Origin of the sequence: Aliiroseovarius marinus (assembly GCF_004360145.1) — a bacterium.
GTDB classification, from domain to species: Bacteria; Pseudomonadota; Alphaproteobacteria; order Rhodobacterales; family Rhodobacteraceae; genus Aliiroseovarius; species Aliiroseovarius marinus.
The window spans coordinates 226,294-283,321 of the sequence record NZ_ML178713.1; the positions used below are offsets into that span (position 1 = coordinate 226,294).

The window sequence follows — 57,028 nt, forward strand, 5'->3', positions numbered from 1 at the left end:
AGGCTCGTCCAGCCCAAGCAGTCGTAGGGCTTCCATCAGGTCCAAATGCCCCTTGCCTGTGGTGACGATGCCGAAGCTCGCCTTCTCAATGTCATAGATGCGCTGGTCGATCGGGTTGGCCTCGACGAAGGCTTCGACCGCGCGCAGCTTGTGTTCGATCCGGGTTTCGATCTCTGGGCTGGGCAGGTCCGACCCACGCACATGTAGCCCGCCAGGTGGGAGGTCAATTTCGGGGAAGCTGAACGCACGATCAGGGCAAAGCTCCACGGATTGACCGCTTTCAACGGTTTCCGAGATGGCCTTGAACCCCACCCAAGTTCCCGAATAGCGGCTGAGTGCAAGTCCGTATTCACCAAACCGCAGATACTCTGCCACGTTTGCGGGGTTCAGCGAAGGCATGAACCAGGTCATGAAAGCGACATCCGACTGATGTGGCATTGATGACGACACGCAGCCATGATCATCGCCAGCGACGACCAGCACACCCCCCTTTGCCGAAGACCCGTAGGCGTTGCCATGCCGCAGGGCATCGCCGGACCGATCAACCCCGGGACCCTTGCCATACCACATCGAGAACACGCCCTCGACGTCGCAATCCGGATCCAGAACCGATTGCTGCGCGCCAAGAACTGCAGTCGCCCCGAGATCCTCGTTCACAGCTGGCATGAAGGTGATCTGATTGCGTTCTGTTTCGGCCCGCGCACGCCAAAGCTCAAGATCAAGTCCGCCCAAGGGCGACCCCCTGTAGCCCGAGATGAAACCCGCCGTGTTCAATCCCGCCTCGCGATCCCGGCGCGCCTGATCAAGCATGATCCTGACAAGCGCCTGCGTCCCCGTAAGGAACACGCGGCCGTCTTTGCGCGCGTAGCGATCTGAGAGGTTGTAGGCATCGAATTGGTGTGATTGTGCGGTCATCATGGTTTCCTTGACGTGTCTGACCAATTTAACCCGTTAACTATGGAAAAATTGATCTGATGCGCTCGCTTAAGTGCAATAAAATGGTTAGACTTACCAAAGATTTGCCAAAAGTAGGATAATTTTGCCAAATGAAACTGGATGCGCGCGACAGGTTGATCCTGAAGTTTCTTCAAGCCGATTGCCGAATGTCCAATGCTGATCTGGCCGAGCGGGTCGGCCTATCCCCCTCCGCTTGCTGGCGGAAAACCCGCTCGTTAGAGGAAAGTGGGGTGATCGAAAGCTATAGGGCGCGCGTTTCACCGCAGGCCGTCGGGCTTGGATTTCAGGCACTGGTGCACGTGCAATTGACGCGGCACAATCCTGAACATCTCAACGAGTTCATCACTGCAATGGAAGTGCGCCCGGAAGTTCTCGACTGCTATGCGACGACCGGGCAGGCGGATTATCACCTTCGGGTTTTGTGCAAAGACATCGCTGCCTACAATGATTTTCTGGAAGGGTTTTTGTTCAGACTATCCGCTGTGGAAAGCGCCCAGACCAACGTGGTCCTGAAAGAGATTAAACGAAATCCCAGTGTTCCTGTTTGATCCGCATGGATTGTGCCGCCTTCGCAACTGAACTGAAGGCCCGCCTGACGCAGACCAGGCGGGGAGGCAACCCCACTTGGTTCGTGGCCGCCCTGCACAAAGGTGTTTGCGTCTTTGTGCGTGCTATCCCAGCGACGCTTCTGCCAGAACCTTGTCCAGAACGGTCAGGATCATGTCGACGTCCTCGGCCTCGATGGTCAGGGGTGGGCGGATTTTCAGGATGTTGTCTTTCGGGCCTTCGCTGCCGATCAGGATCCGGTGATCGCGCATCCGGTTCTTGATGAACTGGCAGATCTCGGTGGCTTCCGAGCCATCCTTGTGGATCAGTTCCAGCCCCAGAAACAGCCCCATCCCGCGCACATCGCCGACGCAGTCATACCGCGCCTCAAGTGTGCGCAGCCCGTCGATCAGGCGCGCGCCCATCTGCTTGGCATTCTCTTGCAAGCCCTCGTCATCGACAATGTCCAAGACCTCTTTCCCGATGCGACAGGACAGGGTCGAGCCGCCGAAGGTTGAGAAGAACTCGATCCCATTGTCAAAGCTTTGCGCGATTTCCTTGGTGGTGACCAGCACGCCCAGCGGGTGCCCGTTACCGATGGGTTTGCCCATGACAACGATGTCGGGCAGGGCGCCTTGGTGCTCAAAACCGAAGTAATAGTCGCCCAGACGACCCAACCCGGTTTGCACCTCGTCCGCGATACAGACGCCGCCCGCGGCGCGGATTTTCTTATAGACCGCAGGCAGATAGCCCTTGGGCGGAATGATCTGCCCGCCGACCGAGGGGAAGGTCTCGGCGATGAAACCTGCCACACCTTGCCCGCGTGCCTGAAGTGCAGCGATGGCGGGATCAACCAGATCCGCGTATTTCTGGGCGCGGTCGGGATCGTCGCGTTTGAACGACCCGCGATAGTCATCGGCGACCTCGACCAGCTCGACCCAATCGGCTTTGCCAATCCCGCCCGGCTTGTTGAACTTATAGGCCGAGATCGCGACCGCCGCGTTGGTGTTCCCGTGATAGCCATGGTCCGGCGTCACGATACCCTTAGCGCCGGTATGGGCGCGGGCAAGGCGCAGGGCCAGTTCGTTTGCCTCGGTGCCGGAGTTCACGAAGAAGCAGACTTCGAAATGGTCGGGCAGCTTGGACAGCACCTTGTCGGCAAAGGCGGTCTGGGCCGGGTGCAGATAGCGCGTGTTCGAGTTCATGCGCTTCAGCTGATCCGCCGCGACGGCCTGAATGCGCGGGTGTGCGTGGCCCACATGGGGGACGTTGTTATAGGCGTCCAGATAGGGGCGCCCCCATTCGTCAAACAGGTGATGTTTCCAGCCGCGTACCAGCATCACCGGGTCCGAATAGGTCAGGCTTAGGTTGCCGCCGAAATGGGCGCGGCGACCGTTCAGCACCTGTGCTTTGTCGGTCGGCTGATAGCAGACGTGATCGTCGGGCAGGTTTAGCAAAGCTGCCGGGTTGGGGCAGATCGCGCGCCACATATACATCTCGTCCGGGTCACCGACGCCGGGCCAGTCGGCCTCGATCCCCTCGGTGGTGAGGGCGAGTTGGAAATGGACATGCGGGGCCCAGCCGCCGTTCTGGCTGGCATCGCCCAACTGGCAGAAGGCCTCGCCCTTTCTGACCAGGTCGCCGGGCTTCAGGCGGTCCATGAATTCGGGGTTCAGATGGCCGTAGAGCGTATAGAACGCGTCGCCCTCGGGCGTTTCGTGCGACAGGATGATAACCCCGCCATAGTCCAAATGACCGGTGCGGTTTTCAGCCACGAAGACCGTACCATCATAGGGGGCATGCAGCGGCGTCCCAGCGGGAGCGAAGGCGTCCACGGCCAGATGTACGGTGCGACGATCGCTGGCTTTCCACGGTCCTTTGCGAAAGGCGGGCTCGGCATAGATCAGGCGCGGCTCATGATAATAGCCCAGCCAGATGCGGCCGTTATCTTCGAACTCTTCCCCCACGCGCGCGGCTTCTGACAGAGGCATGTGGAACGGATTCTGTGGCCAGGTGCTGTGCTCGACCGAGAGCGATCCTAAAGGCGCGTCCGACAGGTCCTCGCCCATCACCTGCGCGAAGTTCCCGCGTTCCTGATCCAGCCATGCCATGACCCGGTCGGCCCCATCCACGACAGGTAGCTCGCAGGCCGCGCGCAGGCGGGCGGACAGCAGGCCGGGATGAAGATCGTAGCTCTCAAGGAATCGCCACGCGGGGGCTTGGCTAATCGTGACATAGGGGTCGTCGGGGTTGTCGGCGGCCATCAGGGTGGAGTTCACCACGCTGACCGCCAGACGGGCCCGCAAGAGCGGCCAGATCAGGTCGATCTCAGCGGCAGTCAGGGGATAGGTTTCGTGATAGCCTGAAACGAACGCGGCCAGTGCAGCCTCAGGGTTCGGATGGTCCAAGACCAGATAGGCCGCGGCCACCGCGACATCACAGATCCGCGGCGCGGCGCACATGTCTCCGAAATCAATGAGGCCCGAGAGGGACCGGTTCAGAAGTCCGCCATCTACGAGAATGTTGTAGTCGTTGGCGTCATTGTGAATGGCCTGTTTCGGCAGGCGATCAAGTGCGGGTTTGATGGCCTCGAATCCGGCGTGAATGGTTTCAAGCAACGCCCGACGGTCCGTCTGTGCAATGCAGGACAGCTCGTTCCCAATCCACCCGGCCTGCATCAGATCCCACTTGAAATCACGCTCCAACGCGTCGTGTTGGAAATCCTGAAGGGCCTTGGCGGTCCGGCCTAAAGCGGCGCCAATCTGGTGGAGCAGCGCGTCGGTTTTGGGGGCGGTTTTGGCATAGCACTGGCCCGGCAGGCGCTCGATCAGCCAGACCAGTCGCTGGGCGCCGGATTCGTCCGCGCAATGCAGGAAGCGCGCGCCGTCAGAGCTGGGAATAATGCGCGGAATCAGGGCGTTGGGCGCTTTGTCCTGAATGTGGTCCATTGCCTTGATTTGCAGATCGACCAGCCAATCCTCGCACCCCGGACGCATCGCCTTCAGGACATATCCGTTGCCCGCAGCGGTCTCGGCCAGAAAGTTCAGATCGTATTCGCCATCCAAGCGGCGAAGCTGGGCGTCGATGCCCCAATGCGTCGACAGAACCTGTGTCCAATGGTCCATGTGCTGTCCTTTTTTTAAAGGGGCGGATTCGGCCCAAACCTGTTGCGGCGATTGTTGCGCATTTTTGGATCCAATTTGCAACCAGTAGGCCGAATTCGGTCCGAAAATCAGCCAAATATTTTGGGGGTTGCATCGCGAAAACTTCTGTGGCCTACATAACTGACCGACGGTCATTAAGGCGTGTCGGGTTGACGTAACGTGAGTTGCCACCAGTCAAAGGACCAACGCGATGAAGCTTACTGTGAACGGTGTTGCCCATGATGTGGATGTCGAAGAGGACATGCCGCTTTTGTGGGTTCTGAGGGACGAGTTGAAACTGGACGGCCCGAAATACGGCTGCGGAGTCGCAGCCTGCGGAGCGTGCACGGTGCATGTGGACGGCGTGGCCGTACGCTCGTGCCAGACGATGGTGGGCGACGTGGATGGACCGGTGACCACGATTGAGGGTCTGGGCAATCCCGATGAAATGCACGCGGTGCAGGCAGCTTGGCTGAAGCATCAGGTGGCGCAATGCGGATATTGCCAAGGCGGGCAGATGATGCAGGCCGCCGATTTGCTGGCGAACAATCCAAGCCCGACTGACACAGACATTGACGACGCCATGTCCGGCAACCTGTGCCGCTGTGGAACCTATCCCCGTATTCGCGACGCGGTGAAATCCGCTGCTGAAACTCTGAAGGTGAGCTAAGACATGGGACGTATCGGAACGATTGCACGACGCACTTTTCTTGTCGGCTCGGCGGCCCTTCTGGGTGGCGTGGCCTTTGGGTACTACAAATACAAACAGCCCGTGGACAATCCGCTGGACGACGATCTGGCGCAGGGCGAGGCAGCGCTGACGCCCTATGTCTTGATCAACGCGGATGGGGTCACGCTGATCACCCCGCGCGCCGACAAAGGGCAGGGGGCGTATTCGGTTCAAGCAGCGTTGATCGCGGAAGAACTCGATGTGGAGCTGGACCAGATCAAGGTCGATCCCGGCCCGCCCTCCGCGGCCTATTGGAACACCGCGATTGCGGATGAGGGTGTGCCGTTCCCGTCGACCGACCGGGGTATGGCTGCGGAAACTATGCGCGGCTTCATGGGCGCGGTGATCAAGCTGATGGGAATGCAGATCACAGGCGGCTCGACCACCGTGCCGGACGGGTTCGAGAAGCTGCGCGTGGCGGGAGCCGTTGCGCGCGAGACGCTGAAAGCGGCTGCCGCCGAGGCATCTGGCCTTTCGGTTACTCAGCTGAAGACAGAACGCGGCGCGGTTGTGCTGCCCGATGGCAAGCGTATCCCTTACGAAGCCCTCGCCCAGAAAGCCGCCGAGATCGAGCCGGTAACGGATGTGACACTGCGCCCCTCGACCCAGTGGCGACTGGTCGGTAAGCCCATGCAGCGCGTTGACATGGTGGCGAAGTCCACCGGCACGCAGGCCTATGGCATCGATCTGCGGATGGAGGGCATGGTCCATGCCGCCGTCCGCGTGAACCCGCGCAAAGGGGGCGGGATGATCTCGTTCGATGCGTCCGCTGTGGACGGCATGCGCGGCGTGCAGAAGGTGATCCCGGTGACGGGTGGCGTGGGTGTGGTTGCCGACAACACTTGGCGCGCGTTTCAGGCTGTCGATGCGATCGACGTCGAATGGGGCGCGGCCCCATATCCCGCCGAACAAGACGAACATTGGCAGGCGCTGGCTGACACAATCGACGCGGGCGACGTCGATGCCACACCCCGCGATGACGGCGACGTGGACGGGATTTCCGCAACGGTCGAGGCCGAGTTCCGCGCACCCTATCTGGCGCATGCGCCGCTTGAGCCAATGAACGCCACGGTGCTGGTCACCGACAGTCGTGTTGACGTCTGGACCGGCAACCAGATCCCGCGCATGACGCAGGCCAGTGTCGCCAAAATGACCGGGATGGAGCTGGACGACGTCCATGTCCACATTCTGATGATGGGCGGCAGCTTCGGGCACCGTCTGGAAGACGAGGTGGTGAAACGCGCCGCCGAAATGGCGATGGCGATGAAGGGCACGCCGGTCAAGCTGACCTATAAGCGCGAGGAAGACACGGCGCAGGACTTCACCCGCCCCATCGCGCTGATGCGCGGGCGTGGGGCTGTGACCGATGGCAAAGTGACTGCGATGGACATTCAGGTCGCCGCGCCCTCGATCATGGACAGCCAGATGGCCGAGCGTCAGGGCTTTCCGGTGCCGGGGCCAGACACCACGATCACGCAGGGCCTGTGGGACCAACCCTATGCGATCCCGAACTACCGTGTGACGGGTTTCCGTGCGCCGAAGCTGGGGCCGGTCAGCTCGTGGCGGTCCGTCGGGGCGTCACAAAACGGGTTCTTTCATGAGAACTTCCTAAACGCTCTGATCCATGAGGCCGGCGCCGACCCGGTCGAGGAACGCTTGCGCTTGATGACCGACGACCCGTCCCGCAAGACTTTGGAGGCCGTGGCCGAGATGTCCGGCTGGGGCGGAGAGCTGGCTGCGAACAAAGCCCGCGGTGTGGCCTTCTGCCTGTCCTTCGGCACCCCCTGCGCGCAGGTGATCGAGATCACCAATGGCGAGGACGGCATTAAGCTGGACAAGGTCTGGGTCGCCGCCGAAGTGGGCAAAGTGGTCGACCCGGTCAACTTCGAAAACCTCGTCGCAGGCGGTGTGATTTGGGGGCTGGGTCACGCGATCAACAGCCAGATCACCTATGCCGACGGCATGGCCGAACAAGAGAACTTCTGGGATTTCGAAGGGCTGCGGAACTATCAAACGCCCGAGATCATCGTGCGCGGGATGGAGAACCGAGGCTACGTCACCGGCGTCGGCGAACCCCCCGTGCCGCCCGCAGCGCCTGCCTTGGCCGAGGCGATTTTTCGGGCGACGGGAGAGCGGCCGACCGAGATGCCGTTTGGGAATGCTTTTACATTCGTCTAACAAACCCACCACTCACGGATGTTAGACACACGCACGCGCCTTGTGGCGCGTGCGTTTCTTATTTCCGGCCTTTGCGCCCAGCCCGTTGCCCCGGCTTCCCAGCCGTTGAGCGCCCCTTGGCCTTCTGCGCGGCCTCTCCTGCCGCCTCAATCGCGGATTGCCGGGCGAGTGGGTCGTCTGCCACGGCCAGTTCCACAGCTTCCAGCCGGTGGATTTCATCCCGCAGGCGGGCGGCTTCTTCGAATTCGAGGTTCTCGGCAGCCTTGCGCATCTCGGCTTTCAGGCCCTCCAGATGGGCGGTCAGGTTGTCGCCGACCATGGGTTTGTCGATGGTGGCGGTGACGCGGGACATGTCGGTGTCGCCGTCGTAAAGCCCGGCCAGCACATCCTCGACATTCTTCTTCACGGTCTCGGGCGTGATGCCGTGTTCAAGGTTATAGGCCTGCTGTTTCTCGCGCCGCCGTTCGGTTTCCTTCAGCGCGCGTTCCATCGACCCTGTAATACGGTCGGCATACATGATGACGCGGCCTTCGGCGTTCCGCGCGGCACGGCCGATGGTTTGGATCAGCGAGGTTTCTGACCGCAGGAAGCCTTCCTTATCCGCGTCCAGAATGGCGACCAACCCGCATTCCGGAATGTCGAGCCCCTCGCGCAGAAGGTTGATGCCCACCAGAACGTCGAAGGCCCCCAGACGCAGGTCGCGCAGGATCTCGATCCGTTCGATCGTGTCGATGTCCGAGTGCATATAGCGCACGCGGATGCCCTGTTCGTGCAGGTATTCGGTCAGATCCTCGGCCATGCGTTTGGTCAGCGTGGTGACCAGCGTGCGCATGTCGTTTGCGGCGACCTTGCGCACCTCGTCCAGAAGGTCGTCCACCTGCATTTCAACGGGACGGATTTCGACCTCGGGGTCCAGAAGGCCGGTGGGGCGGATGACCTGTTCGGCGAAAACGCCGCCGGTCTGTTCCAGTTCCCAGTTAGATGGCGTGGCGGACACGAAGACGGATTGCGGGCGCATGGCGTCCCATTCCTCGAACTTGAGCGGGCGGTTGTCCATGCAGGATGGCAGGCGGAACCCGTGTTCGGCCAGCGTGAATTTGCGGCGATAGTCGCCGCGGTACATTCCGCCGATTTGGGGCACGGACACGTGGCTTTCATCGGCAAACACAATCGCGTTGTCTGGGATGTACTCAAACAGGGTGGGGGGCGGTTCGCCCGGTGCGCGGCCGGTCAGATAGCGCGAATAGTTCTCGATCCCGTTGCAGAAGCCCGCGGCTTCGAGCATTTCCAGATCGAACTTGGTGCGTTGCTCAAGGCGCTGGGCTTCCAGAAGTTTGCCTTCGTCTTCGAACTGCTTCAGGCGGACGGCGAGTTCCTGTTTGATGTTCTGAATCGCCTGTTTCAGTGTCGGCGTGGGCGTCACGTAGTGCGAGTTCGCATAGACGCGGACCTTCTCCAGCGTGTCGGTCTTGGCGCCGGTTAGCGTGTCGAACTCGGTGATGCTTTCCAGTTCCTCGCCAAAGAAGGACAGACGCCACCCCCGGTCTTCAAGGTGGCTGGGCCAAATCTCCAGACTGTCACCGCGCACCCGGAACGATCCGCGCTGGAACGCGTTGTCATTGCGTTTGTATTGCTGGGCGACCAGATCGCGCATGACGGACCGTTGGTCGTATTCCTCGCCCACCGTAATGTCTTGCGTCATCGCGGTGTAGGTCTCGGGCGAACCGATACCATAAATACAGGACACCGAGGCCACGATGATCACATCGTCACGTTCCAACAGCGCCCGCGTGGCCGAGTGGCGCATCCGGTCGATTTGTTCGTTGATCTGGCTTTCCTTCTCGATGAAGGTATCCGACCGGGGGACGTAGGCTTCGGGCTGGTAGTAGTCATAGTAGCTGACGAAATACTCGACCGCGTTTTCTGGGAAGAACCCCTTCATCTCGCCATAGAGCTGCGCGGCGAGGGTTTTGTTGGGGGCAAGGATGATTGCCGGGCGTTGGGTTTCCTCGATGATCTTGGCCATCGTGAAGGTCTTGCCGGTGCCGGTCGCGCCCAGAAGCACTTGATCACGTTCGCCGGCTTCGAGGCCGCCGGCCAGCTCGGCGATGGCGGTGGGCTGGTCACCTGCCGCCTGAAAGGGCGTATGCATCACGAACTGTTTGCCGCCTTCCAGCTTGGGGCGGGCGACAGGGGCCATAGTTGGATTTGTCAGCGGACTGTGCGGGGTCTGGTCATGGGGCATGCGAATCTCTCCGTTCCCCAAGAATGGTCACTTTTTGTTCTTCTTCAAGGGGTGGTTAACGCGCTGCGCGTAAGAATCTCCCCATATTTGGTGAGTTGCGGTGTTAACGATTATTTACGAGGTTAGGTACACACAGGAAACGTGTCTGAAAACACGTTCATATTTGACAATCAGTGAGTGTATCTCTTGATTGTATTTTTGCACATGCAGCAAAACTCAAAATTCCATTAAGTAATTGTAAAGTAATGATGATTCAGGCCAAAAAATGTTAAAATAATGCAATTGGAGGTGTATTTTTTGCTTGCTGCACCTCTGACACTGCGGTAGCGTAATGAGGCAAGCAGCAGAACGGACTGCCGGTGTCGGCGAAACACCCACCCCACCCCTCGCTCCCTCGTCGACTACCGGCAGTCTCCCTGCTTCTCCTCCACTGCCACACTCACGGACAATCACGGAACGAGATACACGCAGAGTGAACGTTCAGCTGCTGCACATCCCTGATTCCGCCTTGAATTGCCGGGCCGCATGACAGATAACCATCCTAGTTTTGGAAGGAGATACCGAATGCGTGCTCGTATCTATCAGCCCGCCCGCAATGCAATGTCGTCGGGCATGGGAAAAACCAAGGTCTGGGTTCTGGAATATGCAGCCGACGCGGCGCGTGAACTTGACCCGCTGATGGGTTGGACCGGATCGTCGGACACGCAAAGTCAGGTGCGCCTGAAGTTCCAAAGCAAAGAGGCCGCGCTGGACTATGCCAAGGAGCACGGCATCGAAGCCACGGTGACCGACCCGCATAAGCGCAAGCCGAATATTCGGTCGGGCGGATATGGCGAGAATTTCGCCACCAACCGCCGCGGTCCCTGGACGCACTAAGCCGCGCCAGATATTCCCGAAAACCCCGCCACGTTGCGGGGTTTTGCTTTTCTGGGGATTAGAGGTTCAGGAAGCTGCGCGCGGCGGCTTCGAACTCGCGCGGTTTTTCCGCATGCAGCCAGTGGCCCGCACCGGGGATCTTGGCCTGCTTGGCAGACGGGAACAGCGCTTTGATCGTAGGGCGGTGTTCGGGCAGCACATAGTCCGAGTTCGCACCGGCGAGAAACAGGGTAGGCCCGTCAAAGGACCCCGACACCTCGGGGAAGCCGACGATTTTGGCCATCTCGGCTTGCAGCACATCCAAGTTCAGCCGCCATGCCTGCTCTTTTACATTGAGAGATTGCAACAGGAATGCCCGGACGGATGCGTCGCCCAGCACCTCGGCCAGTTGGCGGTCAGCATCCCCGCGCGTGTTTACGAGGTCCAGATCGATGGTGCGCATGGCCTCGATCATCGACTGCTGGCTGTGGCGATAGGAAATTGGGGCGATGTCGGCGACCAGAAGCTTGTTCACCAGTGCCGCATCCTGCAGCGCCAAGATCATCGAGGCCTTCCCGCCCATGGAATGCCCAATCACATCGGCCTCGCCGCCGATTTCTCGGATCACCTGCGCAAGGTCACCCGCCATATCGTGATAGCTTTGCGTATCAAACCACGGGCTTTCGCCGTGATTGCGCATGTCGACAGAGACCACGCGCCGGTCATCTGACAGGCGTTTGGCAATGACGTTCCAATTGCGCCCCGAGCCAAAAAGCCCGTGCACGATCAGGATAGGCGGGCGGGAGGTATCGTCCCCGAATGACTGCATCGTAAGCATACGTTCTGATAGCGTGACGGGCGCTTGGATTGAACCCGGAATTGTCGACGGGCCGGTTTGGGCTTTCGATACCCCCGTTTTTGCAGCTATGGTTGTGACAGTGGCGACCGCAATTATCGGGGATTGAGTTGGACATTGCAGCGCGGACAGATCGGCTTTCACAGTTGCTGGAAGAGCGGCTGGACGTGCGCGGCAAGGGGTTTGACGCGAAGCTGCGCCGGGCAGGGCGCCTTTTGCCGCGCCATCTGCGCATGAAGGGGCAGATGCTGGTCGATGCGACCGCGCGTGCTGATCATCCCCGGCTTTTGCGCCAGTTGGACGAAGCCGCGCTGGATTTGGCGGCCGCGGATCTGGAACGCTATCTGCTGAGCATCGACCCGTGGGAACGCCGCAAGGGGATCGCAGTGAACCTGAGCGCGGGGTTGCTGTTCAACCTTCTGCTCTTGGCGTCTCTGGTTGTCGGCTTTTTGATGTGGCGCGGATTCTTGTAACCTCACACAAAAAAACGCCCCCGTTTCCGAGGGCGCTTAATCAGCTCAACTCTGTTCCCAGTGGGATTACAGGTTCGGGTACAGCGGGAAGCGGGCGCAGAGGGCGGCCACTTTTTCGCGAACCGAAGCTTCGACGTCCGCGTTGCCGTCCGGGCCATTCGCGGCCAGACCGTCCACGACCTCGATGATCAGGTCAGCGATCTCGCGGAACTCGGCTTCGCCGAAGCCGCGGGTGGTGCCAGCGGGCGTACCCAGACGGATGCCCGAGGTCACGGTGGGCTTTTCCGGGTCGAACGGGATGCCGTTTTTGTTGGTGGTGATGTGAGCGCGGCCCAGAGCGGCGTCCACGATGTTGCCGGTTACGCCTTTGGGGCGCAGATCGACCAGCAGAACGTGGGTGTCAGTGCCACCGGTCACGATGTCCAGACCACCTTTGACCAGCTGATCGGCCAGAGCAACCGCGTTCGCACGTACCTGCTTCTGGTAGGCTTTGAACTCGGGGCGCAGGGCTTCACCGAAGGCAGCCGCTTTACCAGCGATCACGTGCATCAGCGGACCACCTTGGATGCCCGGGAAGATGGCCGAGTTCACCTTCTTCGCGATATCCGCGTCGTTGGTGACGATCATGCCACCGCGCGGACCGCGCAGGGTCTTGTGGGTGGTGGTGGTGGCCACGTGAGCGTGCGGGAAGGGCGAGGGATGCTCGCCAGCCGCGATCAGGCCTGCGATGTGGGCCATGTCGACCATCAGATAGGCGCCAACCGAATCGGCGATCTCGCGGAATTTGGCAAAATCGATCTGACGCGGGATGGCCGAACCACCAGCGATGATCAGGGCAGGCTTGTGCTCGGTCGCCAGTTCCTGGATCTGGTCATAGTCGATCAGGTTGTCTTGCTTGCGTACACCATAGTGAATGGCGTTGAACCACTTGCCCGACTGGTTCGGACGTGCGCCGTGGGTCAGGTGACCACCGGCCGACAGGTCCATGCCCAGAATGGTGTCGCCGGGCTTGATCAGCGCCTGGAACACACCTTGGTTGGCTTGCGAGCCCGAGTTGGGCTGAACGTTGGCGAACTCACAGCCGAACAGTTCCTTGGCGCGGTCGATGGCCAGATTCTCGGCCACGTCGACATACTGGCAGCCGCCATAGTAGCGACGGCCCGGGTAGCCTTCAGCGTATTTGTTGGTCAGAACCGAGCCCTGAGCTTCCATCACGGCGGCGGAAACGATGTTTTCCGATGCGATCAGCTCGATCTCGTCGCGCTGACGGCCCAGCTCATTGGTGATCGAGCCCCACAGCTCGGGGTCGCGGGTCGCGAGGGATTCGGTAAAGAAACCTTGGTCACGGGTGGCAGTCATGCGCGTTTTCCTTCAATTAAGGTCCGATTTCGGATTTCCTATCGGAAACATTCCCGGTCGCAAAGACCAGAAAGCGACGCGGCGACGGAAAGACGCGGCATTATCTGGTGATTTGTGGAAACATGTGATTGTTTCGGAAACAAAGCTGCCAATCGGGACAATCAGCATGAGTCGAAAAATCGCCTTCGTTGCCAGTGATACGACCATCGCGCAGGCTGCGCATGATGAACTGGTGGCACGCTATGGGAATGTCGCCGAAGAAGAAGCCGATATCATCGTCGCATTGGGTGGTGACGGGTTCATGTTGCATACGCTTCACAACACTCAGCACCTTCCGGCGCCGGTCTATGGCATGAACTGTGGAACGGTCGGCTTTCTGATGAACGAATACGCGCCCGAGGGGCTGATCGACCGTCTGATCGTCGCGGAAGAGGAAGTGATCAACCCGCTGTCGATGCGCGCGGAGAGCGCGGATGGAACCGTGCACGAGGCGCTGGCGATCAACGAGGTCAGCCTGCTGCGGGCGGGCCCTCAGGCTGCGAAACTTCAGATCAGCGTCGATGGGCGCGTCCGTTTGGACGAGCTGGTCTGCGACGGCGCGCTTTTGTGTACGCCTGCAGGCTCGACGGCGTATAACTATTCGGCGCACGGACCGATTTTGCCGATTGGCTCGGATGTTTTGGCGTTGACCGCGATGGCCGCGTTCCGTCCGCGCCGTTGGCGCGGGGCGCTTTTGCCGAAAAATGCGGTGGTGCGCTTTGATGTGCTTCAGCCAGACAAGCGGCCAGTGATGGCGGATGCAGACAGCCGGTCGGTGCCCAACGTCGTCTCGGTCGAGATCCGGTCTTGCAGCGACATTGCGCATCGCATCCTGTTCGACCCCGGCCATGGGCTGGAAGAACGCCTGATCCGCGAACAATTCGTTTAACCAATAAAAACGCCCCCGAAATCGGGGGCGTTTCTTTGTATAGGGTCTTGCTTAGTAGCCGAGCGAGGCCAGCGCATCCTTGATTTCGTCCAGAATGGCCGGATCGTCGATGGTCGCAGGCATTTTGTATTCCTTGCCATCGGCAATCGACACCATCGTGGCGCGCAGGATCTTGCCCGAGCGGGTCTTGGGCAGACGATCCACAACCACGCACAGCTTGAAGGCGGCAACCGGGCCGATCTTCTCGCGCACCAGTTTGACGCATTCGGCAGTGATTTCCTCATCCGGGCGGTCGGTGCCAGCGTTCAAGCAGACCATACCCAGCGGCAGTTGGCCTTTCAGCTGGTCGGTCACACCGATCACAGCACATTCGGCCACGTCGGGGTGCGAGGCCAGAACCTCTTCCATCGCGCCGGTCGACAGGCGGTGGCCTGCCACGTTGATCACGTCATCGGTGCGCGCCATGATGTAGACATAGCCGTCTTCATCAATATAGCCCGCGTCGCCGGTCTCGTAATACCCGGGGAAGGTGTTCAGATAGCTTTTCTTAAAGCGCTCTTCCGCGTTCCAAAGGGTCGGCAGCGTGCCCGGGGGCAGGGGAAGTTTGATCGCAATCGCGCCCAGTTCGCCTGCGGGCATCGGGTGTCCGCCTTCGTCCAAGATCTGCACGTCAAAGCCGGGCATCGGAACCGAGGGCGAACCCAGTTTGATCGGCAGCTCTTCGATACCAATTGGGTTGGCGGCGATGGCGAAGCCGGTTTCGGTCTGCCACCAGTGGTCCACAACGGGCACTTTCAGCTGATCCTGCGCCCAGACGATGGTGTCGGGGTCAGCGCGCTCACCGGCCAGATAGACCTGCTTCAGGCAGCTCAGGTCGTATTTCTTCACGAACTCGCCCTTCGGGTCTTCGCGTTTCACGGCGCGGAAGGCGGTGGGGGCGGTGAAGAAGGACTTTACATTGTGCTCGCTGATCACGCGCCAGAAAGTGCCGGCATCAGGCGTGCCCACGGGCTTGCCTTCGAACACGATGGTCGTGTTGCCGTGCACCAGAGGACCATAGGTGATGTAGGAGTGGCCCACGACCCAACCCACGTCAGACGCGGCCCAGAACACATCGCCGGGATCGACGTTATAGAGGTTCTTCATGGTCCAGTTCAGGGCCACAAGGTGACCGCCGGTGTGGCGGATAACGCCCTTCGGCTGACCCGTGGTGCCCGAAGTGTAGAGGATATAAGCCGGATGGTTGCCTTCGACCGGCACACAAGCGGCGGGGGCAGCAGCGGCCTCGGCCTCGGCCCAGTCGAAATCACGACCGTCGATCAGATCAGCGGTGTGTTCTTCGCGCTGAAGGATCAGGGTGAAGTCGGGCTTGTGCTCGGACAGTTCAATCGCGCCGTCCAGAAGCGGTTTATAGGCGACCACACGGCCGGGCTCCAACCCGCAGGATGCGGCGATGATCGCTTTGGGCTTGGCGTCGTCGATGCGCACGGCCAGTTCGTTCGAGGCAAAACCACCAAACACAACCGAGTGCACCGCGCCGATACGGGTGACAGCCAGCATGGCGATCAGGGCCTCGGTGACCATCGGCATATAGATGATGACGCGGTCGCCTTTGGTCACGCCTTTTTCGACCAAAGCACCGGCCACTTTCTCGACGCGCGATTTTAGCTCGGCATAGGTGGTTTTCGACTGACGGCCGGTGATCGGGCTGTCATAGATGATGGCCACCTGATCGGCGCGTCCGTTTTCAACGTGGCGATCCACTGCGTTGTAGCAGGTGTTGACCATCCCGTCCGAGAACCATTCGTACAGCGGCGCGTTGCCGTCAAAGAGCGCCTTTGTTGGGGCTTGATCCCAGCTGATCGCTTGGGCCGCGTCCATCCAGAACTGTTCCGGGTTCGCCTGCCACGCAGCGTAAACGTCTTTGTATGCCATAGTGCACATCCTCCAATTTCCCTTGAAGAATGTGTTACGCCCCTACGACCTATCCGGGCAAGAACCGTATTCGACGTAGCGTCACATTATCGCGGAAAATTTGCAGGGTGGCCAAAAATCGCCTGCAAATTTTTGCAAACCCCATTGTTTTGAGGGGTCTGAGTTTGAAAAAGGCGGGGTTTGCAAAACTGCAAACTCCGCCTTGCAAAGTTTCTCTGGGAATCGCTTAGCCGTAATGCGCAACCGGCGTTCCGGCGATTGCCGACATGTTCAAAAGCCCGCGCGCGGTGATCGAGGGCGTCACGATGTGGGCGCGGTTCCCCATGCCCATCAGGATTGGGCCGACCTCAAGCCCGCCACCTTTGACCTTCAGCGTGTTGCGTACGGCACTGGCTGCATCGGCGTTGGCAAAGACTAGGACGTTGGCCGGACCGTCGAAGCGCGCTGTGGGGAACAGGCGGCTCCGCACTTCAGGATCAAGGGCAGCATCCACATGCATTTCGCCCTCATAGGCAAAATCGCGCGGGGTCGCGTCCAGAATGTCCAGTGCGCCACGCGCGCGCGCGCCGCTGTCTCCGCCGTGGTTACCGAATTGCGAATACGAGCACACCGCGATTTTTGGTTCGACCCCGAAGCGGCGCACGTGGCGCGCGGCGGCGCAAACGGTTTCTGCGATCTGTTCGGCGCTGGGCGTGTTGTGCACGTGGGTGTCCGCGATGAACAGCGGGCCGTCCTGCAGGATCATCAAGCTAAGCGCGCCGACCGGGTGTAGCTCCTGATTGCCCAAGATCTGCTGGATATAGTTTAGGTGCCACAGATACTGCCCAAATGTGCCGGCGATCAGGCTGTCGGCATGGCCCAAATGCACCATGATGCCGCCGATGGCGGTGGTGTTGGTGCGCAGGATGGCCTTGGCCAGATCTGGCGTTACGCCTTTGCGGGCCATGATTTCGTGATAGGCGCCCCAGTATTCGCGATACCGGTCGTCGCGTTCGGGGTTTACGACCTCGAAATCGCGCCCCGGAATGATCGACAGACCAGCACGTTCCGCACGGCGTGCAATGACATCCGGACGGCCGATCAGGATCGGAGCGTCGGTGGTTTCTTCGATCATCGCGTTTGCGGCGCGTAGCACGCGTTCATCCTCGCCCTCGGCAAAGACAATGCGGCGCTCGGCGGTGCCGGCGGCTTCGAATACAGGGCGCATGATTAGCGCGGACTTAAAGACCGAGCCGTCTAGTTTTGCCTTGTAAGCATCCAGATCCGCGACCGGGCGCGTGGCCACGCCGCTGTCCATCGCGGCCTTGGCAACCGCACTGGCGACCACGCCCATCAGGCGCGGATCGAACGGTTTGGGGATCAGGTAGTCCTCGCCAAAAGTCAGCTGCTCGCCTTTATAAGCGGCAGCGGCCTCGGCAGACGTCGTGGCGCGCGCAAGGGCTGCGATGCCTTCGATGCAGCCCAGCTGCATGGCGTCGTTGATCTCGGTCGCGCCGACGTCCAGCGCGCCGCGGAAGATGAACGGGAAGCAGAGTACGTTGTTGACCTGATTGGGGAAATCCGAGCGGCCCGTGGCGATGATGGCGTTCGGCGCGACTTTGCGCACCTCGTCCGGCATGATTTCGGGGGTTGGGTTGGCAAGGGCGAACACGATCGGGCGTTCGGCCATCTTGGCCACCATCTCGGGCTTCAGAACGCCGGGGCCAGAGAGGCCTAGGAATAGATCTGCACCTTCGATCACGTCGTCCAGACTTGCGGGGCTGTCACCTTGCGCATAGTCCGCTTTTTGCGGCGTCATCTCTTTCTCACGGCCTTCATAGACCAGACCTTCGATGTCGCAGAGCCATACATTCTCGCGCTTTACACCCAGCTTCAGAAGCATGTTCAGGCAGGCGATGCCGGCCGCCCCGCCACCGGTCGAGACGACCTTGATGTCCTCGAAAGACTTGCCCGCAACTTTCAGCGCATTGGTCGCCGCAGCGCCAACCACGATGGCGGTTCCGTGCTGATCATCGTGAAATACGGGAATGTTCATCCGTTCGCGACAGATTTGTTCAACGATGAAACAATCGGGTGCTTTGATGTCTTCAAGGTTGATCGCGCCAAAGCTCGGTTCCATCGCGCAGACGATCTCGGCCAGCTTTTCGGGATCAGATTCGTTTAGCTCGATGTCGAAGCAATCGATGTTCGCGAACTTCTTGAATAGAACCGCCTTGCCCTCCATCACAGGTTTCGAGGCGAGCGCGCCGATATTTCCCAGCCCCAACACAGCAGATCCGTTCGAGACAACCGCGACCAAATTGCCGCGTGCCGTGTAACGGCTTGCGACAGAAGGATCTTTCGAGATCTCGACGCAGGCTTCTGCCACGCCAGGAGAGTAGGCCAGACTTAGGTCGCGCCCGTTCGCCATCGGCTTGGTTGCGCGGATTTCAAGCTTTCCGGGCTGTGGGAATTCGTGATAATCCAGCGCGCGTTTGCGCAGATAGCTGTCTTCGGACATCGAGGCCTCCTCAGGCTTTGCGTCGATAGTTTAACCTTAAACTACCTTCCCTCCGACACTCCGATACACCAGTGACGCAAGGGCAATCAAGTCTGCAGTGTGTACAATAGCATGGCATACTCTCGCAGCCAGCCCCCTTAGGCACCGATTGCGCTTGCATCCGCGTATGCAGAGGTTCAGGGTTGCTGGATAGAATTTTTTGCAGGAGCGGATCATGTCGCTGTTGGAAGCTGCCAAAGCCGTGCGCGAGAATGCGCATGCCCCGTATTCAAACTTCAAGGTCGGCGCCGCGCTGCGGACAAGTGCAGGCGTGGTGCATGTCGGTTGCAATGTCGAAAACATCGCCTATCCCGAAGGCACCTGCGCCGAGGCTGGCGCCATTGCGGCCATGTGCGCAGCGGGTGAGCGCGAGATTGCCGAGGCGTTGGTAATCGCAGACGCCCCCTTGCCTGTGACGCCATGCGGTGGGTGCCGTCAGAAACTGGCCGAGTTCTCGGGCCCTGACGTGAAAATCACCATGATGACGTTGGGGGGCGAAAGTCTGACCATGACCATGGCTGAACTTCTGCCCGGTGCGTTCGGGGCCGCGCATATGGAGAACACATGACCCGCGCCTTTCTGATCGTGCTAGACAGCGTCGGCTGTGGCGGTGCTCCGGATGCACATAAGTTCTTTAACGACAAAACCGTGCCGGACACCGGGGCGAACACTCTGGCCCATATCGCGCAGGCCTGTGCGGAAGGACGCGCAGAAGAGGGCCGCTCGGGTCCGCTGTCTGTGCCGCATCTGGATGCTCTCGGTTTGGGGGCGGCGGTTCGTTTGGCCTCGGGCGACGAGACGCCGGGCTTAGATGCCACGCCCGCCGGGCTGTGGGGCGCAGCGCAGGAAGTGTCGCCGGGCAAGGACACCCCCACCGGGCATTGGGAAATCGCGGGCGTTCCGCTGCCGTGGGACTGGGGGTACTTCCCCGACACCACGCCGGCCTTCCCGGCAGACCTGACCGCAGCAATTTGCGAAGCGTCGGATGTAGACGGTATCTTGGGTGACAAACATGCCTCGGGCACAGCCGTACTGGATGAACTGGGGGCCGAGCACATCCGTACGGGGCGCCCGATCGTTTATACTTCAGCCGATAGCGTCGTGCAGATCGCCGCGCATGAAGAACATTTCGGACTGGAGCGTCTCTATACGCTGTGTCAGGCGGTTGCGCCGATGGTGCACGACATGCGCGTTGGCCGCGTCATCGCGCGCCCGTTTGTCGGCTCGGAAGCTGAAGGGTTCACCCGTACTACCAACCGCCGCGACTATGCGATGACCCCGCCAAAGCCGACCCTGTGTGACTGGGTGACGGATGCGGGCAGTAAAGTTCATGCCATCGGAAAGATCGGCGATATCTTTGCACATCGCGGGATCACCTCTGTCCAGAAAGGGGCGGATGCGGATCTGATGGAGTATTTGGTGTCCTCGTTCGATGATGCGCAGGACGGTGATCTGGTTTTCGCGAATTTTGTCGAGTTCGACGCGATCTATGGCCATCGCCGCGATATCTCGGGCTATGCCCGGGCGTTGGAATGGTTCGACAGCCAGATGCCGCGCATCCTTGGAAAAATGCGCGAGGGCGACTTGGTTCTGTTCACCGCCGATCACGGCAACGACCCCAGCTGGGTCGGCACCGATCACACGCGCGAACGTGTGCCAATCGTAGCGGCTGGATTGGGCGCGCGCGAGATCGGGTTGGTTGGGTTTTCTGACATTGGCGCCTCGGTCGCGGCCCATCTGGGGCTGGACACGCGCGGGGCAGGAGGGTCCTTTCTGTGAGTTTCAATGGACTGAAAAAGGTCGAGCTGCACCTGCATATCGAAGGCGCTGCGCCGCCCGCGTTTATCCGATCCTTGGCCAAGGAAAAGTCCGTCGATTTGTCGGGGATCTTCACCGAGGATGGCGGCTATGCCTATCGCGATTTCTGGCATTTCCTTGAAGTGTACGAGGCCGCGACTTCGGTCCTGACAGGCCCTGAAGAATTCCGCCGTCTGACCAAGGCCGTGCTGGAAGCCTGCGCCGAAAAGGGCGTAGTCTATGCCGAAACCTTTCTGTCGCCGGATTTCTGCGGCGGGCGTGATGTGGTGGCGTGGAAAGACTATCTGGCGGCCATTCAAGACGCCGCCGACGAGGCCGAGCGCGACATGGGCATCACCTTACGCGGGATCGTCACCTGTATCCGCCATTTCGGCCCGGAACTGGCCCGTGAAACCGCGCTTTGTGCGCAGGAAACGGCGGGGAACTTCATCACGGGCTTCGGCATGGGCGGGGACGAAAAGTCCGGCAGCCAAGGCGACTTTGCCTATGCCTATGACATGGCGCGCGAGGCTGGGCTGCGCCTGACCACCCATGCGGGCGAGTGGAATGGCCCAGAGGAGGTCCGCGCCGCACTGGATGATCTGAAGGTTGAACGTATCGGCCACGGCGTGCGCGCGATCGAGGATTTGGCGCTGGTGGATCGGCTGGCTGAAGACGGGGTGACGCTGGAAGTCTGCCCCGGTTCGAACGTGTTTCTGGGCGTCTACCCGAACCTTTCCGCCCACCCCATTGCAAAGCTGCGCGAACGCGGGGTGAAAGTGACCGTGTCGACAGACGATCCCCCGTTCTTCCGGACGGACATGAACAAGGAATATGAAGACCTGTCGCGCCAGTTCGGCTGGACGGAAGAGGACTTCCGCGACCTGAACGTGGTTGCCATTGACGCGGCTTTCTGCGACGAGGCCACCCGCACCCGCATCCGCAAAGAATTGGAGACGCAAGATGTATGATCACCTGACCGTTGTTGATCACCCCCTGATCCAGCACAAGCTGACCTTGATGCGGGATGAAGCCACGCCCACCAGCCTGTTCCGCCAGCTTCTGCGCGAGATCAGCCAGCTTCTGGCCTACGAGATCACGCGCGAACTGCCGATGACCACCAAAACCATCACCACGCCGATGCAGGACATGGAGGCACCGACGCTAGCGGGACGCAAGCTGGCACTTGTGTCGATCCTGCGTGCTGGCAACGGGTTGCTGGATGGGGTGCTGGAACTTATCCCCTCGGCACGTGTGGGCTTTGTTGGCCTGTACCGTGATGAGGAAACGCTGGAGCCGGTCGAATATTACTTCAAGGTGCCCGAGCATATGGACGAACGTCTGGTGATCGCAGTGGACCCGATGCTGGCCACGGGCAACAGCTCGGTCGCGGCGATTGATATGCTGAAAAAGTCGGGGGCCAAGAACATCCGCTTCCTGTGCCTGCTGGCGGCCCCCGAGGGTGTTGCGCGCATGAAAGAGGCGCACCCGGATGTACCGATCATCACGGCGTCGCTGGACGAAAAGCTGAACGAAAAGGGCTATATCGTGCCGGGTCTGGGCGACGCGGGCGACCGCATGTTCGGCACCAAATAAAGCAATACGGCATACGCATGAAACGCGCCCGTCTGGTCATCAGGCGGGCGTTTTCTATTCGCCGCAGACGCCCTGCAGCCTGACCCAGTCGTCATCGGACAACATGGGCTTGGCGAGGGCTTCGGGCACGGGGTCAGCCTCGATCAAATCCAGCGTTGTTTCGCCCGTCAGGTCCAGTGCATAGGCATAAGGCGTCGCGCTGACGCCCTGCGCCTTGAACCGCTCCAGAAGCGCGGCCGTCTGCACCTCGGATTGCGGAGCGACCAGAAGTTCTTCGGCATATTCATCGATTGCGGCCTCAGGCAGATAGCCGGTGGTGAGCAATTGCACTGTTCCACGCAGTCCAACATGGTTGAGCAACGGGATTATCGGATCTGTGCTATCGCGACGCAGTTCCTCGGCCAAAAGAAAGCCTGCCAGCACGTCCGGATGTTCGAAATCTTCAATTAGGGCGCGGTTCAGAAGCGTGATATTTCCGGGCAAATGCTTGCTGCTCTGAACGCCAGAGGACAAAACCACCACCCGCAGGTTTGGATTGCCGGTTGTGTTCCTGGCCAGTCGGGTCAATACCGCGCGTCCCTCGCGTCCGCGACATTCCTGTCCGGTGATCCGCCCGATCCGTGTCAGGATCTGCTGCCCAATCGCGGCGCGTGTTGGCTCGGGCACAACGGAGACAGTATAGCTGCGCAGAGCACCGGGTAGCCAGAACACCGCAAGCAGCAGCAAGGACACCAGCACACCCGCAGTCACCCAGTGACGCAACCGACCGGGATGCGGGCGACGACGCTCGATTAGCTTGCGCACTTTTTCCAGCGCGCGGATCATCTCGTCATCTTCGGTTTCCAGCTCTTCCGTGGCGTCGTCGCCGGGACGGAAGATGGCCGGACGTTCACCGGGATTGACGCGCTGGATCGCGGGCAGGGACCAATGGTTCAACACGTTCTCGCGCATGTCCGAGATCGTCAGCGTCGCATCGCCAAGGGACAACAGGACATCCACCCTTTGCGCCCCTTCCTCAGGACGCCAAAGGGCCGTGGCCTCAAGCCGGTCATATTTGGTCAGGGCCGTCATAATGGGACGGGGCTTTCTGCTCGTTTTTGATTGCGCACAGAATAGCGCCAACCGCCCGGCCCGGCAATCGGAACCGCCTTAGTCCTCGGAACGCGCCCAGTCACGCAGCTGGAACTTCTGGATTTTTCCCGTAGAGGTTTTGGGAAGCTCACAGAACTCAATCCGTTTCGGCGTCTTGAACCCGGCCAGTCGTTCGCGGGCGAAGGCGATTAGGTCCGCCTCGCTGACATCGCTGCCGTCCTTCAGCTCGACATATGCGCAGGGGATTTCGCCCCATTTGTCATCGGGCTTGGCGACCACGGCGCAGAGGCTGACGGCGGGGTGGTGCATCAACACGCCCTCAACCTCGACCGAGCTGACGTTTTCGCCGCCCGAGATGATGATGTCTTTCGAGCGGTCGGTGATCTTGATGTACCCGTCCGGCGTTTGATAGGCGACGTCTCCCGAATGGAAATAGCCGCCTTCAAACGCTTCGGCCGTGGCCTCGGGGTTCTTTAGATAACCTTTCATGACCGAGTTGCCACGGATCATGATCTCGCCCGTGGTTTCGCCATCCCACGGCACTTGCGCCATGGTCTCGTCCAACACGGTGATGTCTTCCATCTGCGGGAAGGCGACGCCGGTGCGGGCCTTGATCGCGGCGCGCTCGTCTTGCGGAAGATCGTCCCATTCGGGTCCGTTCCACAGGCATTCGGTGACGTGACCATAGGTTTCGGTCAGGCCGTAAACCTGCGTGACGTTGAAGCCCAAGGGTTCGATGGCAGCCAAGGTGGCGGCAGCGGGGGGGGCGCCTGCGGTGAAGACTTCGACCACATGATCGAAGCTGCGGCGGTGTTCCTCTGGCGCGTTCACGATCATGTTCAAGACGATGGGCGCGCCGCCGAAATGGGTCACGCCCTCGTCCGCGATGGCGTCATAGACAGCTTTGGCGGTGATCGTGCGACAGCACACGATGGTGCCGCCCAGCACAGGCATCATCCACGTGTGGTTCCAGTTGTTGCAGTGAAACAGCGGGACGATGGTCAGATAGCGCGGGTAGAGCTGCATGTTCCAGCTGATCGGCGTGCCCATCGTCATCAGGTATGCGCCGCGGTGGTGATAGACCACGCCCTTGGGACGCCCGGTCGTGCCCGAGGTATAGTTCAGTGCAAGGCTTTCCCATTCGTCCTGCGGCATGATCCAGTCGAACGCCGGGTCTCCGCTGGCCAGTAGGTCTTCGTATTCAGGATAGCGCCCCGATGCCGGGAAGCCCGCGTCGGGGGCAGCGACCTCGATGATCTCGGGCTGCGCGACGCCGTCTTCGGACATCAGCTTGCAAGCGGCTTCGGCCAGCGGCACCAACTCACTGTCGACCAGAACGGCCTTTGCTGCGCCGTGACCAAAAATGTAAGCCACCGTGTCCACGTCCAGCCGCGTGTTGATCGTGTTCAGGATGGCGCCACAGGCCGGTATGCCAAAGCTGGCTTCCACATGGGCAAGCGTGTTGTGCAGAAGTGTTCCGACCACGTCACCGGGTTGGATCCCGCGCGCCGCCAAGGCCGAGGCCAAGCGGCTGACGCGCCCATGATAGTCGCTGTAGGTGAAGCGGCGAGCCCCGTCGATCACGGCCTCGCGGTTGGGAAATACCTTCGCTGCACGCTGAAGATGTGAAAGCGGGGTCAACGGCACAAAGTTTGCCGCACATTTGTCCAACCCGCGTTCGTCTGCCATCCAACCCATTCTCACTCCTCCCAAAGCGATGCGTTTTCTTAACTTGTGTCGTTTTCCGAGTGGACCCCAGTGTTGCCCCGTGGTCAATGGTTCTGAGAGGCTTTTCAAGTAAGGAAAACGACATGTCGGCAGACAGACCCTTGGCGGCGGCGGGATTCATCTTTGCTGCGATGTTTTTTCTGGGGTTCTTTGACAATCTAGTCCGCCAGATCGCGCCCGAGCTTGGCTTGTGGCAGTTCCATCTGATGCGGACATTGATGGCCTTTGGTCTGTTCGCGCTGATGTCCCTGTCGGACCGGGTGCGGTTGCGCCCCAATCGGGCGTGGGCGGTGATGGTACGCGGCGGTCTCGCGGCCCTTGCGATGCTGTTTTATTTTGGCGGGCTGGGCTTTTTGCCTGTGGGGCAAGTGGCCTCGGGACTGTTTACCGCCCCGATCTGGGTGATGCTGATCTCGGCCATGTTCTTTGGAAAACCCATCGGGTTCACGCGGATGGGTGCTGCCCTAGTGGGTTTCGTTGGCGTGGTGATCGTGCTGGACCCGTTCAGCGAAGGCATCCGCCCCGCAGTCGTCGTGCCAATGGCGGCAGGGTTCTTCTATGCGCTGGGGGCAATTGCGACACGGCAATGGTGCGAGGGGGAATCCGCCCTGTCCATGCTTGCGGCCTTCTTCCTGTGCTTGGGCGTGTTCGGCGCGATTGGAACCGTCATCATGACGGTCTGGCCGCACGAGGTGCCATTGGGTGCGGATGGCTTCATTCTGCGCGGTGCTGTCTGGCCCAGTGGCTGGGCGCTGTTCATCACCTTCTTGCAGGCCTTCGGGTCTATTCTCGGGGTCGGGCTGTTGTTCCGCGGCTATCAGCTGGGTGACCCGGCGCAGGTGGCGATCTATGAATACTCGCTTCTGGGATTCGCGGCGGCGTGGAGCTTTGTTCTTTATGGCGACCGATTGGGTCCGAGCGCGTTTTTAGGCATGGTGCTGATCGTGGTGTCCGGCATCGTGATCACCCTGCGGTCGCGAAAAACCTAGCTTAACAGTTTTCAAAAAAGAAACGGCCCGGAAATTCCGGGCCGCTTGGTGTTTAGGGGTCTTGATTAGGCCGCGTCTTGGGCGCTGTCGAAGCGGCCATAGAACGTCTCGCCCTTGTCCGCCAGATCGCGCAGCAGGGCAGGCGTGGTGAAGCGTGCGCCGTGTGCTTCGGTCAGGCCATCGCAGATCTCGACCGCTTTGCCTGCGCCGATCATGTCCAGCCAGCTGAACGGACCGCCCGACCACGGGGCAAAGCCCCACGCCAGGATCGCTCCAACGTCACCTTCGCGGATATCTTCCAGCACGCCTTCTTCCAGCGCACGGACAGCTTCCAGAACCTGGCTCATCATCAGGCGATGCTTCACTTCGGTCAGGTCAGGCTGATCGTCTGCCAGCGGGAACTTGTCGCCAAGACCTTCCCACAGACCAGTACGTTTGCCCTTTTCGTCATAGTCATAAAAGCCCGCGTTTGCCTTGCGGCCCATGCGGCCTTCGTCGGCCATCCAGAAGATGATCTCGTCAACGGCGTCATCCGGATAGGCGTCGCCCATCGCGGCCTTGGTGGCTTTGGCGATTTTCACGCCCAGCTCGATTGATGTCTCGTCGACCAACTGCAGCGGTCCAACCGGGAAGCCCAGCAAACGTGCGGCGCCTTCGACCAGCGCGGGGCTGACGCCCTCGCCAACCATGCGCATCCCTTCGTTGATGTAGGGAATGATGCAGCGGTTGCAGTAGAAGAAGCGCGCGTCGTTGACCACGATCGGCGTCTTGCGGATCTGGCGCACATAGTCCAGCGCCTTGGCCACGGCCCGCGGACCGGTTTCTTTGCCTTTGATGATCTCAACCAGCATCATCCGCTCAACAGGCGAGAAGAAGTGGATACCGATGAACTGATCCGGGCGTTCAGACGCCTTCGCCAGTTCGGTGATCGGCAGGGTCGAGGTGTTGGTGGCGTATATGCAATCGGGACCAACGACGGCCTCGACCTTCTTGGTCATCTCGGCTTTCACGCCCACGTCTTCGAACACTGCTTCGATGATCAGATCGGCACCTTTGAGTGCCTCCAGATCGGTGGTCGCGGTGATGGCCGACAGAACGGCCTCTTTCTTCTCAGGCGTGGCTTTCTTGCGGGCGATGCCCTTGTCCAGATAGCCCTCGGAATAGGCCTTGCCGCGATCTGCGGCTTCCTGCGTCTGGTCGATCAGAACGACTTCCATGCCAGCCATGGCGGACACCAGCGCGATGCCGGCGCCCATCATGCCAGCACCCAGAACGCCGACTTTCTTGACCGACTGATCATCGACGTCTTTCGGACGCACAGCACCTTTTTCCAGCGCCTGTTTGTTGATGAACAGAGAGCGGATCATGGCCGAGGACGACGGGTTCATCAGCACGTTGACGAACCAGCGGCATTCCACGCGCAGGGCGTCGTCGAAGGGCACCATTGCACCTTCATAGACCGCCGCCAGCAGGGCTTTTGCCGCAGGATAGACGCCATTGGTCTTGCCATGGATCATTGCAGCCGCGCCGACGAAGGTTTGGAAGCCAGCCGGGTGATAGGGGGCGCCGCCGGGCATTTTGTAGCCCTTCGCGTCCCACGGTTTCACGATGTCGGCGTCGGTGGCGTTCAGAACCCACTCTTTCGCACGGGCTTGCAGCTCGTCTGCCGGAACAACTTCGTCAATCAGGCCAGCGGCCTTGGCTTTGGCCGGGGCCACGGTCTTGCCTTCCAAAAGGAAAGGCGCCGCTGCCATTGCGCCCATTTTGCGCACCAGACGGGTGGTGCCGCCTGCGCCGGGGAAGATGCCCACAAGGATTTCCGGCAGGCCGATCTTGGCCTTCGGATTGTCGGCCGCGATGATGCGGTGACAAGCCAGTGGGATCTCCAGACCGATGCCAAGCGCGATTCCGGGCAGGGCGGCGACAATCGGTTTGCCGCCCTTGTTGGTCTTGGGGTCCATGCCCGCGCGCTCGATCTTACGCAGCGCACCGTGCATCGACATGATCCCCTCAAACAGACCCTTGGCCGGGTTGTCGCCCGCGTCGGATTTCATCTGAGCGATCACGTTCAGGTCCATCCCACCCGCGAAGTCTTTCTTCGCCGAGGTGATGATCGCGCCCTTCACGTTGTCATCGGACAGCACGGTGTCGACATGCGCGTTGAGTTCTTCAAGCGCGGCATAGGACAGCACGTTCATCGATTTGCCGGGAACATCCCAAGCGATGGTGGCGACGCCGTCGGCGTCCACGGAATAGTGAAAATCAGCCATGATTACGTCTCCTTACACGCGTTCCAGAATGGTGGCGGCGCCCATGCCCGAGCCGATGCAGAGCGTGGCCAGACCGGTTTCCTTGTCCGAACGCTCCATTTCATCAAGCAATGCGCCAAGGATCATCGCGCCTGTGCCGCCCAGCGGGTGGCCCATGGCAATCGCGCCGCCATTGACGTTCACTTTGTTGGTGTCGGCGTCAAAGGCTTGGATGAAGCGCAGAACGACGGATGCGAAGGCTTCGTTGACTTCGAACAGGTCGATGTCGCTGATCGACATGCCAGCCGAGGCCAGAACGCGTTCAGTCGCGGGGACCGGACCGGTCAGCATGATGGTCGGATCGGTGCCGACTTTCGAGGTCGCCTTGATGCGCGCGCGCGGCTTCAGACCGTGACGTTCGCCGAACTCTTTATTGCCGATCAGGATCGCAGCGGACCCGTCTGCGATACCGGACGAGTTACCGGCGTGGTGCACGTGGTTGATGCGCTCAAGATGCGGATATTTCAGCAGGGCCACGGCGTCGAAGCCCGGCATTGCCTCGCCCATCGCTTTGAACGAGGGGTTCAGACCGCCCAGCGTCTGCATGGTGGTTTCGCGGATCATCTCGTCTTCGGCCATCACAGTCAGACCGTTCTGATCGGTGACGGGGATGAGCGACTTGAAACGACCTTCCGCACGGGCGGCGGCGGCGCGTTTCTGGCTTTCGACCGCATAGGCGTCGCAGTCATCGCGCGAGAATCCGTATTCGGTCGCAATGATGTCGGCCGAGATACCCTGCGGCACAAAATAGGCTTTCATCGCCAGATGCGGGTCGGCAGCAATCGCGCCCCCGTCCATACCCATGGGCACGCGGCTCATGCTTTCAACGCCACCGGCGATATAAGCGTCACCTGCGCCGCCACGCACTTGGTTGGCAGCCATGTTCACGGCTTCCAGGCCCGAGGCGCAGAAACGGTTGATCGAGACACCGGGGATACGCTCGTCCAGATCAGAATACAGCACGGCGGAGCGCGCCAGACAGGCACCTTGCTCGCCTACCTGGGTCACGTTGCCCCAGATCACATCCTCGACAGCATGGCCGTCCAGATTGTTGCGCTCTTTCAAAGCATTAAGCGCAACAGAAGACAGGCGCACCGAAGTCACTTCGTGCAGGGTTCCGTCTTTCTTGCCCTTGCCGCGCGGGGTGCGCACGGCGTCATAAATATAGGCGTCGGTCATCATTGATCCTTTCGAAATCATGCGCGGTCGGCAGGCGATCCGGGCATCAGGTCATAGGGGTGTTTCCAGCCGGGCGTTTCCGAAATCCGGGTCAGCCAAGCGTCAATTGCGGGCCATTCGGCGCGGTCGAAGCCGAAGGGTTCGGGGTAAAATAAGTATCCACAGCACGAGATATCGGCGATCGTGATCCCGTCGCCAACCAGCCAATCGCGGGTCGACAGTTCGGCTTCCAGCGTTTTGTAGGCAGTTTTCAGGCGGCCTTGGTTGAAGGCAATCACCTCGGCTGGGCGTTTGTCTTCGGGCAGGAAGTTCATCAGGAAGCGGGTCATGCCAGCCATCGAGGACATTTTGTGATTGTCCCAGAACTGCCAGCGCAGGATCTCGCGGCGTTCGGCGGCGCTGGTGCCGCCGAGTTTGCCGGATTTCGAGGTGACATAGTCCTGAATGGCCCCGGATTGCGACAGAGTCACGTCACCATCCACCATTACCGGAACTTCACCCATCGGGTTGATCTCGCGGTATTCAGGGCTGCGGGTTTCGCCGTTGAAAAAGTCGACAAAGACCGGTTCCCACTCCAGCCCGGACAGTTCCAGTGCCAAAGCGGCTTTATAGGCGTTTCCGCTTTCTCCGAAGCAGTAAAGTTTGATGGTCATGGCGTCCTCCCCGGCGCGTTATTGTGTGAACCGTGCGCCCTGCGCGAGATGCTGCAAGGGCGCACAGTAATGTGTCAGCGGGCCAGGGTCAGAACTGCTCTGCCTCCAGCGCCATCACCGTGTCCGCTCCGCTTTCGATCCGTGCAAGATGCATCGACGTGGCGGGCAGGCGGCGTGCCATATAGTAGCGCGCGGTGGTCAGCTTGGTCTCATAGAACGTCGCGTCGCCTTCGCCACGTGACAGTGCGTCAAGTGCGGCGCGGGCCTGACGGGCCCACATGAAGGCAAGGCAGACATGCCCAAACAGGTGCATGAAGTCATAGGATCCAGCCAAAGCGTTATTGGGGTTCTTTGCTGCCGACTGCATGAAGTACATGGCCGAGGCTTGCAGGTGCTTGGATGCGGTTTTCAGCGGTTCGATGAAGTCTTTCATCTCGTCGCTGTCTTGCTCTTTGCAATAGGATTTCACCATGTCAAAGAACGCCATGATCGGCTTGCCACCATCGGCAGCCAGCTTGCGGCCCACAAGGTCCAGCGCCTGAACGCCGTTGGCGCCTTCATAGATCTGGGTGATGCGGGCGTCGCGGGTAAACTGGCTCATGCCATGTTCTTCGATATAGCCGTGACCGCCATAGACCTGCTGTGCAAGTACGGTCATGTCATAGCCTTGATCGGTCAAGAAGCCTTTCAGAACCGGGGTCATCAGGCTGATGAGGCCGTCTGCATCCTTGTCTTCCGAGCGATGCGCCTGATCGATCAACTGCGCGCCCCACAGAAGGAACGCACGCGCGCCTTCGACAAAGCTTTTTTGATCCATCAACGAGCGGCGGATATCCGGGTGCACGATCAGCGGATCGGCGGGGCCGTCCGGGTTTTTCGCGCCGGTTACGTCGCGGCCCTGCAGGCGGTCCTTGGCGTAGATGACAGCGTTCTGATAGGCGGCTTCCGCCTGTGCCAGACCCTGCATCGCCACGCCCAGACGGGCCTCGTTCATCATGGTGAACATGGCGCGCATGCCTTTGTGCAGATCGCCCAGCAGGAAGCCCTTTGCCTCGTCATAGTTCATGACACAGGTCGAGTTGCCGTGGATGCCCATCTTCTTCTCGATGTTGCCGACCGAGACACCGTTGCGCGATCCGACCGAGCCGTCCTCGTTCACGTTGAACTTGGGCACGATGAACAGCGATACGCCTTTGATGCCCTCGGGGCCGCCGGGGATTTTCGCCAGCACAAGGTGGATGACGTTGTCCGACATGTCGTGGTCACCGGCCGAAATGAAGATCTTCTGGCCCGAAACCTTGTAAGACCCATCGTCCTGCGGTTCAGCCTTGGTGCGCATCAGCCCCAGATCGGTGCCGCAATGCGGTTCCGTCAGGTTCATGGTGCCGGTCCATTCGCAGCTAACCATCTTGGGCAAATAGGTCGCTTTCTGTTCGTCCGTGCCATGCGCCAGAATGGCCGAGGCCGCGCCGTGGGTCAGGCCCTGATACATGGTAAAGGCTTGGTTCGCAGACGAAAACAGCTCGCCCACGGCGGTGCCCAAAAGCACTGGCATGTTCTGGCCGCCGAACTCTTCCGGCATGTCCAGCCCGGTCCAGCCGCCTTCTTTCATCTGCTCGAACGCGTCCTTGAACCCGGTGGGGGTGTAGACGACGCCGTTCTCAAGACGGCAGCCTTCCTGATCGCCCACCGTGTTCAATGGGGCCAGCACTTCGCCCGCCAGTTTTCCGGCTTCTTCCAGTACCGCGCTGGTGAAGTCGCGTTCCAGGTCCCCGTATCCGGGAATGTCCGATTGCTCGGCCTTCAGCACATCGTGCAGAAGAAAGGCCATGTCTTGGGTGGGCGCAGTATAGCTGGGCATGTCAGGCGTCCTTTTCCGGTCAGCTGTTGTCGTCGAACGAGGCGATTTTCGCTTGGCCCCATTCCAGTTGTTCGGTCAGATCGTTGATGGCTTCGTCCAGTTCCTCGCGCTGGCGCTTGAGGTCCTCGAGATGCCCTTTGGCCACTTCCACGGTACGAGTCAGCTGCGTTTGTTGCTGATCGCCCATGTCATACAGATCCAGAAGTTGGCGGATCTCTTCCAGTGCAAAGCCAAAGCGCTTGCCGCGCAGGATCAGTTTCAGGCGCGCACGGTCACGTTTGGTGAACAGGCGCTTCTGGCCTTCCCGGATCGGGGAAAGCAGTTCTTTAGCCTCGTAAAACCGCAGCGTCCGTGCGGTGACGTCGAACGCATCGCACATCTGGCGGATGGTCATAAGATCGTCGGTCATTCGATACTCCATACTTTTCCGACACTGGCCACTGATCTGACCAGTTCCGTTTACAATATATGTTGACGTTTACGTAAATGTAACGTGACGTCGCGTCTTTTCTTGTCGTGGCGTAAAGCCTGATTTTACTGGGGATCGACAAAGGGCTGATTTTCAACCGAAAATCAGTTTCCCTAGGGGCAAATGTTTTTTTCAGAGATTTGGAGCCGAAGGTGACCTTAGGGCAGTGAAGGCCTGATCTGGGCCTTCGAATCGCCGCTCAAAGCTCAGCCCAGTCCGTCGGCCACGTCATCGCGCAGCTTCTGAAGGTCGGTGATACTGTCTGCCAGCTCTTCATACTGTGCGCGCAGCGCAGACAACTGACGATCCGCCAGCTCGACCCACGCGCGGTTCTGAGCGTCGGTACCTTTTTCATCGTAGATCAAAAGCCACTGGCGCAGTTCTTCCAGCGAAAACCCGAAACGGCGTCCGCGCAGAATCAGAGTCATCCGGGCCACTTCGCGCGGAGTGTAAAAGCGCGACCGGCCTTCCTTTTCGGGGCTCAGAAGCTCGATATACTCGTAATAGCGCAGGGTGCGCGGGGTAACATCGAACTTTGCGCACATTTCTTTAAATGTCAGGCGGTCGTCAGACATAGCGCTCCCCTCGGCTTCACGTCGTTCCACCGTAAAGGACTGAGCGAAGGGGTGCAATTCAGTAGAACCACGCGGTTGACGGGCAATTTCGCGCGGGGACAGGTGGGGCCAGTGTCCGGCCCCAAAAGGCGTCAGTTCATAAAGCCCGGTGCGAAGATATAGAACGCATAGGCGATGATCATCGCGGGGATCGTCGAATAGAGCGTCGCATAGATCGCGGCCTTCGGGTTCAGCGCAATCGCCGGGAACAGCGCGTCGCCATCATTTGACACGGCGTTGCCCATCAGAGCGGCGAACGGGATGATGCCGTTCAAATACAGTGTTGTCACCAGAACCTGCGGGCCACAGCCGGGGATCAAGCCAACCAGCACGCCCATCAGGGGCAGCAACGGGCCGATTGATTGGAACAGCAGCTCCAGATCCATCCCGCCGAACTCGGCCACATAGTCATAGGCCAGATAGGCACCGATCACCCAGACCGAGATAAAGCTGGTTTCTTCCGCCATGCGTGTCAGGGGGCTATCCTTGGCGTTAGTCATGGCAGACACTTTCGAGGTCGCCCAGATGGTCAGGCCAAGGAAGGTGCCCACAAGCGCGATCCACATGACGGGCAGGCCGAATACATGACTGATGTCGATCTGCGCCAGTTGTGACGCGCCAACATAGAAGCCAGGTATGGCCAGAAGCAGATAGATCACATCCTGAGGACGAGTTTTGCCGATCAGCGGCGCAATCTCGCAACTGGCCAACGTCGTTTCGCGATATTCGACCGAATGGAAGCGATCCACGATCCAGCCCGACAAGACGCCGATGGCCAGCGACAGGGGCAGCACGATGGCGGCTGCGTCGGGGCGGGTCGCCAAAAGCAGGAACGCGGCATCGCCCATGGTGGCGGTCAGAGCGGCAACCACCGCGCCGAAGCCCACATGGCCGGAACTGTAGGCAGCAACTACGACCACAGCACCACCGCAGCCGGGTGTCGCGCCAAGCATCGCAGCCAGCGGCACTTGCGCGCCTTTTGCGTTCGACAGAACCTCGCCGATGTCGAATTTGAACAGCCGCTCGGCGCCGTAGAACAAAAGTAACGTAGCGGCAACAAAGACCGAGACCTGAACATAGGCGTCCGTCATCAACTCGCGGGTCAGTTCCCCAAGGTGCCCAGGCGCCATGGCCAGTGCGGCCATAATGGCCAACACCAAAAGGCGTTTGGGGCGTCGCACTCCGAAAGGCGTGGCAATGGTTGTGGCGTCGGTCATGTCGGCACTTTTAATTGAGAATAATTCTTAATTGCGAAACTAGGGGCTGGACGCGTGAATTGCAAGGGCCAATAAAAGACATGAAAGCACAAGGATATTTGCCATGATGAAAGGCATGACGGCCGAACAGAAGGCCGAACTGGCGCGGAAATTCACCGAGGCGATTCCGCATTGCAAGGCGCTTGGGATGGTGCTGGAAAAGCTGGAAGACGGCGAAGCGATCATGTCCATGCCCTATGATGAAAAGCTGATCGGGGATCCGCGGACAGGCGTGATTCACGGGGGCGCGGTATCGGCGCTGTTGGATACGTGCTGCGGTTCGGCCGTGATGAGCCACCCCAAGGCGCCCGCGATTACCGCGACGATTGATCTGCGCATCGATTATATGCGCCCCGCAACACCGGGTCAGAGGATCACCGCCAAGGCGACCTGCTATCACGTTACGCGTTCGGTCGCGTTTGTAAGCGCGGTGGCATTGGACGAAGACGAGGATCGTCCTGTTGCAACTGCCTCCGGCGCGTTTACCGCCGATGGCGACCCCAAACGTCGCTCGACCGAGATTTCCAATGACATCACTGATGATGTCAGCGAAGGAGGTGCCGTATGAGCTTGCCCCCGAACCACAAACGCCCCGAGCCGGTCGAGGTTGTAAAACAACGCCGTGACGCGGCCCTGTCTGGGTTGGTCGATGGCGTGCCTTATGTGCAGTTCCTTGGAATTAGTGTCGAACGTCACGGGGACGAGTTGACCGCCATCTTGCCGTTCGACGAGAAGCTGATCGGTAACCCGATGCTGCCTGCGATCCATGGTGGCGTGACGGCTGCGTTTCTGGAAACGGCTGCGGTGATCCAGCTAAGTTGGTCAACCCTGTGGGAGGACATGGAAAGCGGCGTGTTGGACCCCTCGACGCTTGGCCCGGACAACATGCCCTATTTGCCCAAGACGATTGATTTCTCGATCGACTATCTGCGCTCGGGCCTGCCGCGTGACGCCTATGCGCGTGCGCGGGTCGTGCGGCAGGGGCGGCGCTATGCGTCGGTGCATGTGGAAGCATGGCAAGACCGTCGCGAGAAGCTTTACGCGCAGGCGACCGGCCACTTCCTGATGCCCGGCTCGTGAACGGTTCCGCGCTGACCCATCGGCGCGTTTTGGCGGTGGCGGGGCCGATTGTCCTGTCCAACGTGACTGTGCCCATTCTTGGGCTGGTGGATACCGGTGTGATCGGCCAGTTGGGCGATGCCGTACCCATCGGCGCAGTCGGTCTGGGTGCAGTGATCCTGTCCACATTCTTCTGGGTCTTCGGCTTCCTGCGGATGGGCACAACGGGCTTGACCGCGCAAGCGCACGGAGCAGGACGCGCGGGCGAGGTTGCCGCGATGCTGACCCGCGCCCTTATGATCGCGGTCGCCGCAGGAGTTGCCTTGATCGCTCTGCAAGGCCCGTTGTTCTGGGCGGCGTTTCAGGTGGCCCCAGCCTCGGACGAGGTCGAGACGCTGGCGCGCGACTACCTCGCTATCCGCATTTGGGGCGCGCCTTTTGCGATCTCGGTCTATGCCTTCACGGGCTGGCTGATCGCGCTAGAGCGCGCGCGGTCTGTTCTGGTTTTGCAGGTCGTGATGAACGGTGTGAATATCGGGCTGGACTTGTGGTTCGTGCTTGGGCTGGACTTGGGGGTCGAGGGCGTTGCGATTGCCACCCTTTTGGCGGAGTTCTCGGGCGCGGCACTGGGCCTATGGCTGTGCCGCGACATCTTCCGCAACCCCGCATGGCGCGACCGCGCACGGGTGCTCGACGGGCCGACCTTGAAAAACATGGCCGTGGTGAACAGTGACATCCTGCTGCGCTCGCTGTTCATCATGGCGATCTTCACCAGCTTCACCTTCTATGGCTCGGGCCTGTCGGACACGGAACTCGCTGCCAATCAGGTGCTGATGCAGTTCCTGCACGTGACGGCCTACGCAATGGACGGGTTCGCCTTCGGCGCCGAGGCCTTCGTGGGCCAAGCGCTGGGCGCGCGTGACCGTTTCGGCGTCAGGCGCGCATCCGTCTTGACCAGCCTGTGGGGCGCAGGGATTTCCTGCGCCTTGGGGCTGAGCTTCGTCGTGGTTGGGGGCTGGGGCATCGACGTAATGACCACAGCGCAGGATGTGCGTCAGGTCGCGCGGGATTTTCTGCCCTATATGGTGCTCGCCCCGCTTCTGGGCTGGCCTGCGTGGATGCTGGACGGCATCTTCATCGGCGCCACGCGAACCGCCGACATGCGCAATATGATGATCCTGTCTGCGACGATTTATTTCGCAGCCGTCTATGCCCTGATGCCAAGTCTGGGCAATCACGGTCTGTGGGCGGCGCTGTTGATTTCATTCGTGGCACGCGGGGCGAGTTTGGCCCTGCGCTATCCGGCGCTGGAACGGTCTGCAGCGTAACGCCTCAGAGGATCTCGAGCACGCTTTCCGGCGGACGTCCGATCCGTGCTTTGCCGTCTTTCAGCACAATGGGGCGTTCGATCAGGATCGGATTGGCCAGCATCGCGGCGATCAGCTCGTCTTCGGGCGTGTCCGCAGATAGACCAAGCTCCTTAAAGACCTTCTCGCCCTTGCGCATGATGTCGATCGGCGCAGCGTCCAATGCGGTCAGAACGGCCCGCAGTTCGGCCTCACTCGGCGCATCATCCAGATACCGGCGCACGGTGACGTCTTCGCCGCGCTCTTCCACCAATGCCAACGTCTGGCGCGATTTCGAGCAGCGGGGGTTGTGCCAAATCTCGGTCATAGCCAGGCCTCGCGTCCGGTTCCAACGGCATCGGCAACGCAGGCAAACCCGTCACGTTGCAACCGCTCATCAATCCCGCGTGCGATCTCTTCCACAAGGCTGATGCCTTTATACGCCAGCGAGGAATAAAGCTGCACCACCGACGCGCCCGCAAGGATCTTCTGATACGCATCCTCGGCCGAGGCGATGCCGCCAACTCCGATCAACGGCATTTGCCCATCGGTCAGCTGGGACAAACGCGCCAACACACGCGTGGACTTTTCGAACAAAGGCGGGCCAGACAGACCTCCTGCTTCGTCCTTATGTACACTTTTCAAACCTTCGCGCGACAAAGTGGTGTTGGTGGCGATCACCGCGTCAACATTCACCTCCTGCGCGACACCGGCCACTTCGGCCAGCTCTGCATCCGTTAAATCTGGCGCGATCTTCAGGAAAATCGGCGTGTATTTGTCGTGATCCTTGCGCGCATCCAGTACGCCCTGCAGCAACCCACGCAGCGCATCGGCACCCTGCAGATCGCGCAGCTTTTCGGTGTTGGGCGAGCTCACATTGACCGTTACGAAATCCACGAACGGCCCGCAGCAATTGAACACTTTCACATAGTCCGCAGCCCGGTCGTCGCTGTCCTTGTTGGCGCCAAGGTTCAGACCCACTGGCACCGGGCGACGGCGCGAACGGCGGGTCAGGCGGGCGGCGGCTGCCTCCATCCCTTCGTTGTTGAAGCCGAAGCGGTTGATGACGGCTTGATCTTCGGTCAGGCGAAACAGACGCGGCTTGGGGTTGCCGGGTTGCGGACGCGGGGTGACAGCACCCACTTCCACAAAGCCAAAACCCGCTTGCGTCAGCGCATCCACAACGGTGGCGTTCTTATCATAACCCGCAGCCAGACCGACGGGGTTGGTCATCTCCATCCCGCAGAAGGTGGTCTTCAACCGGTCCGAGGTCACAATCCCCGGCATCGGCACCACGCCCGCTTTCATCGCCATCAACGCCAGCGTATGCGAGCGTTCGGGGTCCACCTTGTGCAGCGCCTTCAGCGCCAGTTTCTCGATCACGTTCATGCCAAATCCTCGGGGAATTCATGGCCATCCGGGCCAAGCGGAAGGTCGCAGTTCCATAGGACTTCGGACAGCATGAGTTCGCGATAGAGATGCGGGAACAAGGCGCCCCCGCGCGAGGGCTCCCATTTCAGCAACGCGCCCATCGCGTCGGCCTCGAACGCGACCAGAACCAGTCCTTCGTCTTCAGCGAAGTGCTTGGCGGCGGTTTCGCGCACCTGTGCGGCGGTCGAGAAATGGATGAACCCGTCATGCACATCAATCGGAGCGCCAGTGGTCTTTCCGGCCATCTTGAAGGCTTGCCATTCAGCAGCCTGAAGTATCTTGTAAATCTGCATGGCTCTCATGTGCCGCGTTGGGGTCTATGCGTCAAGCGGAGTTGGCAAATTGCTGCGTTTATCGCGGGTCGGCACGTCATCTTCTTGTTACGTCAGCTTGCCACCTAAACGCGAGTGTTTTGACAAGCCGCCCCGACTCACGCCACGCTCTTGTCAAAACAACAAGACAAATTGGGAGATTTACTCATGACCAGATTTTTGACCACGGCGGCGGCGCTTGCGCTGACCACCGGCACCGCGATGGCGGATTACACGCTGAATATTGTGCACATCAACGACCTGCACAGCCGCGTCGAGCCAATCAACAAATACGACTCGACCTGTGGTGCAGAAGACAATGCCGAAGGTAAATGCTTTGGTGGGTATGCCCGTGTGGCCACCAAGATTGCTGAATTGCGCAAAGAACTGGACGGCCAGAACCTGCTGGTTCTGGATGCAGGTGACCAATATCAGGGTTCCTTGATGTACACGACCTATAAGGGCGATGTGGAAATCGAGATGATGGAAAAGATCGGCTTCGATGCGATGGCGATCGGCAACCACGAATTCGATGACGGCCCCGAAGGCCTGTTGAAGCTGCTCGACGGCGTGTCCTTCCCGGTGATCTCGGGCAACTTGGATGTATCCCAATCGAACATTCTGGCGGGCAAAGTGGGCAACCATGTCGTGCTGGATGTAGGCGGCCAGAAGATCGGCATCATCTCGGCTCTGGCGACGGATACGGCGGAAACGTCTAGCCCCGGCGAGGCAGTGATCTTCCAAGATGAGATCGACAGCCTGAAAGCTGACGTGGCCGCGTTGGAAGCGGAAGGCGTGAACAAGATCATCGCGCTGAACCACGTGGGTGTGAAGAAAGACATGGCGATTGCCGAAGCCGTAGCCGGTCTGGATGCTGTCATCGGCGGCCACTCGCACACCAAGTTCTCGAACACGGAAGAAGGCGCGATGGCCTATCCGACGATGGTGGGCAACGTACCGGTCGTGCAGGCCTATGCGTACTCGAAATATGTAGGCCACTTGGTCTTGACCTTTGATGACGCTGGCAACGTGACCTCGGCCACTGGCGACACCATCCTGTTGGATGCCTCGGTTGCGGAAGATCCAGAGATCGTCGCCCGCGTTGCCGAACTGGCAGGTCCAATCGAAGAGATGAAGACTCGCGTCGTAGCAACTGCCACCGAGGCGATTGACGGCGAGCGGACCTCGTGCCGGGCGATGGAATGCGCCATGGGCAACATCATCGCGGACGCTATGCTGGATCGTGTGAAAGGCCAGGGGATCGAGGTCGCCATCCAGAACGGTGGCGGCATCCGTGCCTCGATCGGTGATGGTGAAATCACCATGGGCGAAGTGCTGACCGTGCTGCCGTTCCAAAATACCCTGTCGACCTTCCAGGTGTCGGGCGAAACCATCATCGCAGCGCTTGAGAACGGCGTCAGCCAGCACGAGGAAGGCGCTGGCCGCTTCCCGCAGGTGGCGGGCATGACCTATGCGTTTGACCTGTCGAAAGAGCCGGGCAGCCGGATTTCCGACGTGATGGTGGGCGGCGCGCCGATTGACCCGACGAAGGTCTATGGCGTCGTGTCCAACAACTATGTGCGCAATGGCGGTGACGGCTACAAAATGTTCCGCGATGCCCAGAACGCCTATGACTATGGCCCCGATCTGGCGGATGTCACTGCCGAGTACATGGCCAAGATGGGCCCTGTGAAGCCGATGCTGGATGGGCGCATCACCCAGAAATAAGGTCTCTCTGACCTGACCAAGGCCCCCGCGGATGCGATCTGCGGGGGCTTTTTTGTTGGCGGGGTGCGGCGTATGCTGGGCGTATGGACCACCCGCTCATTGACCTTATCAATCAAAAGATCCGCGCCGCGGAAGAGGCGGGGGATTTCGACAATCTGGAAGGCGCGGGCAAGCCGCTGCCCAAGGATGACGATCCCGAAAACGCGTTGATCAACCGTTTGATCCGTGAAAACGGTGCGGTGCCAGAATTCGTCAGCCTGTCGCGCGAGCTGCGCAAGCTGCGGGACGAACTGGCCGAGACAGGGGACCGCACCCGCAGGCGGGACATCATGAAAGAGATGTCGATGATGGAAGCACGGATCGAGCTGGCCCGAAAGGGAAGATAGGGGCTTTGCCCCTCTGCGCTGCGCGCATTCACCCCCGGATACTTGTGACAAGAAAAAGAGGTCTATCGGGCCCAGCGTTCGGTGGCGGCGAGGACGCGCAGGCCGAAGCGACGCGCGGTGTCCAGATCCTCGGGCAGCAGGTCTTCGTCAGCGCCCAGTTGTTCCGTCACCATCAGGCCCAGCCAGCTGCCGTCCCTGTTCAGGCCGGCGCGATCAGGCTTCACAGGCGCGCCGATATCCGTGGGCCCGACCCAGATCATTCCCATTTGCGCTGCAAAAATCGACAGGCGTTGTAGCGCGGCCAGCTTGTCTCCGGACGGGTGGATGGCAGTGGTAAAGCCCGCCGCGATCTTGTCACGCCACAGGCTGTGTTCCCATCGTATATCGATTTGTTCCAGAAACAGGCTGAACCGTGCGGCGGCCGATCCCATATAGGTGGGCGCGCCGAAGATGATCGCGTCGGCCTGATCCAGCGCCTGCCAATCCGCATCGGTCAGCGTCTCCACGTCTAGCAGCTTGGCCGCATCACCAATGGCCTCGGCGATGGTTTCGGCGATGCGCTTTGTATGGCCGAAGCCGGAAAAATAGGGGATGCAAATACTGGTCGTCGTCATGCCGCCACTCTGCGGCGAAACGGCGGGTAGTCCAAGCGAAATCATGTCTTTCCTCAGCGCCTTGCCTGTGGTCATCTGATCCGGCGGAGGAGTATCACATGACCACATTCACAGGACCCGAAATTTGCAAACTGGAAGCGCATGAGGTCGTGGCCCTTCTGCGCAAGGGCGAACTGTCATCGGAGGACCTGATCGCTGCGTCCGAAGCGCGTTTGGCGCAGGTGGAGCCAGCCGTGAACGCGGTGCCTGTGGTCTGCGCAGACCGGGCGCGGGAAGCGGCAACGACGTTGCAGGGCGATGCGGATCATCCGGGATGGTTGGCGGGTCTGCCCATCGGCATCAAGGACCTGACCCCCGTGGCGGGCGTGCGCACAACCTTCGGGACCAAGGCGCTGGCCGACAATATCCCGAAAGAAAGCGATCCGATCGTCACGCGGCTTGAGGCGCGCGGCGGTGTGGTCATGGGTAAAACCAATACGCCCGAGTTCGGGGCCGGTGCCAACACGTTTAACGATGTGTTCGGAGCGACCTTGAACCCGTGGAATACCCGGATGAACGCGGGCGGCTCGTCGGGGGGGGCAGCAGTGTCGCTGGCCACGGGATCGCTGTGGTTGAGCCATGGGTCGGACCATGGTGGAAGCCTGCGTACCCCTGCGGCCTATTGCGGAATTGTGGGCCTGCGTCCCAGCATGGGGCTTTGCGCGTCGGCCTCTGTCACCGGGTTCATCGGCGAAGGCGTGCAGGGACCCATGGCGCGGTCGGTCACGGATTGCGCGCTGTTTCTGGACGCGATGGCCGGGTTTGAGCCACGCGCGCCGCTGTCATTCCCCGCGCCGGACACGCCCTATCAAGAGGCGGTCAAACGCGCCGACACCAAGCTGCGCATCGGCTTTGCGCCAGACCTAGGGGGATATGCCCCGGTCGACGCGGATATGGCCCGCTATCTGGCCCGCGCCATGACGGCGATCGAAGGGGCGGGCGCCACGGTCGACGAAGCCTGCCCCGACCTGACCGATCTGGAACGCACCTATCATGTCATCCGCGGCGGCATGTGGGCGGCGAACTTCATCAAGGCCCCAAAGAGCCTGACGCAACATTTCAAGCCGACCTTGGCCGAGAACCTGTCCTTCGGCCTGTCCTTGACCGCCGAGGACATTGCCAACGCGCAGCTGTCCCGCTCGCTCATCTATGACAACATGCGGGCGTTCTTGGAGCGCTATGACGTGCTTGCCTGCCCGGTGGTCGGCAACATGCCCCATGTCCAGACCGAGGAATGGGTCAGCGAAGTCGGCGGGCAAACCTTGACCGGCTATATGGATTGGCTGCGGTTCACATTCCTTGCGACCGTCGCCGGAATGCCAGCGATCTCGGTTCCAGTGGGGCTGTCGGACGACGGAATGCCGGTGGGGCTTCAGCTGATCGGCCCCCCGCGCGGCGAAGCGAAGCTGCTGGCCGCAGCCCGCGCCGTTGAAATGGCGATGGGTGGGCCCCTTGGTCCGATTGACCCGGTCACACCCAAAAGCTAAGCCCAAGCTAAGTTTAGGAGAGCCCACATGTACGACCAGAACCACCTTGCCCACGCCATCTCGCGCGCCTCGGACGGGCGCCACGACGCGACCTTCCTGACGGATGGACGCACGGGCAAAGTGACCACCTATGGCGACTTCTGGGCCAATGCCGAGCGCATGGCGGCGGCGCTGGTGGTGCTGGGCGTCGCGCCGGGGGATCGAGTGGCGGTGCAGGCTCCGAAGGAACCCGCGATGTTGGAGCTTTACGTGGGCACGGTGCTGGCGGGCGGTGTGTTCCTGCCATTGAACACGGCCTACACGCCGGACGAGGTCGCCTATTTCCTGGGCGATGCCGCCCCGCGCGTGTTTGTCTGTGAGCCGGGCAAGTTGGAGGCTTTGACGCAAGTGGCAGGGGATGCGCAAGTGGCGCATGTGCTGACGCTTGGTGCGGGCGAGGTCGGGACGTTGATCCCCGCCCGTGACGCACAAGAGCCGGGATTTGAAGCCGTGGCGCGCGAGGCGCTGGACCTTGCGGCGATCCTCTATACCTCGGGTACCACGGGGCGCTCGAAAGGCGCGATGCTGACCCATCGCGCGCTGGCTTCGAACAGCGAAACCCTGCGGGATTACTGGCGTTTCACGGACAAAGACGTGCTGATCCACGCGCTGCCGATTTTCCATACCCACGGGCTGTTCGTGGCGACCAATGTGACGCTGATGGCGGGCGGGACGGCGGTGTTCCTGCCGGGCTTCGACGCCAACGCCATTATCGAGGCCATGCCGAACGCCACCGCGCTGATGGGCGTGCCGACCTTCTATACGCGCCTGTTGAAAGACGACCGTCTGGCCGAGGCATCCAAGGGGATGCGCCTGTTCGTGTCCGGGTCTGCGCCGTTGCTGGCCGAGACGCACGACCGTTGGCGCGAGGTGACGGGACATGCGATCCTAGAGCGCTATGGCATGACCGAAACCAACATGAACACGTCAAACCCTTATGACGGCGAGCGTCGCGCGGGCACGGTCGGCTTCCCGCTGCCGGGGGTCGAGGTGAAAGTGTGTGATCCGACCTCGGGCGAGGTGCTGCCTGATGGCGAGATCGGCGTGCTGGAAGTGCGCGGCGACAACGTCTTTGCGGGCTATTGGCAGATGCCGGAGAAGACCGCCGAAGAGCTGCGCGAAGACGGCTGGTTCATCACCGGTGACTTGGCGATGATCGACCCGGATGGCTATGTTACCATCGTCGGGCGCGGCAAGGATCTGATCATCACCGGCGGGTTCAATGTCTATCCGAAAGAGATCGAGGGCGTGATTGACGAGCTTCCGGGCGTGTTGGAAAGTGCTGTCATCGGCGTCCCGCACGAGGATTTTGGTGAGGGTGTGGTGGCCGTCGTGGTGGCACAGGAGGGTGCCGCGCTGGATGAAACCTCGGTGAAAGCGGGCGTGGCCGAGAGCCTTGCCAAGTTCAAGCAGCCCAAGCGGGTGGTTGTGGTGGATGAGCTGCCGCGCAACACGATGGGCAAGGTGCAGAAGAACGTGATGCGCGACACTTATGCGGGTCTGTTGAAGGGGTAAGGCGTTCGGTGGCTCACTTCGTGAGCCTGTCAGGGGCTCTGCCCCCGCATGATTTTCCTGCGGAAATTCATGCTCCCCCGGGATATTTTTGGCAAGAAAATGAGAGGGTCAACGTGGAGGTGGGCCGTCTTTCATGCGGTAGCCCACGAAGGCGGCGTGAAGGTAGTTACGTCTAATTGCTGGGAACGGGAAGCGGGGCAGGGGACGTGTGTGGACGGGCAGCTTTGTAATGCGGCCAAGCGCCATGTCAGCGAGTCGTGCACCGGTCCACGTGCCCATGGCGACACCGTTGCCGTGGAAGTTCAGGCCGGCCCAAGCGGTGGTGCTGTCTCCGACCGGTCCGGCATAGGGCAGCAGGTCTTGCGAGAGGCTGATGAGGCCTGACCAGAAATGCGGGGTTTCGATGTCGCGCCACGCCGGGAACATGGCGGCGAGGTGCTGTTTCATCCGCGCGCGCATCGCAGCTTGGCCCTCGGCGCTGGCGCCGACATTGCCCCGCGCGCCGAACAGGAACCGTCCGTCAGGGAGTAGCCGGAAATAGTGCAGCAGGTTGCGGCTGTCATAGGCCATCAGGTCGGTGCTCCAGCCCTGTGCGGCGATCTCGTCTTGGGACAGTTTGCGGGTCACAAGGATGTTGGATTGCACAGGCAGATAGCGTCCGGTCAGCCAGTCTGGAATACCGTCAGAGGAATAGCCGTTGGTGGCGATGATCAGCTTTTTCGCGGTGATCTGGGCTGTCGGCGTTGTCAGGACGTGGTGGGTGCCCGTTTGCTCGATTTGGGTGACCGGGCTGTGGGCCGATAGGGTGGCCCCGGCCTTTTCAGCGGCGCGCGCCAAGCCGCTGATATAACGCCCGGGGTTGAGCGCGAAGCCCAAAGGTAGGATCAGCCCGCCGTGAAACGCGCCGTTCATGCCGCGGGATTTTAGGTCGCCTGCCGGGATCAGTTCGGCGGGGTGGCCCAGTTCGGCCCATTCGGCTTGCTCGGCGCGTAGATCCCCCAACGCACGGGGGGTATGGGCGAGGACAAGCTCGCCGTCCGAGTGGGTGTCGGCGTCGATCTTGTGGCGTTCAAGCAGGTCGGCAACCAGCTCGACCGCGGCTTTCTGGGCAGAGAAATAAGCGCGCGTTGCATCATCGCCAAAGCGCTTACGGATGCCGCTCAGCCCCAGTTTGTCACCGCCGATGGTGCAGAAGCCGCCATTGCGACCGGACGCGCCCCAGCCGGGGGCTTTGGCGTCCAGAACCAGCACCTCGGCTCCGGCTTCGGCAAGGTGAAGGGCCGCGGATAGTCCGGTGAATCCGCCGCCGACCACAGCGACTTCGACCTTGTGATCGCCTTGAAGTGCAGGCCAATCCCCTTCTGGACGCGGCCAAATGCATTCTGCGCGGGCGGCGTCGGAATAGGCGTAGTCCTCGTAAATGCGGCGCGGCATCACAGCCGTCCCAGATAGGTCCGATACTCGATATGGGTGATTTCGTGGGTCAGTTGTGCGATCTCGTCCCGGCGCATAGCGGCATAGACATCAACATAGCGCTGGCCGAAGATCTCGACGGCCACGTCCGAGGTGGCAAACCGCTCGACCGTTTGGAACCAGTCTGCGGACAGTCGCACGGCTGGCTTTGCACCCGCGTCATCCAGCGGCAGGGGCAGGGCGGGCTTGGTGTTCAGCCCGTGCAGCATGCCGCCAAGGATCGCGGTGATCGCCAGATAGGGATTTACGTCAGCGCCAGCGATACGGTGCTCCAGGCGGGCAGCTGGGCCTTTGGTTTCGGGCAGACGCACACCGGCGGCGCGGTTGTCAAAGCCCCAATCGGGGGCCGAGGGCGCGAAGCTCATCGGTTTGAAGCGGCGGTAGGAGTTCAGGTGCGGGGCGAAAATGGCCTGCAGATCCCGCATCGTGTCCAGCGTTCCACCGACCGCATGTTTCAGCGCCTCAGATGGACCATCCGTGCCGTCGTCAAACACGTTCTTGCCGTCGCGATCCACGACCGAGGCGTGGACATGCATGCCGTTCCCCGGGAAGTCGGCATAGGGCTTGGCCATGAAGGTGGCCTCCATCCCATGCGACCGGGCAACGCCACGGACGAGCCGTTTGAACAGCAGCGCCGTGTCTGCCGCCCACATCACGTCATCCGTGTGGTGGAAGTTGATCTCGAACTGGCCGGGGCCGTATTCGGCGATCAGCGTGTCCGTGGCCAGCCCCTGCAGATCCGAGGCCTTTAGGATGTCATCCAGAATGTCCTGCGTGCGCTCTAGCACCTCGAGGTCATAGTTCTGCGCATCGGGGCTGCGATCGGGCGGGGTCGGGGCCGCATCCTGATCGGCGCGAGGCTTGAACAGGTAGAATTCCAGCTCGGTCGCCAGAACCGGGTGCAGACCCGCCGCGTGCAGCTTGTCCACCATACGTGCCAGCTGCTGGCGCGAGGAGAGATCCGAGATCTCACCGGTATCCGGGTCAATCATCTCGACCTGCACTTGTGCCACGTTGCCCTTGGCCCACGGCACGGGTTTCAGAGACCCCGGGACCGGCACGATGCGCCCATCTGGGTCTCCGACCACGATGCCCAGACCGGTGGCCTCGACCTCTTCGCCCATGATGTTGGGGGCATAGGTCGACAGGGGCAGGCGCACGCCGCCCTCGGTCAGTTTCTTTTCGTCGTCACCGGGCAGCCATTTGCCACGCAGAACCGCATTGGCGTCGCACAGCATCAGCTCGACCCGGTCGGGACGCCCATGGGTTTTGCAATAGGTTGCGTATTCTTCCAGAAAATCGCTCATCAGATGGCCTCTTGTTCGTCCTTCGCGCGTTTCGCGATGGCGCGTTTTGAGGTTAGGGATGCCGCAATCACACCGATCGCCACAAGGGAAATCATGATTGTGGACAGTGCGTTGATCTCGGGGCTGACGCCCAGACGAACCGCCGAGAAGATCTTGATCGGCAGGGTGGTCGAGCTTGGGCCAGAGGTGAAGCTGGCGATCACAAGGTCATCCAGCGACAGCGTAAAGGCCAACAGCCAGCCCGAGATCACGGCAGGTGCGATGATCGGCAGGGTGACAAGGCGGAAAGCCTCGAACCCCGTGCAGCCAAGATCCAACGCGGCCTCTTCCAACGACTGATCGAAAGTCACAAGACGCGACGACACCACGACCGAGACGTAACACATCGAAAACGTCGTGTGTGCCAAGACGATGGTCAGCACGCCGCGGTCAAGGCCGATGGCGATGAACAGAAGCAGCAGCGACAGGCCGGTGATCACTTCGGGCATCACCAGCGGTGCATAGATCATGCCGGAAAACAGGGTGCGCCCGTGGAAGCGGCCCGCGCGAACCATGACATAGGCCGCCATGGTGCCCAGCACGGTCGCCACGGTCGAGGACATCACCGCCACTTTCAACGTGACCCATGCCGCATCAAGAAAGGCTTCGTTCCGGAACAGCTCGCCATACCATTTGGTCGAGAAGCCCGACCAGACGGTGACCAGTTTACCGCCGTTGAACGAATAGATGATCAGGATGATCATCGGGATATAGAGGAAGGCAAACCCAAGGGTCAGCGATACTGTGTTGAACCAAGACAGACGTCTCATTTGCCGGCCTCCCTTTGTTTTTCTTCGTTCTTTTGGAACAGAACGATCGGGACGATCAGGATCAACAGCAGCACGACAGCCACCGCAGAGGCGACAGGCCAGTCGCGGTTCGAGAAGAACTCTTCCCACAACACCTTACCGATCATCAACGTTTTCGAGCCACCCAGAAGTTCGGGGATCACGAACTCGCCCATGGCAGGGATGAAGACAAGGAAGCTGCCCGCGATGATGCCTTGTTTGGCCAAGGGAAGTGTGACCAGCCAGAACGCGCTCAGGCGCGAGCAGCCAAGGTCTTCTGCTGCTTCCAGCAGGCTTTCGTCCAGGCGTTCCAGCGCCGAATAAATCGGCAGCACCATGAAGGGCAGATAGGTATAGACGATGCCGATATAGACGGCGGTGTTGGTGTTCAGAATGGTCAGCGGCTCGCTGATCAGACCAATGTTCAAGAGCAATTGGTTCAGGAAGCCTTCCTGGCTGAGGATCGCTTTCCACGCATAGACGCGGATCAGGAACGAGGTCCAGAATGGCAGGATGATCAGCATCATCAGGGTCGGACGCCATTCATCCGGTGCGCGGCTCATGCCATAGGCGATGGGGAAACCCACCAACAGCGCTAGGATGGTCGAGAACGTCGCGATCTTCAGGCTGGACAGATAGGCTTTCCAATACAGGTCGTCCGTCGTGAGCCACGTGAAGTTTTCGATGTCCAGCCCGGACAGCCACTCTTTGAAACCGGCCCAGCCTTCGGACATGTCCAGCGTGGGGGTGTAGGGCGGAATGGCCAGCGCCGTGTCAGACAGGCTGATTTTCAGCACGATCAGGAACGGCACCAGAAACAGGGCCAGAAGCCACAGATAGGGGACAGAGATCAGGCCAAAGCGCTTCATGACGTTAGCACCACGCCCGCGGTGTCGGTGAAGGACAGCCAGACATCCTGATCCCATGTGATCGCACGGCGGCGAATGCGGCGCGTATTGGCGGCCTGTGCCTTGATGTGCTGGCCCGTGGGGGTCTCGATCACATAGGTAGACATGTTGCCCAGATAGGCGATGTCCATCACCTTGCCATGAATGATATTGGTCATGTCGGCAGGGCGCTCGGTCGCGATGTTCACCTTCTCGGGGCGGATCGCCAGCGTGGCGCGGGTGCCTGCGGGAATTTCGTCATGGGCGATGCCAATCAGATCCTGCTGGCCTTCGGCCCAGCTGATCGTCGCGTGATCATCGCCGGATGTGGTGACAGTGCCTTCGATCAGGTTCACGTCGCCGATAAAGTCGGCCACATAGACCGATCCAGGCTCTTCATAGATTTTCGCAGGTGTGTCGACCTGAATGATCTTGCCGTGATCCATCACCGCGATGCGGCTGGCCACGGTCATGGCTTCTTCCTGATCGTGGGTCACGATCACGAAGGTGGTGCCGGTTTTTTCCTGAATGTCCATCAGCTCGAACTGCGTGTCCTGGCGCAGCTTCTTGTCCAACGCGCCCAGCGGCTCGTCGAGAAGCAGAAGCTTCGGCGCTTTCGCCAAGGACCGTGCCAGCGCCACACGCTGTCGCTGCCCGCCCGAGATCTGGTGCGGTTTGCGGCTGGCGAATTTGTCCAGCTGCACGAGGTTCAGCATTTCGTCCACGCGGGCTGCGACCTGATCCTTCGGAAGCTTGTCACGCTTCAGGCCAAAGGCGATGTTTTCGGCAACCGACAGGTGCGGGAACAGCGCATAGCTTTGGAACATCATGTTCACCGCGCGCTTGTTCGGCGGGATCGGTGCCACGTCCTGACCGTCGATCAGAATGGTGCCCTCGGTCTGGGTCTCGAACCCGGCCAGCATCCGCATCATCGTGGTCTTGCCACACCCCGACGGGCCCAGCAGCGCAAAGAACTCTTTCTCGAAAATATCGATGGTCAGGTTGTCGATCGCGGTGAAGTCACCAAAGCGCTTGGTGACGTTCTGAAAGCGGATCAGCGGGGTGGCCTGGGCATCTTCCCAGGGGGCAAACTCGGCGGGTGCCGTGGCAAGTGCGGCTTCAGACATGATGAACCTCGGGGGAATAAGGGTGCTCCCCCTGACTGCGATGAGACCAGGGGGAGCGGGAGAGTGGGCTTAGGTGCCCGACTTGATCTTGGTCCACAGGCGCGTCACGACACGCTGGACTTTCGCCGGATAGGGCGTGGTGGTGAACAGCTTCTCTTGGGTTTCTGCATCCGGGTAGACGGCCGGATAGTCCAGGATTTCCTGATCGATGAACTCTTGTGCCGCTTTGTTGCCGCTTGCGTACCAGACATAGTTGGTGGCTGCGGCCGCGTTCTGGGCATCAAGGATGAAGTTGATGAACTTGTGTGCTGCGTCCGGGTTCGGAGCATCCGCCGGGATGGCCATTTGGTCGAACCACATCTGGGCACCCTGAACCGGAATAGCATAATCGATCTCGTGCCCGTTCTCGGCTTCGTCCGCACGGAACTGCGCCAGGAACACATCGCCGGACCAGCCTACAGCCACGCAGATGTCGCCGTTGGCCAGTGCGTTGATGTACTCAGACGAGTGGAACTTCTGAATATACGGGCGTACAGCAGCATAGACGGCTTCAGCTTTCGCGATCACTTCGGGATCGTGGCTGTTGGGATCTTCACCGATATAGTTCAGAGCGGCGGGGATCATTTCGGTCGGCGCATCCAGGAAATGGACGCCACACTCGGCCAGCTTTTCCATGTTGGCCGGGTCAAAGACCAGGTCCCAGCTGTCCATCGGGGCGTCTTCGCCCAGGGCCTCGGTCACTTTGCCGATGTTCACACCGATGCCGGTGGTGCCCCACATGTAGTTGATCGAGTATTCGTTGTTGGGATCATAGGTCTCGGTGCGTGCTGCGATTTCGTCCCACAGGTTGCCGTGGTTGGGCAGCTTCGATACGTCCAGCTTCTGGAAGGCACCGGCCACGATCTGACGCTGCAAGAAGGTGCCCGAGGGAACCACAACGTCATAGCCCGACCCACCGGCCAGCATTTTGGTTTCCAAAACTTCATTCGAGTCGAACACGTCATAGATCAGGTCGATCCCGGTCTCTTCCTCGAATTTTGTCAGCAGTTCTTCGTCGATATAGTCCGACCAGTTATAGACGCGCACTTCTTCTGCGGTGGCGGCGGTTGCCCCCATTACAAAGGCTGCGCTCAGCAGTAGCCAAGATTTCTTCATACATTCTCTCCCTGTATTGGGGCATGACGCCCATTTGCGATATTTGATCAAAAAAATGCGATTCACGCAATATGGTAAAATTGCGTAAGTCATAGTAGGTTGCTTTCAAAGGTTATCTTCGACGCCTTAATAGGCAAAACAATTGTAATAACGGGGGCAAACTTGTCTGATCACCAAGCCAAACTGCCAGATCATCAGCGTGTTTACCGCACTTTGCGGGAAATGATTCTGTTTGGGGAACTGGCCCCCGGTCAGCCTGTGACCATTCAGGGGTTGGTCTCGACCTTGGATGTGGGCATGACCCCGGTGCGCGAAGCGATCCGCAGACTGACCTCGGAGGGGGCGTTAGAGTTCAAGGGCAACCGCCGCGTTTCGGTGCCGCAACCTGACATGGCGCAGTGGAATGATATCGCCTTTGCCCGTCTGTCTGTTGAACCTGAGCTGGCGCGGAAAGCCACAGAAAACATAGATGTGGACGATATTGTACGACTGTCCTCGTATGATGATCAGCTGAACGCCGCCATCGATCGTGGCGATGTGCGCGGGTATCTCGAACACAACTACCGCTTCCATGCGTATCTCTATGATCAGGCCGAATCCGAGGTCCTGTCATCCATTGCCAATATGTTGTGGTTGCGGGCGGGTCCGTCCTTGCGCGTGGTGCTGGGTCGCTATGGTACTGCCAACCTGCCCGACAAACATGCCGAGGCCATGGCCGCCATGCGCGCAGGCGATGGCGAGGGGGTCGCGGCCGCCATACGTGAAGACATCGAGCAGGGAATCGCCCAGGTTCGCGAGACGCTTTTGTCCGCCTGAATTTGATCAGATCGCGGGTCACACGTTGACAGTCTAATTTTTGATCATATTGTGAACTCAGCTTTTGGTGCGAACCAAGGGGTGGGTGATTCTCCTGTCCTTGGGCGCAACCCGACCACGTTTTCTAGGAGATCCAGGATGAACAAGATCACCAACCATCTGCCCACCGCCGAGCTTCAGGCCATCGACGCCGCACACCATATGCACCCCTTCACCAATGATGGTGAATTGGGCAAGAAAGGCGCGCGGGTGATTACCTCGGCCAAGGGCGTGTTCCTGAAAGACAGCGAAGGCGAAGAGATCTTGGACGGCATGGCCGGCCTGTGGTGTGTGAACATCGGCTATGGCAATGAAAGCATTGCCGAGGTCGCCGCCCGCCAGATGCGCGAGCTGCCCTATTACAACACCTTCTTCCAGACCACCCACGTGCCCGCCATCGCGCTGGCCCAGAAGCTGGCCGAACTGGCACCGGGCGATCTGAACCACGTGTTCTATGCCAATGGCGGCTCGGACGCGAATGACACCAACATCCGCATGGTCCGCACCTATTGGGCCGAGAAGGGCCAGCCGGAACGCGACGTGATCATCTCGCGCTGGAACGCCTATCACGGGTCGACGATTGGCGGCACCTCGCTGGGCGGCATGAAGGGCATGCACGGTCAGGGCAGCCTGCCGATCCCCGGCATCGAGTTCATCGAGCAGCCCAACTGGTACGCCGAAGGCGGCGACATGACGCCCGAGGAATTCGGTCTGGCCCGCGCACAAGAGTTGGAAGCCAAAATCAAAGAGGTCGGCGCAGACAAGGTCGCGGCCTTCATTGGCGAACCGATCCAAGGTGCTGGCGGCGTGATCGTCGCCCCCGACACCTACTGGCCGGAAATCCAGCGGATTTGCCAGAAATACGACATCCTGCTGATCGTGGACGAGGTCATCACCGGCTTTGGTCGTACCGGAAACTGGTTCGGCAGCCAGACCTATGATCTGAAACCGGATATCATGACGGTCGCAAAGGGTCTCAGCTCGGGCTATGCGCCGATCGGCGCGTCGCTGGTCTCGGACAAGGTCGCCGAGGTGCTGGCAGGCACCGAGTTCAACCACGGCTATACTTATTCCGGCCACCCGGTGGCCTGTGCGGTTGCGCTGGAAAACCTGCGCATCATGGAAGAGGAAGGCATTGTCGAGCATGTGCGCGACGTTGCCGCCCCTTACTTGGCCGAAAAATGGCACGAACTGGCGGACCACCCGATGGTGGGCGAGACCAAGATCGTCGGCCTGATGGCCTCGTTGGCGCTGACGCCTGACAAAGAGGCACGCGCGCCCTTTGCTTCGGATGCTGGCACTGTTGGTCTGATCACCCGCGAGCGCTGCTTCGCCAACAACCTGATCATGCGCCACGTCGGCGACCGCATGGTGATCGCCCCCCCGCTGGTCATCACCACGGACGAGATCGATACGCTGATCACCCGCGCCCGCAAAGCGTTGGACGAAGCCTATGAAATCGTGAAAGAAAAAGGCCTTCTGGTCGCTGGATAATCCAGTCTCAGGGGCGGGTCACAGGCTCGCCCTATTCGATATCCCCTACCTGTATAATCCGAGGGTTCCATGGACCTGCTGACCGCAAATGACCGCCATGGGGAGTATCCCCAATCCTGGTATGCCGCCACCGCCGACGCGCCCGGCCCGTTTCCGGCTGCGCAGGGCGATGTGTCGTGTGATGTCTGCGTCATCGGTGGCGGATTCACTGGCCTGTCAGCGGCCCTGCATCTGGCCGAGCGTGGCTATGATGTGGTCTTGCTGGAAGCGCAGCGCGTGGGCTTCGGCGCCTCGGGGCGCAATGGCGGGCAAGTTGGTATGGGCCAGCGTCTGGATCAGGACGAGTTGGAGAAAATGGTGGGCAAGGAAGATGCCCGCAAGCTGTGGGACATGGCCGCCGAAAGCGTGCAGTTGGTGCGCGACATGGTCGCCAAACACGCGCCTGATGCGGGGTTCACAGACGGCATCATCCACGCCATGCACCGCGCACGCTATGTGCCCGAGGATCACGCCTATGTGCGCAAGCTGAACGAAGACTACGGCTATGACTTGATCCGCACCGTGGATCGCGAGGAAATGCGCGAGCTGTGCGGTTCGCCCGCATATCACGGCGGTTCTCTGGACATGGGGGCAGGGCACACGCATCCGCTGCGTCTGGCCTTCGGCATGGCGCGAGCGGCGGTGGCCGCTGGCGCGCGGATTTTTGAGACCAGCCGCGTGACCGATGTCAAAGAAGGTGGTACAGTCACTGTTTCGACAGACACCGCCAAGATCCGCGCCAGCCATCTGGTCTGGGCCTGCAATGGCTATCTGGGCAACACGCAGGTGCATGTCGCTGCGCGGGTCATGCCGATCAACAACTACATTCTGGCGTCCGAGCCGTTAAGCGATGATTTCGCCAAGTCGCTGATCCGTGACGGGCACGCCGTGGCGGACAGCAAGTTCGTGATCAACTATTTCCGCCTGTCGGACGACAACCGCATGCTGTTCGGCGGGGCCGAGAGCTATGGCTACAAGTTCCCGAAGGACATCGTGAAATTGGTGTCCAAGCCGATGCTGGAAATCTATCCGCAGCTCAAAGACACAAAGATCGACTATGCGTGGGGCGGCACGCTGGGCATCACCATGAACCGCATGCCGCATTTCGAGCGGCTGCAGGGGAATGTGCTGTCTGCGTCCGGTTACTCCGGGCATGGCGTGGCGATGGCGACGCTGGGCGGCAAGATGGTGGCCGAAGCGATCTCGGGTCAGGCCGAGCGGTTTGACTTGATGGCGCAGGTTCCGACCCAACGCTTCCCAGGTGGTGTGGCGCTGCGCTGGCCGCTGTTAGTGGCGGCGATGCTGTGGTTCAGTTTGCGCGATAAGCTTTAGAGGGTTCCAAGCGCCCGCCATGGGGCGGGCGGACGCGTGCCCGAATTTGCGTTTCGGGCTGGATTACCCCTTCGGCCCGCCCACATCGCTGGGGGCAACGGCCACGGTTTTCACAATCGCATAAAGCTCTGTTCCGACGGACAAATCCATTGCCGCAAGCGAGCGTTTGGTGATCCGCGCCAGAACCCTTCCCGCAGCAGTATCCAGCGACAAGATCGCCCCCGGACCCGCCCCTTCCTGCACCCCCTGTACCACGCCGGGCAGGCAGTTCAGCGCGGAAATCCCCTCGGGCCGTCCGCGCGACAGGATCACGTCCTGTGCGGCGATGCGGACCCGCACTGATGTGCCGGGATCGCGGGCGATGCGGGGCAGGAACAGCGGGATGCTGCCTGCGTTCAACTCGGTCAGCCCGTCGTCGTGATGGGTGGCCACGCGGGCTTCGATCACTGCCCCAACCGAGCGTACATCGCCGGGACTGAAGCTTGGATCGCCCAGAACCTCGATTGCACTGCCTTGGCGGATTACGCGCCCGTTTTCCAGCGCCACAACGGTCGTGGCCAGCCGCGCAACCTCGCTGGTCGAGTGGGTGACATAGAGAATGGGCACCTCGCCCTCGTCCCGCAGGCGTTCGAAATAGGGCAGGATTTCTTCTTTTCGGGGATCGTCCAGCGCGGCCAGCGGTTCGTCGGCGAGGATCAGCTGCGGGCGCGACAGAAGCGCCCGCCCGATGGCAACCCGCTGTTTCTCGCCCCCCGACAGGCGCGGGGTGCGGCGGTCCAAAAGGTGGCCGATGCCCAGCATCTCGACGACATGATCGAAACGGGCAGCATCTGCGGGCTGACGGGTGACACGACGGGCGTAGTCCAGATTGCGCCTGACGGTCAGATGCGGAAACAGGCGGGCGTCCTGAAAGACATAGCCGATGCGGCGTTCATGCGCGGGCAGGTAGGTGCCTTGGGTCGTGTCCAACAACACCTGATCCCCAACCGCGATCCTCCCCGACACGTCTTGAGTTAGACCCGCCACTGCGTCGACCACGCTGGTCTTGCCCGATCCCGATGCGCCAAACAGCACGGTCAGACCCGCAGGCGCAGTGACATCCACGTCCAGATCGAAACCGGGACGGCTGGCGCGTAGGGTGATCGAGAGGGCGGGCTGTGTCATGCGTCCTCCATCCGCTTGGCGACACGGCGGGCCAGCACTTCGGACGCGACCAGCGCGCCCATGGCGATGATGATCGAGATCACGACCAACCGCAGCGCGGCATTCTCGCCGCCCGGCACTTGCAGGAAGCTGTAGATGGCGGATGGGACCGTGCGCGTCTCGCCCGGAATATTCGACACGAAAGTGATGGTCGCTCCGAACTCGCCCATGGCTTTGGCAAACCCAAGGATCGCGCCGGCAATGATGCCGGGCAGGGCAAGGGGCAGGGTGACGGTGGTGAGGACCGACCAGCGGCTGGCACCCAGCGTGGCGGCAGCGGCTTCAAGCTTGGGGTCCACAGCCTCGATCGACAGGCGGATGGCGCGGACCATCAGGGGAAAGCCCATGATTGCGGCAGCAAGCGCCGCGCCGGTCCAGCGGAAGGCCAGCGGAAGGCCCAGCTTGGTTAGGAATGCTCCAAGCGGAGCGGTCCCGCCGAAGGTCAGAAGCAGCAGGTAACCGGTGACGACGGGCGGCAGGATCAGGGGCAGGTGGACAAGCCCGTTCACGACCTGCTTGCCGGGAAAGTCCTTGCGGGCCAGCAGATGTGCGACCCAGATGGCGACGGGCAGGGACAGGGCGGTTGCCCAGCCAGCGACCTTCAGGGACAGCGCAACCGCCTGCCATTCATCCGGGCCAAGCCAGCTCATTCCGGCAACTCGGGGGCAGGCAGAAAACCGTGGTTTTGCAGGATGGCTTGCCCGGCCCCGCTGGTCAGATAGTCCAAAAAGGCGGTGGCAGTGGCCACGTCGCCGGATGCAATTGCCGCCGCTGGATAGGTGATCGGTGGGTGTGTTTCGACAGGGAAAGGCGCGACGAGGCGCACCTTTGGTTCCGCCTGCGCATCCGTGGCATAGACCACGCCCAATCGCGCCTCGCCCAAGGAAACCAACGCCAAGGCCGCACGGACGTTGTCTGTCTGTGCGACGTGGGGTTCGGCTGTATCCCACAGGCCTAGATGCGACAAGGCGGCCTTGCCGTATTGCCCTGCCGGGATGGCGTCAACCAATGCCATGGACAGCCTGCGGCCATTCAGGGCCGCTGCGAATTCTTCGGGCGTCACTGGTAGCTTCGTCGGCGCAGCTAG

General features: G+C 60.7%; 50 protein-coding genes (2 of these 50 running past the window's edge). 21 read left to right on the forward strand and 29 right to left on the reverse strand.

What is annotated here, in order from left to right; all coding sequences use genetic code 11:
- Positions 1-915, reverse strand: partial view of an indolepyruvate ferredoxin oxidoreductase family protein gene (locus tag EOL43_RS04470; protein ID WP_133485964.1) — the start only. Its footprint begins 2,502 nt before the window's first position; 915 of the gene's 3,417 nt are visible here — the first part of the coding sequence; its start codon is at positions 913-915; the stop codon falls past the left edge of the window.
- A gap of 131 nt (positions 916-1,046) precedes the next feature.
- Here EOL43_RS04470 and EOL43_RS04475 point away from each other — a divergent pair, with 131 nt between their 5' ends.
- Positions 1,047-1,505 (forward strand): Lrp/AsnC family transcriptional regulator, encoded by a 459-nt coding sequence (locus tag EOL43_RS04475; protein ID WP_133485966.1) that lies wholly within the window; start codon positions 1,047-1,049, stop codon positions 1,503-1,505.
- 123 nt (positions 1,506-1,628) lie between these two features.
- Here EOL43_RS04475 and EOL43_RS04480 read toward each other — a convergent pair whose 3' ends face one another.
- Positions 1,629-4,628 (reverse strand): aminotransferase class III-fold pyridoxal phosphate-dependent enzyme, encoded by a 3,000-nt coding sequence (locus tag EOL43_RS04480; protein ID WP_133485968.1) that lies wholly within the window; start codon positions 4,626-4,628, stop codon positions 1,629-1,631.
- A 229-nt stretch (positions 4,629-4,857) separates the two neighbouring features.
- Here EOL43_RS04480 and EOL43_RS04485 point away from each other — a divergent pair, with 229 nt between their 5' ends.
- Both EOL43_RS04485 and EOL43_RS04490 read left to right on the forward strand, forming a co-directional pair.
- Entirely contained in the window at positions 4,858-5,316 is a 459-nt protein-coding gene (locus tag EOL43_RS04485; RefSeq protein ID WP_133485970.1) for a (2Fe-2S)-binding protein, read from the forward strand.
- Between the two features lie 3 nt (positions 5,317-5,319).
- On the forward strand, positions 5,320-7,554 hold the full coding sequence (locus EOL43_RS04490) for a molybdopterin cofactor-binding domain-containing protein (RefSeq protein WP_133485972.1): 2,235 nt from the start codon (positions 5,320-5,322) through the stop codon (positions 7,552-7,554).
- 58 nt (positions 7,555-7,612) lie between these two features.
- Here the strand turns inward: EOL43_RS04490 and uvrB are convergent, their stop codons facing one another.
- Positions 7,613-9,799, reverse strand: a complete 2,187-nt coding sequence (gene uvrB / locus EOL43_RS04495) for an excinuclease ABC subunit UvrB (RefSeq protein WP_133485973.1) — start codon at positions 9,797-9,799, stop codon at positions 7,613-7,615.
- A gap of 564 nt (positions 9,800-10,363) precedes the next feature.
- Between uvrB and EOL43_RS04500 the strand changes: the two genes are divergently transcribed.
- A complete protein-coding gene (locus tag EOL43_RS04500) occupies positions 10,364-10,675 on the forward strand; it encodes an ETC complex I subunit (RefSeq protein ID WP_133485975.1) in 312 nt (103 codons plus the stop codon).
- A gap of 58 nt (positions 10,676-10,733) precedes the next feature.
- On the opposite strand, the gene EOL43_RS04505 is transcribed toward EOL43_RS04500, so the two are convergent.
- Positions 10,734-11,492, reverse strand: a complete 759-nt coding sequence (locus tag EOL43_RS04505; RefSeq protein WP_133485977.1) for an alpha/beta fold hydrolase — start codon at positions 11,490-11,492, stop codon at positions 10,734-10,736.
- 128 nt (positions 11,493-11,620) lie between these two features.
- On the opposite strand from EOL43_RS04505, the gene EOL43_RS04510 reads away from it, so the two are divergent.
- Positions 11,621-11,983, forward strand: coding sequence for a hypothetical protein (locus EOL43_RS04510; protein ID WP_133485979.1), 363 nt, complete (start codon positions 11,621-11,623; stop codon positions 11,981-11,983).
- Between the two features lie 66 nt (positions 11,984-12,049).
- Here the strand turns inward: EOL43_RS04510 and glyA are convergent, their stop codons facing one another.
- Complete coding sequence (glyA, locus tag EOL43_RS04515; RefSeq protein ID WP_133485981.1) at positions 12,050-13,342, reverse strand: serine hydroxymethyltransferase; 1,293 nt, start codon at positions 13,340-13,342, stop codon at positions 12,050-12,052.
- A gap of 166 nt (positions 13,343-13,508) precedes the next feature.
- On the opposite strand from glyA, the gene EOL43_RS04520 reads away from it, so the two are divergent.
- Positions 13,509-14,270: an NAD kinase gene (locus tag EOL43_RS04520; protein ID WP_133485983.1), complete on the forward strand. Its 762-nt coding sequence runs from the start codon at positions 13,509-13,511 to the stop codon at positions 14,268-14,270.
- Positions 14,271-14,321: 51 nt separating this feature from the next.
- On the opposite strand, the gene EOL43_RS04525 is transcribed toward EOL43_RS04520, so the two are convergent.
- Both EOL43_RS04525 and EOL43_RS04530 read right to left on the reverse strand, forming a co-directional pair.
- Complete coding sequence (locus tag EOL43_RS04525; protein ID WP_133485985.1) at positions 14,322-16,205, reverse strand: propionyl-CoA synthetase; 1,884 nt, start codon at positions 16,203-16,205, stop codon at positions 14,322-14,324.
- 226 nt (positions 16,206-16,431) lie between these two features.
- A complete protein-coding gene (locus tag EOL43_RS04530) occupies positions 16,432-18,705 on the reverse strand; it encodes an NADP-dependent malic enzyme (RefSeq protein ID WP_133485987.1) in 2,274 nt (757 codons plus the stop codon).
- Positions 18,706-18,919: 214 nt separating this feature from the next.
- On the opposite strand from EOL43_RS04530, the gene EOL43_RS04535 reads away from it, so the two are divergent.
- The 4 genes from EOL43_RS04535 to upp are packed head-to-tail and all read left to right on the forward strand — an operon-like array spanning position 18,920 to position 22,137.
- Complete coding sequence (locus EOL43_RS04535) at positions 18,920-19,312, forward strand: cytidine deaminase (protein WP_133485989.1); 393 nt, start codon at positions 18,920-18,922, stop codon at positions 19,310-19,312.
- Positions 19,309-20,523 (forward strand): phosphopentomutase, encoded by a 1,215-nt coding sequence (locus tag EOL43_RS04540; RefSeq protein WP_133485992.1) that lies wholly within the window; start codon positions 19,309-19,311, stop codon positions 20,521-20,523. The genes EOL43_RS04535 and EOL43_RS04540 overlap by 4 nt, the downstream gene beginning before the upstream one ends.
- Positions 20,520-21,512, forward strand: coding sequence for an adenosine deaminase (locus EOL43_RS04545; RefSeq protein ID WP_133485994.1), 993 nt, complete (start codon positions 20,520-20,522; stop codon positions 21,510-21,512). Before EOL43_RS04540 ends, EOL43_RS04545 begins: the two co-directional genes overlap by 4 nt.
- On the forward strand, positions 21,505-22,137 hold the full coding sequence (gene upp, locus EOL43_RS04550) for a uracil phosphoribosyltransferase (protein WP_133485996.1): 633 nt from the start codon (positions 21,505-21,507) through the stop codon (positions 22,135-22,137). The genes EOL43_RS04545 and upp overlap by 8 nt, the downstream gene beginning before the upstream one ends.
- 54 nt (positions 22,138-22,191) lie before the next feature.
- Here the strand turns inward: upp and EOL43_RS04555 are convergent, their stop codons facing one another.
- Together EOL43_RS04555 and EOL43_RS04560 are read right to left on the reverse strand one after the other, a co-directional pair.
- Positions 22,192-23,208: a hypothetical protein gene (locus EOL43_RS04555; protein WP_133485998.1), complete on the reverse strand. Its 1,017-nt coding sequence runs from the start codon at positions 23,206-23,208 to the stop codon at positions 22,192-22,194.
- Between the two features lie 78 nt (positions 23,209-23,286).
- Positions 23,287-24,927 carry a long-chain-fatty-acid--CoA ligase gene (locus EOL43_RS04560; RefSeq protein WP_133486000.1) on the reverse strand — a complete coding sequence of 547 codons (1,641 nt, stop codon included), beginning with the start codon at positions 24,925-24,927 and terminating at the stop codon, positions 23,287-23,289.
- Positions 24,928-25,040: 113 nt separating this feature from the next.
- Here EOL43_RS04560 and EOL43_RS04565 point away from each other — a divergent pair, with 113 nt between their 5' ends.
- A complete protein-coding gene (locus EOL43_RS04565) occupies positions 25,041-25,946 on the forward strand; it encodes a DMT family transporter (RefSeq protein ID WP_133486002.1) in 906 nt (301 codons plus the stop codon).
- 65 nt (positions 25,947-26,011) lie between these two features.
- Here EOL43_RS04565 and EOL43_RS04570 read toward each other — a convergent pair whose 3' ends face one another.
- From EOL43_RS04570 to EOL43_RS04600, 7 genes are all read right to left on the reverse strand, one after another.
- A complete protein-coding gene (locus EOL43_RS04570) occupies positions 26,012-28,216 on the reverse strand; it encodes a 3-hydroxyacyl-CoA dehydrogenase NAD-binding domain-containing protein (RefSeq protein ID WP_133486004.1) in 2,205 nt (734 codons plus the stop codon).
- A 12-nt stretch (positions 28,217-28,228) separates the two neighbouring features.
- Positions 28,229-29,434: an acetyl-CoA C-acetyltransferase gene (locus tag EOL43_RS04575; protein ID WP_133486006.1), complete on the reverse strand. Its 1,206-nt coding sequence runs from the start codon at positions 29,432-29,434 to the stop codon at positions 28,229-28,231.
- 17 nt (positions 29,435-29,451) lie between these two features.
- Entirely contained in the window at positions 29,452-30,087 is a 636-nt protein-coding gene (locus EOL43_RS04580; protein ID WP_133486007.1) for a glutathione S-transferase family protein, read from the reverse strand.
- Positions 30,088-30,175: 88 nt separating this feature from the next.
- Positions 30,176-31,948 carry an acyl-CoA dehydrogenase C-terminal domain-containing protein gene (locus EOL43_RS04585; RefSeq protein WP_133486009.1) on the reverse strand — a complete coding sequence of 591 codons (1,773 nt, stop codon included), beginning with the start codon at positions 31,946-31,948 and terminating at the stop codon, positions 30,176-30,178.
- 19 nt (positions 31,949-31,967) lie between these two features.
- The gene (locus tag EOL43_RS04590) at positions 31,968-32,357 is read right to left on the reverse strand and encodes a MerR family transcriptional regulator (protein WP_133486011.1); all 390 of its coding nucleotides are present in this window, start codon (positions 32,355-32,357) and stop codon (positions 31,968-31,970) included.
- A 266-nt stretch (positions 32,358-32,623) separates the two neighbouring features.
- Positions 32,624-32,992 (reverse strand): MerR family transcriptional regulator, encoded by a 369-nt coding sequence (locus EOL43_RS04595; protein ID WP_133486013.1) that lies wholly within the window; start codon positions 32,990-32,992, stop codon positions 32,624-32,626.
- 131 nt (positions 32,993-33,123) lie between these two features.
- The gene (locus EOL43_RS04600) at positions 33,124-34,248 is read right to left on the reverse strand and encodes a putative manganese transporter (RefSeq protein ID WP_133486015.1); all 1,125 of its coding nucleotides are present in this window, start codon (positions 34,246-34,248) and stop codon (positions 33,124-33,126) included.
- 103 nt (positions 34,249-34,351) lie between these two features.
- Here EOL43_RS04600 and EOL43_RS04605 point away from each other — a divergent pair, with 103 nt between their 5' ends.
- From EOL43_RS04605 to EOL43_RS04615, 3 genes are read left to right on the forward strand one after another with little or no spacing between them, the layout of a single operon-like run.
- Positions 34,352-34,855 (forward strand): PaaI family thioesterase, encoded by a 504-nt coding sequence (locus EOL43_RS04605; protein ID WP_240686458.1) that lies wholly within the window; start codon positions 34,352-34,354, stop codon positions 34,853-34,855.
- Positions 34,852-35,367, forward strand: coding sequence for a PaaI family thioesterase (locus EOL43_RS04610; protein ID WP_133486017.1), 516 nt, complete (start codon positions 34,852-34,854; stop codon positions 35,365-35,367). The genes EOL43_RS04605 and EOL43_RS04610 overlap by 4 nt, the downstream gene beginning before the upstream one ends.
- Positions 35,364-36,674, forward strand: coding sequence for an MATE family efflux transporter (locus EOL43_RS04615; RefSeq protein ID WP_240686459.1), 1,311 nt, complete (start codon positions 35,364-35,366; stop codon positions 36,672-36,674). The genes EOL43_RS04610 and EOL43_RS04615 overlap by 4 nt, the downstream gene beginning before the upstream one ends.
- A 4-nt stretch (positions 36,675-36,678) precedes the next feature.
- Here EOL43_RS04615 and arsC read toward each other — a convergent pair whose 3' ends face one another.
- Genes arsC through EOL43_RS04630 form a run of 3 tightly spaced genes read right to left on the reverse strand, consistent with a single transcriptional unit; the run spans position 36,679 to position 38,416 of the window.
- Positions 36,679-37,020 (reverse strand): arsenate reductase (glutaredoxin), encoded by a 342-nt coding sequence (gene arsC / locus EOL43_RS04620; RefSeq protein WP_133486021.1) that lies wholly within the window; start codon positions 37,018-37,020, stop codon positions 36,679-36,681.
- Positions 37,017-38,081, reverse strand: a complete 1,065-nt coding sequence (locus EOL43_RS04625; RefSeq protein WP_133486023.1) for a quinone-dependent dihydroorotate dehydrogenase — start codon at positions 38,079-38,081, stop codon at positions 37,017-37,019. Before EOL43_RS04625 ends, arsC begins: the two co-directional genes overlap by 4 nt.
- Positions 38,078-38,416, reverse strand: a complete 339-nt coding sequence (locus tag EOL43_RS04630) for a DUF952 domain-containing protein (protein ID WP_133486025.1) — start codon at positions 38,414-38,416, stop codon at positions 38,078-38,080. The genes EOL43_RS04625 and EOL43_RS04630 overlap by 4 nt, the downstream gene beginning before the upstream one ends.
- A gap of 186 nt (positions 38,417-38,602) precedes the next feature.
- Between EOL43_RS04630 and EOL43_RS04635 the strand changes: the two genes are divergently transcribed.
- Positions 38,603-40,162 carry a bifunctional metallophosphatase/5'-nucleotidase gene (locus EOL43_RS04635; RefSeq protein ID WP_133486027.1) on the forward strand — a complete coding sequence of 520 codons (1,560 nt, stop codon included), beginning with the start codon at positions 38,603-38,605 and terminating at the stop codon, positions 40,160-40,162.
- Between the two features lie 83 nt (positions 40,163-40,245).
- Positions 40,246-40,548, forward strand: coding sequence for a DnaJ family domain-containing protein (locus tag EOL43_RS04640; protein WP_133486028.1), 303 nt, complete (start codon positions 40,246-40,248; stop codon positions 40,546-40,548).
- A 62-nt stretch (positions 40,549-40,610) separates the two neighbouring features.
- On the opposite strand, the gene EOL43_RS04645 is transcribed toward EOL43_RS04640, so the two are convergent.
- Positions 40,611-41,162 (reverse strand): flavodoxin family protein, encoded by a 552-nt coding sequence (locus tag EOL43_RS04645; RefSeq protein ID WP_133486030.1) that lies wholly within the window; start codon positions 41,160-41,162, stop codon positions 40,611-40,613.
- 98 nt (positions 41,163-41,260) lie between these two features.
- Between EOL43_RS04645 and EOL43_RS04650 the strand changes: the two genes are divergently transcribed.
- Both EOL43_RS04650 and EOL43_RS04655 read left to right on the forward strand, forming a co-directional pair.
- Entirely contained in the window at positions 41,261-42,688 is a 1,428-nt protein-coding gene (locus EOL43_RS04650; protein WP_133486032.1) for an amidase, read from the forward strand.
- Positions 42,689-42,715: 27 nt separating this feature from the next.
- Positions 42,716-44,242: a malonate--CoA ligase gene (locus tag EOL43_RS04655; protein ID WP_133486034.1), complete on the forward strand. Its 1,527-nt coding sequence runs from the start codon at positions 42,716-42,718 to the stop codon at positions 44,240-44,242.
- 108 nt (positions 44,243-44,350) lie between these two features.
- Here EOL43_RS04655 and EOL43_RS04660 read toward each other — a convergent pair whose 3' ends face one another.
- The 6 genes from EOL43_RS04660 to EOL43_RS04685 all read right to left on the reverse strand — a co-directional run bounded on the left by EOL43_RS04660 (position 44,351) and on the right by EOL43_RS04685 (position 51,018).
- Positions 44,351-45,676, reverse strand: a complete 1,326-nt coding sequence (locus EOL43_RS04660) for an NAD(P)/FAD-dependent oxidoreductase (RefSeq protein ID WP_133486036.1) — start codon at positions 45,674-45,676, stop codon at positions 44,351-44,353.
- Entirely contained in the window at positions 45,676-47,022 is a 1,347-nt protein-coding gene (locus tag EOL43_RS04665) for a glutamine synthetase family protein (RefSeq protein WP_133486038.1), read from the reverse strand. Before EOL43_RS04665 ends, EOL43_RS04660 begins: the two co-directional genes overlap by 1 nt.
- Positions 47,022-47,831 carry an ABC transporter permease gene (locus EOL43_RS04670; RefSeq protein WP_133486040.1) on the reverse strand — a complete coding sequence of 270 codons (810 nt, stop codon included), beginning with the start codon at positions 47,829-47,831 and terminating at the stop codon, positions 47,022-47,024. The genes EOL43_RS04665 and EOL43_RS04670 overlap by 1 nt, the downstream gene beginning before the upstream one ends.
- The gene (locus EOL43_RS04675; protein ID WP_133486042.1) at positions 47,828-48,718 is read right to left on the reverse strand and encodes an ABC transporter permease subunit; all 891 of its coding nucleotides are present in this window, start codon (positions 48,716-48,718) and stop codon (positions 47,828-47,830) included. Before EOL43_RS04675 ends, EOL43_RS04670 begins: the two co-directional genes overlap by 4 nt.
- Positions 48,715-49,863 (reverse strand): ABC transporter ATP-binding protein, encoded by a 1,149-nt coding sequence (locus EOL43_RS04680; RefSeq protein ID WP_133486044.1) that lies wholly within the window; start codon positions 49,861-49,863, stop codon positions 48,715-48,717. Before EOL43_RS04680 ends, EOL43_RS04675 begins: the two co-directional genes overlap by 4 nt.
- A gap of 69 nt (positions 49,864-49,932) precedes the next feature.
- A complete protein-coding gene (locus tag EOL43_RS04685; protein WP_133486046.1) occupies positions 49,933-51,018 on the reverse strand; it encodes a polyamine ABC transporter substrate-binding protein in 1,086 nt (361 codons plus the stop codon).
- Between the two features lie 162 nt (positions 51,019-51,180).
- Between EOL43_RS04685 and EOL43_RS04690 the strand changes: the two genes are divergently transcribed.
- The 3 genes from EOL43_RS04690 (at position 51,181) to EOL43_RS04700 (ending at position 54,738) form a co-directional block, all read left to right on the forward strand.
- The gene (locus EOL43_RS04690) at positions 51,181-51,834 is read left to right on the forward strand and encodes a GntR family transcriptional regulator (RefSeq protein WP_240686460.1); all 654 of its coding nucleotides are present in this window, start codon (positions 51,181-51,183) and stop codon (positions 51,832-51,834) included.
- A gap of 138 nt (positions 51,835-51,972) precedes the next feature.
- The gene (locus tag EOL43_RS04695; protein WP_133486048.1) at positions 51,973-53,367 is read left to right on the forward strand and encodes an aspartate aminotransferase family protein; all 1,395 of its coding nucleotides are present in this window, start codon (positions 51,973-51,975) and stop codon (positions 53,365-53,367) included.
- Positions 53,368-53,436: 69 nt separating this feature from the next.
- Positions 53,437-54,738, forward strand: a complete 1,302-nt coding sequence (locus EOL43_RS04700) for an NAD(P)/FAD-dependent oxidoreductase (protein ID WP_133486050.1) — start codon at positions 53,437-53,439, stop codon at positions 54,736-54,738.
- 63 nt (positions 54,739-54,801) lie between these two features.
- Here the strand turns inward: EOL43_RS04700 and modC are convergent, their stop codons facing one another.
- The 3 genes in view from modC to modA are tightly spaced (each overlapping or abutting the next) and all read right to left on the reverse strand, a layout consistent with a single transcriptional unit that may run on beyond the window.
- Entirely contained in the window at positions 54,802-55,902 is a 1,101-nt protein-coding gene (gene modC, locus EOL43_RS04705; protein WP_133486052.1) for a molybdenum ABC transporter ATP-binding protein, read from the reverse strand.
- Positions 55,899-56,591: a molybdate ABC transporter permease subunit gene (gene modB, locus EOL43_RS04710; protein WP_133486054.1), complete on the reverse strand. Its 693-nt coding sequence runs from the start codon at positions 56,589-56,591 to the stop codon at positions 55,899-55,901. Before modB ends, modC begins: the two co-directional genes overlap by 4 nt.
- Positions 56,588-57,028: the 3' portion of a molybdate ABC transporter substrate-binding protein gene (gene modA / locus EOL43_RS04715; protein WP_240686461.1), read on the reverse strand. 300 nt of this gene lie beyond the right edge of the window; only the last 441 of its 741 coding nucleotides appear in the window; its start codon lies off the right edge, out of view — the gene reads right to left on this strand; the stop codon is at positions 56,588-56,590. Before modA ends, modB begins: the two co-directional genes overlap by 4 nt.

Excerpts from the sequence above, each read along its gene's own strand:
- EOL43_RS04605 (WP_240686458.1), top strand. The coding sequence starts at position 34,352 with ATGATGAAAGGCATGACGGCCGAACAGAAGGCCGAACTGGCGCGGAAA.
- EOL43_RS04565 (WP_133486002.1), top strand. The coding sequence starts at position 25,041 with ATGTCGGCAGACAGACCCTTGGCGGCGGCGGGATTCATCTTTGCTGCG.
- glyA (WP_133485981.1), bottom strand. The coding sequence starts at position 13,342 with ATGACTGCCACCCGTGACCAAGGTTTCTTTACCGAATCCCTCGCGACC.
- EOL43_RS04530 (WP_133485987.1), bottom strand. The coding sequence starts at position 18,705 with ATGTCCGAAGACAGCTATCTGCGCAAACGCGCGCTGGATTATCACGAA.
- EOL43_RS04560 (WP_133486000.1), bottom strand. The coding sequence starts at position 24,927 with ATGGGTTGGATGGCAGACGAACGCGGGTTGGACAAATGTGCGGCAAAC.
- EOL43_RS04480 (WP_133485968.1), bottom strand. The coding sequence starts at position 4,628 with ATGGACCATTGGACACAGGTTCTGTCGACGCATTGGGGCATCGACGCC.
- EOL43_RS04540 (WP_133485992.1), top strand. The coding sequence starts at position 19,309 with ATGACCCGCGCCTTTCTGATCGTGCTAGACAGCGTCGGCTGTGGCGGT.
- EOL43_RS04630 (WP_133486025.1), bottom strand. The coding sequence starts at position 38,416 with ATGCAGATTTACAAGATACTTCAGGCTGCTGAATGGCAAGCCTTCAAG.
- EOL43_RS04505 (WP_133485977.1), bottom strand. The coding sequence starts at position 11,492 with ATGCTTACGATGCAGTCATTCGGGGACGATACCTCCCGCCCGCCTATC.
- EOL43_RS04650 (WP_133486032.1), top strand. The coding sequence starts at position 41,261 with ATGACCACATTCACAGGACCCGAAATTTGCAAACTGGAAGCGCATGAG.
- EOL43_RS04675 (WP_133486042.1), bottom strand. The coding sequence starts at position 48,718 with ATGAAGCGCTTTGGCCTGATCTCTGTCCCCTATCTGTGGCTTCTGGCC.
- EOL43_RS04500 (WP_133485975.1), top strand. The coding sequence starts at position 10,364 with ATGCGTGCTCGTATCTATCAGCCCGCCCGCAATGCAATGTCGTCGGGC.
- modC (WP_133486052.1), bottom strand. The coding sequence starts at position 55,902 with ATGACACAGCCCGCCCTCTCGATCACCCTACGCGCCAGCCGTCCCGGT.
- EOL43_RS04635 (WP_133486027.1), top strand. The coding sequence starts at position 38,603 with ATGACCAGATTTTTGACCACGGCGGCGGCGCTTGCGCTGACCACCGGC.
- EOL43_RS04645 (WP_133486030.1), bottom strand. The coding sequence starts at position 41,162 with ATGACGACGACCAGTATTTGCATCCCCTATTTTTCCGGCTTCGGCCAT.
- EOL43_RS04580 (WP_133486007.1), bottom strand. The coding sequence starts at position 30,087 with ATGACCATCAAACTTTACTGCTTCGGAGAAAGCGGAAACGCCTATAAA.
- EOL43_RS04570 (WP_133486004.1), bottom strand. The coding sequence starts at position 28,216 with ATGGCTGATTTTCACTATTCCGTGGACGCCGACGGCGTCGCCACCATC.
- EOL43_RS04655 (WP_133486034.1), top strand. The coding sequence starts at position 42,716 with ATGTACGACCAGAACCACCTTGCCCACGCCATCTCGCGCGCCTCGGAC.
- uvrB (WP_133485973.1), bottom strand. The coding sequence starts at position 9,799 with ATGCCCCATGACCAGACCCCGCACAGTCCGCTGACAAATCCAACTATG.
- EOL43_RS04665 (WP_133486038.1), bottom strand. The coding sequence starts at position 47,022 with ATGAGCGATTTTCTGGAAGAATACGCAACCTATTGCAAAACCCATGGG.
- EOL43_RS04485 (WP_133485970.1), top strand. The coding sequence starts at position 4,858 with ATGAAGCTTACTGTGAACGGTGTTGCCCATGATGTGGATGTCGAAGAG.
- modB (WP_133486054.1), bottom strand. The coding sequence starts at position 56,591 with ATGAGCTGGCTTGGCCCGGATGAATGGCAGGCGGTTGCGCTGTCCCTG.
- EOL43_RS04595 (WP_133486013.1), bottom strand. The coding sequence starts at position 32,992 with ATGTCTGACGACCGCCTGACATTTAAAGAAATGTGCGCAAAGTTCGAT.
- arsC (WP_133486021.1), bottom strand. The coding sequence starts at position 37,020 with ATGACCGAGATTTGGCACAACCCCCGCTGCTCGAAATCGCGCCAGACG.
- EOL43_RS04535 (WP_133485989.1), top strand. The coding sequence starts at position 18,920 with ATGTCGCTGTTGGAAGCTGCCAAAGCCGTGCGCGAGAATGCGCATGCC.
- EOL43_RS04685 (WP_133486046.1), bottom strand. The coding sequence starts at position 51,018 with ATGAAGAAATCTTGGCTACTGCTGAGCGCAGCCTTTGTAATGGGGGCA.
- EOL43_RS04590 (WP_133486011.1), bottom strand. The coding sequence starts at position 32,357 with ATGACCGACGATCTTATGACCATCCGCCAGATGTGCGATGCGTTCGAC.
- EOL43_RS04600 (WP_133486015.1), bottom strand. The coding sequence starts at position 34,248 with ATGACCGACGCCACAACCATTGCCACGCCTTTCGGAGTGCGACGCCCC.
- EOL43_RS04525 (WP_133485985.1), bottom strand. The coding sequence starts at position 16,205 with ATGGCATACAAAGACGTTTACGCTGCGTGGCAGGCGAACCCGGAACAG.
- EOL43_RS04660 (WP_133486036.1), bottom strand. The coding sequence starts at position 45,676 with ATGCCGCGCCGCATTTACGAGGACTACGCCTATTCCGACGCCGCCCGC.
- EOL43_RS04575 (WP_133486006.1), bottom strand. The coding sequence starts at position 29,434 with ATGACCGACGCCTATATTTATGACGCCGTGCGCACCCCGCGCGGCAAG.
- EOL43_RS04640 (WP_133486028.1), top strand. The coding sequence starts at position 40,246 with ATGGACCACCCGCTCATTGACCTTATCAATCAAAAGATCCGCGCCGCG.
- EOL43_RS04520 (WP_133485983.1), top strand. The coding sequence starts at position 13,509 with ATGAGTCGAAAAATCGCCTTCGTTGCCAGTGATACGACCATCGCGCAG.
- EOL43_RS04585 (WP_133486009.1), bottom strand. The coding sequence starts at position 31,948 with ATGCCCAGCTATACTGCGCCCACCCAAGACATGGCCTTTCTTCTGCAC.
- EOL43_RS04475 (WP_133485966.1), top strand. The coding sequence starts at position 1,047 with ATGAAACTGGATGCGCGCGACAGGTTGATCCTGAAGTTTCTTCAAGCC.
- upp (WP_133485996.1), top strand. The coding sequence starts at position 21,505 with ATGTATGATCACCTGACCGTTGTTGATCACCCCCTGATCCAGCACAAG.
- EOL43_RS04700 (WP_133486050.1), top strand. The coding sequence starts at position 53,437 with ATGGACCTGCTGACCGCAAATGACCGCCATGGGGAGTATCCCCAATCC.
- EOL43_RS04490 (WP_133485972.1), top strand. The coding sequence starts at position 5,320 with ATGGGACGTATCGGAACGATTGCACGACGCACTTTTCTTGTCGGCTCG.
- EOL43_RS04670 (WP_133486040.1), bottom strand. The coding sequence starts at position 47,831 with ATGAGACGTCTGTCTTGGTTCAACACAGTATCGCTGACCCTTGGGTTT.
- EOL43_RS04680 (WP_133486044.1), bottom strand. The coding sequence starts at position 49,863 with ATGTCTGAAGCCGCACTTGCCACGGCACCCGCCGAGTTTGCCCCCTGG.
- EOL43_RS04625 (WP_133486023.1), bottom strand. The coding sequence starts at position 38,081 with ATGAACGTGATCGAGAAACTGGCGCTGAAGGCGCTGCACAAGGTGGAC.
- EOL43_RS04695 (WP_133486048.1), top strand. The coding sequence starts at position 51,973 with ATGAACAAGATCACCAACCATCTGCCCACCGCCGAGCTTCAGGCCATC.
- EOL43_RS04610 (WP_133486017.1), top strand. The coding sequence starts at position 34,852 with ATGAGCTTGCCCCCGAACCACAAACGCCCCGAGCCGGTCGAGGTTGTA.
- EOL43_RS04555 (WP_133485998.1), bottom strand. The coding sequence starts at position 23,208 with ATGACGGCCCTGACCAAATATGACCGGCTTGAGGCCACGGCCCTTTGG.